This window comes from Mycolicibacterium insubricum (assembly GCF_010731615.1).
Taxonomy (GTDB): domain Bacteria; phylum Actinomycetota; class Actinomycetes; order Mycobacteriales; family Mycobacteriaceae; genus Mycobacterium; species Mycobacterium insubricum.
On sequence record NZ_AP022618.1, the window covers coordinates 627,369 to 685,039 of the forward strand.

At 68.9% G+C, this 57,671-nt stretch carries 50 protein-coding genes and 1 pseudogene (1 of these 51 only partly in view); 27 read left to right on the plus strand and 24 right to left on the minus strand.

Going from position 1 to position 57,671, the window contains the following annotated elements:
• Together G6N16_RS02960 and G6N16_RS02965 are read left to right on the plus strand one after the other, a co-directional pair.
• On the plus strand, positions 1 to 233 hold the end of the coding sequence (locus G6N16_RS02960; RefSeq protein ID WP_083030129.1) for a hypothetical protein. The gene continues 487 nt to the left of window position 1, outside the view; only the last 233 of its 720 coding nucleotides appear in the window; its start codon lies beyond the left edge, outside the window; it ends in the stop codon at positions 231 to 233.
• A gap of 100 nt (positions 234 to 333) precedes the next feature.
• On the plus strand, positions 334 to 996 hold the full coding sequence (locus G6N16_RS02965; protein WP_234805781.1) for a PadR family transcriptional regulator: 663 nt from the start codon (positions 334 to 336) through the stop codon (positions 994 to 996).
• Positions 997 to 1,001: 5 nt separating this feature from the next.
• Here the strand turns inward: G6N16_RS02965 and G6N16_RS02970 are convergent, their stop codons facing one another.
• Complete coding sequence (locus tag G6N16_RS02970) at positions 1,002 to 2,708, minus strand: 3-ketosteroid-delta-1-dehydrogenase (RefSeq protein WP_083030128.1); 1,707 nt, start codon at positions 2,706 to 2,708, stop codon at positions 1,002 to 1,004.
• Positions 2,709 to 2,836: 128 nt separating this feature from the next.
• On the opposite strand from G6N16_RS02970, the gene G6N16_RS02975 reads away from it, so the two are divergent.
• Positions 2,837 to 3,982 (plus strand): 3-ketosteroid-9-alpha-monooxygenase, oxygenase component, encoded by a 1,146-nt coding sequence (locus tag G6N16_RS02975; RefSeq protein WP_083030127.1) that lies wholly within the window; start codon positions 2,837 to 2,839, stop codon positions 3,980 to 3,982.
• 2 nt (positions 3,983 to 3,984) lie between these two features.
• Positions 3,985 to 4,263 carry a ferredoxin gene (locus G6N16_RS02980; protein WP_083030200.1) on the plus strand — a complete coding sequence of 93 codons (279 nt, stop codon included), beginning with the start codon at positions 3,985 to 3,987 and terminating at the stop codon, positions 4,261 to 4,263.
• A 17-nt stretch (positions 4,264 to 4,280) separates the two neighbouring features.
• Here the strand turns inward: G6N16_RS02980 and G6N16_RS02985 are convergent, their stop codons facing one another.
• The 3 genes from G6N16_RS02985 to G6N16_RS02995 form a co-directional block, all read right to left on the minus strand.
• Positions 4,281 to 5,282 (minus strand): LipP1 family hormone-sensitive lipase, encoded by a 1,002-nt coding sequence (locus tag G6N16_RS02985; protein ID WP_083030126.1) that lies wholly within the window; start codon positions 5,280 to 5,282, stop codon positions 4,281 to 4,283.
• The gene (locus G6N16_RS02990) at positions 5,279 to 6,103 is read right to left on the minus strand and encodes an IclR family transcriptional regulator (protein WP_083030125.1); all 825 of its coding nucleotides are present in this window, start codon (positions 6,101 to 6,103) and stop codon (positions 5,279 to 5,281) included. The genes G6N16_RS02985 and G6N16_RS02990 overlap by 4 nt, the downstream gene beginning before the upstream one ends.
• A 106-nt stretch (positions 6,104 to 6,209) precedes the next feature.
• Positions 6,210 to 7,391 carry an acyl-CoA dehydrogenase family protein gene (locus G6N16_RS02995; protein WP_083030124.1) on the minus strand — a complete coding sequence of 394 codons (1,182 nt, stop codon included), beginning with the start codon at positions 7,389 to 7,391 and terminating at the stop codon, positions 6,210 to 6,212.
• A 125-nt stretch (positions 7,392 to 7,516) separates the two neighbouring features.
• On the opposite strand from G6N16_RS02995, the gene G6N16_RS03000 reads away from it, so the two are divergent.
• The 3 genes from G6N16_RS03000 to G6N16_RS03010 all read left to right on the plus strand — a co-directional run bounded on the left by G6N16_RS03000 (position 7,517) and on the right by G6N16_RS03010 (position 12,597).
• On the plus strand, positions 7,517 to 9,133 hold the full coding sequence (locus G6N16_RS03000) for a flavin-containing monooxygenase (RefSeq protein ID WP_083030123.1): 1,617 nt from the start codon (positions 7,517 to 7,519) through the stop codon (positions 9,131 to 9,133).
• A 410-nt stretch (positions 9,134 to 9,543) separates the two neighbouring features.
• Positions 9,544 to 12,330, plus strand: a complete 2,787-nt coding sequence (locus tag G6N16_RS21920; RefSeq protein WP_163787751.1) for a PGRS repeat-containing protein — start codon at positions 9,544 to 9,546, stop codon at positions 12,328 to 12,330.
• A gap of 66 nt (positions 12,331 to 12,396) precedes the next feature.
• The gene (locus G6N16_RS03010; RefSeq protein WP_163787752.1) at positions 12,397 to 12,597 is read left to right on the plus strand and encodes a hypothetical protein; all 201 of its coding nucleotides are present in this window, start codon (positions 12,397 to 12,399) and stop codon (positions 12,595 to 12,597) included.
• Positions 12,598 to 12,676: 79 nt separating this feature from the next.
• On the opposite strand, the pseudogene G6N16_RS03015 reads toward G6N16_RS03010, so the two are convergent.
• Positions 12,677 to 13,831, minus strand: a pseudogene (locus tag G6N16_RS03015) (IS30 family transposase); the annotation flags it as partial.
• Between the two features lie 143 nt (positions 13,832 to 13,974).
• On the opposite strand from G6N16_RS03015, the gene G6N16_RS21925 reads away from it, so the two are divergent.
• Positions 13,975 to 16,758, plus strand: a complete 2,784-nt coding sequence (locus tag G6N16_RS21925) for a hypothetical protein (protein WP_133052990.1) — start codon at positions 13,975 to 13,977, stop codon at positions 16,756 to 16,758.
• A gap of 80 nt (positions 16,759 to 16,838) precedes the next feature.
• Here the strand turns inward: G6N16_RS21925 and G6N16_RS03025 are convergent, their stop codons facing one another.
• Together G6N16_RS03025 and G6N16_RS03030 are read right to left on the minus strand one after the other, a co-directional pair.
• Entirely contained in the window at positions 16,839 to 17,648 is an 810-nt protein-coding gene (locus tag G6N16_RS03025) for a sulfotransferase family protein (protein ID WP_083032972.1), read from the minus strand.
• Between the two features lie 29 nt (positions 17,649 to 17,677).
• Positions 17,678 to 18,037 (minus strand): hypothetical protein, encoded by a 360-nt coding sequence (locus tag G6N16_RS03030; protein ID WP_083032974.1) that lies wholly within the window; start codon positions 18,035 to 18,037, stop codon positions 17,678 to 17,680.
• Between the two features lie 119 nt (positions 18,038 to 18,156).
• On the opposite strand from G6N16_RS03030, the gene G6N16_RS03035 reads away from it, so the two are divergent.
• Positions 18,157 to 18,960: an SDR family NAD(P)-dependent oxidoreductase gene (locus G6N16_RS03035; RefSeq protein WP_083033001.1), complete on the plus strand. Its 804-nt coding sequence runs from the start codon at positions 18,157 to 18,159 to the stop codon at positions 18,958 to 18,960.
• A 15-nt stretch (positions 18,961 to 18,975) separates the two neighbouring features.
• On the opposite strand, the gene G6N16_RS03040 is transcribed toward G6N16_RS03035, so the two are convergent.
• Together G6N16_RS03040 and G6N16_RS03045 are read right to left on the minus strand one after the other, a co-directional pair.
• Entirely contained in the window at positions 18,976 to 19,725 is a 750-nt protein-coding gene (locus tag G6N16_RS03040) for an SCO6745 family protein (protein WP_083032975.1), read from the minus strand.
• A gap of 129 nt (positions 19,726 to 19,854) precedes the next feature.
• Positions 19,855 to 20,814, minus strand: a complete 960-nt coding sequence (locus tag G6N16_RS03045) for a TauD/TfdA dioxygenase family protein (protein WP_083033002.1) — start codon at positions 20,812 to 20,814, stop codon at positions 19,855 to 19,857.
• A 67-nt stretch (positions 20,815 to 20,881) separates the two neighbouring features.
• Here G6N16_RS03045 and G6N16_RS03050 point away from each other — a divergent pair, with 67 nt between their 5' ends.
• Positions 20,882 to 21,616: an IclR family transcriptional regulator gene (locus G6N16_RS03050; RefSeq protein ID WP_133052991.1), complete on the plus strand. Its 735-nt coding sequence runs from the start codon at positions 20,882 to 20,884 to the stop codon at positions 21,614 to 21,616.
• Here the strand turns inward: G6N16_RS03050 and G6N16_RS03055 are convergent.
• A complete protein-coding gene (locus tag G6N16_RS03055; RefSeq protein WP_110810938.1) occupies positions 21,613 to 23,178 on the minus strand; it encodes a serine hydrolase domain-containing protein in 1,566 nt (521 codons plus the stop codon). The two genes, G6N16_RS03050 and G6N16_RS03055, sit on opposite strands and share 4 nt — an antisense overlap.
• 150 nt (positions 23,179 to 23,328) lie before the next feature.
• Here G6N16_RS03055 and G6N16_RS03060 point away from each other — a divergent pair, with 150 nt between their 5' ends.
• From G6N16_RS03060 to G6N16_RS03070, 3 genes are read left to right on the plus strand one after another with little or no spacing between them, the layout of a single operon-like run.
• Entirely contained in the window at positions 23,329 to 23,970 is a 642-nt protein-coding gene (locus tag G6N16_RS03060) for a TetR/AcrR family transcriptional regulator (protein WP_083032978.1), read from the plus strand.
• Positions 23,971 to 23,990: 20 nt separating this feature from the next.
• The gene (locus G6N16_RS03065; RefSeq protein ID WP_083032980.1) at positions 23,991 to 24,527 is read left to right on the plus strand and encodes a glutathione peroxidase; all 537 of its coding nucleotides are present in this window, start codon (positions 23,991 to 23,993) and stop codon (positions 24,525 to 24,527) included.
• Between the two features lie 47 nt (positions 24,528 to 24,574).
• On the plus strand, positions 24,575 to 25,165 hold the full coding sequence (locus G6N16_RS03070; RefSeq protein WP_234805991.1) for a TetR/AcrR family transcriptional regulator: 591 nt from the start codon (positions 24,575 to 24,577) through the stop codon (positions 25,163 to 25,165).
• Between the two features lie 56 nt (positions 25,166 to 25,221).
• Here G6N16_RS03070 and G6N16_RS03075 read toward each other — a convergent pair whose 3' ends face one another.
• Positions 25,222 to 25,821, minus strand: coding sequence for a TetR/AcrR family transcriptional regulator (locus tag G6N16_RS03075; RefSeq protein WP_083032981.1), 600 nt, complete (start codon positions 25,819 to 25,821; stop codon positions 25,222 to 25,224).
• 55 nt (positions 25,822 to 25,876) lie between these two features.
• On the opposite strand from G6N16_RS03075, the gene G6N16_RS03080 reads away from it, so the two are divergent.
• The 4 genes from G6N16_RS03080 to G6N16_RS03095 all read left to right on the plus strand — a co-directional run bounded on the left by G6N16_RS03080 (position 25,877) and on the right by G6N16_RS03095 (position 30,560).
• Complete coding sequence (locus G6N16_RS03080; RefSeq protein WP_083032983.1) at positions 25,877 to 26,956, plus strand: class I SAM-dependent methyltransferase; 1,080 nt, start codon at positions 25,877 to 25,879, stop codon at positions 26,954 to 26,956.
• Between the two features lie 76 nt (positions 26,957 to 27,032).
• Entirely contained in the window at positions 27,033 to 28,505 is a 1,473-nt protein-coding gene (locus G6N16_RS03085; protein ID WP_083032984.1) for an acetyl-CoA acetyltransferase, read from the plus strand.
• An 89-nt stretch (positions 28,506 to 28,594) separates the two neighbouring features.
• Positions 28,595 to 29,605 carry a glycoside hydrolase family 6 protein gene (locus G6N16_RS03090; RefSeq protein ID WP_234805992.1) on the plus strand — a complete coding sequence of 337 codons (1,011 nt, stop codon included), beginning with the start codon at positions 28,595 to 28,597 and terminating at the stop codon, positions 29,603 to 29,605.
• 160 nt (positions 29,606 to 29,765) lie between these two features.
• Entirely contained in the window at positions 29,766 to 30,560 is a 795-nt protein-coding gene (locus G6N16_RS03095; protein ID WP_083032986.1) for a L,D-transpeptidase, read from the plus strand.
• A gap of 9 nt (positions 30,561 to 30,569) precedes the next feature.
• On the opposite strand, the gene G6N16_RS03100 is transcribed toward G6N16_RS03095, so the two are convergent.
• The 4 genes from G6N16_RS03100 to G6N16_RS03115 form a co-directional block, all read right to left on the minus strand.
• On the minus strand, positions 30,570 to 31,040 hold the full coding sequence (locus tag G6N16_RS03100; protein ID WP_083032987.1) for a hypothetical protein: 471 nt from the start codon (positions 31,038 to 31,040) through the stop codon (positions 30,570 to 30,572).
• A 184-nt stretch (positions 31,041 to 31,224) separates the two neighbouring features.
• On the minus strand, positions 31,225 to 33,492 hold the full coding sequence (locus G6N16_RS03105; RefSeq protein WP_083032989.1) for a heavy metal translocating P-type ATPase: 2,268 nt from the start codon (positions 33,490 to 33,492) through the stop codon (positions 31,225 to 31,227).
• Entirely contained in the window at positions 33,489 to 34,418 is a 930-nt protein-coding gene (locus tag G6N16_RS03110; RefSeq protein ID WP_083032990.1) for a DUF8832 domain-containing protein, read from the minus strand. Before G6N16_RS03110 ends, G6N16_RS03105 begins: the two co-directional genes overlap by 4 nt.
• Positions 34,419 to 34,655: 237 nt before the next feature.
• A complete protein-coding gene (locus tag G6N16_RS03115; RefSeq protein ID WP_083032992.1) occupies positions 34,656 to 36,038 on the minus strand; it encodes an aspartate aminotransferase family protein in 1,383 nt (460 codons plus the stop codon).
• Between the two features lie 140 nt (positions 36,039 to 36,178).
• On the opposite strand from G6N16_RS03115, the gene G6N16_RS03120 reads away from it, so the two are divergent.
• Positions 36,179 to 36,532, plus strand: a complete 354-nt coding sequence (locus G6N16_RS03120) for a VOC family protein (RefSeq protein ID WP_083032993.1) — start codon at positions 36,179 to 36,181, stop codon at positions 36,530 to 36,532.
• 21 nt (positions 36,533 to 36,553) lie between these two features.
• Here the strand turns inward: G6N16_RS03120 and G6N16_RS03125 are convergent, their stop codons facing one another.
• Entirely contained in the window at positions 36,554 to 37,306 is a 753-nt protein-coding gene (locus G6N16_RS03125) for an Rv3717 family N-acetylmuramoyl-L-alanine amidase (RefSeq protein ID WP_235674058.1), read from the minus strand.
• A 240-nt stretch (positions 37,307 to 37,546) separates the two neighbouring features.
• On the opposite strand from G6N16_RS03125, the gene G6N16_RS03130 reads away from it, so the two are divergent.
• Positions 37,547 to 38,968, plus strand: a complete 1,422-nt coding sequence (locus G6N16_RS03130) for a glycoside hydrolase family 183 protein (RefSeq protein ID WP_083032996.1) — start codon at positions 37,547 to 37,549, stop codon at positions 38,966 to 38,968.
• A gap of 37 nt (positions 38,969 to 39,005) precedes the next feature.
• Here G6N16_RS03130 and G6N16_RS03135 read toward each other — a convergent pair whose 3' ends face one another.
• The 3 genes from G6N16_RS03135 to fabG form a co-directional block, all read right to left on the minus strand.
• Positions 39,006 to 39,683 carry a Crp/Fnr family transcriptional regulator gene (locus G6N16_RS03135; protein WP_083032998.1) on the minus strand — a complete coding sequence of 226 codons (678 nt, stop codon included), beginning with the start codon at positions 39,681 to 39,683 and terminating at the stop codon, positions 39,006 to 39,008.
• Positions 39,684 to 39,822: 139 nt separating this feature from the next.
• Complete coding sequence (locus G6N16_RS03140) at positions 39,823 to 40,863, minus strand: CobW family GTP-binding protein (RefSeq protein WP_083032999.1); 1,041 nt, start codon at positions 40,861 to 40,863, stop codon at positions 39,823 to 39,825.
• Positions 40,863 to 41,609, minus strand: coding sequence for a 3-oxoacyl-ACP reductase FabG (fabG, locus tag G6N16_RS03145; RefSeq protein ID WP_163787753.1), 747 nt, complete (start codon positions 41,607 to 41,609; stop codon positions 40,863 to 40,865). Before fabG ends, G6N16_RS03140 begins: the two co-directional genes overlap by 1 nt.
• A 108-nt stretch (positions 41,610 to 41,717) precedes the next feature.
• Here fabG and G6N16_RS03150 point away from each other — a divergent pair, with 108 nt between their 5' ends.
• The 4 genes from G6N16_RS03150 (at position 41,718) to G6N16_RS03165 (ending at position 45,924) form a co-directional block, all read left to right on the plus strand.
• Positions 41,718 to 42,866 carry an acyl-CoA dehydrogenase family protein gene (locus tag G6N16_RS03150; RefSeq protein ID WP_083033937.1) on the plus strand — a complete coding sequence of 383 codons (1,149 nt, stop codon included), beginning with the start codon at positions 41,718 to 41,720 and terminating at the stop codon, positions 42,864 to 42,866.
• 73 nt (positions 42,867 to 42,939) lie between these two features.
• Complete coding sequence (locus G6N16_RS03155) at positions 42,940 to 44,145, plus strand: CoA transferase (protein WP_083033936.1); 1,206 nt, start codon at positions 42,940 to 42,942, stop codon at positions 44,143 to 44,145.
• Between the two features lie 22 nt (positions 44,146 to 44,167).
• Positions 44,168 to 45,469: a hydroxyacid-oxoacid transhydrogenase gene (locus tag G6N16_RS03160; RefSeq protein WP_083033935.1), complete on the plus strand. Its 1,302-nt coding sequence runs from the start codon at positions 44,168 to 44,170 to the stop codon at positions 45,467 to 45,469.
• Positions 45,470 to 45,474: 5 nt separating this feature from the next.
• A complete protein-coding gene (locus G6N16_RS03165) occupies positions 45,475 to 45,924 on the plus strand; it encodes an acyl-CoA thioesterase (protein WP_110810997.1) in 450 nt (149 codons plus the stop codon).
• A 5-nt stretch (positions 45,925 to 45,929) separates the two neighbouring features.
• On the opposite strand, the gene G6N16_RS03170 is transcribed toward G6N16_RS03165, so the two are convergent.
• Positions 45,930 to 46,859 carry a carbohydrate kinase family protein gene (locus tag G6N16_RS03170; RefSeq protein WP_083033934.1) on the minus strand — a complete coding sequence of 310 codons (930 nt, stop codon included), beginning with the start codon at positions 46,857 to 46,859 and terminating at the stop codon, positions 45,930 to 45,932.
• 247 nt (positions 46,860 to 47,106) lie between these two features.
• Between G6N16_RS03170 and G6N16_RS03175 the strand changes: the two genes are divergently transcribed.
• Positions 47,107 to 49,731 carry an ABC transporter ATP-binding protein/permease gene (locus G6N16_RS03175; protein ID WP_163787754.1) on the plus strand — a complete coding sequence of 875 codons (2,625 nt, stop codon included), beginning with the start codon at positions 47,107 to 47,109 and terminating at the stop codon, positions 49,729 to 49,731.
• A complete protein-coding gene (locus tag G6N16_RS03180; protein ID WP_083031824.1) occupies positions 49,728 to 51,470 on the plus strand; it encodes an ABC transporter ATP-binding protein in 1,743 nt (580 codons plus the stop codon). The genes G6N16_RS03175 and G6N16_RS03180 overlap by 4 nt, the downstream gene beginning before the upstream one ends.
• 69 nt (positions 51,471 to 51,539) lie before the next feature.
• Here the strand turns inward: G6N16_RS03180 and G6N16_RS03185 are convergent, their stop codons facing one another.
• Together G6N16_RS03185 and G6N16_RS03190 are read right to left on the minus strand one after the other, a co-directional pair.
• A complete protein-coding gene (locus G6N16_RS03185; protein ID WP_083031823.1) occupies positions 51,540 to 53,072 on the minus strand; it encodes a PPE domain-containing protein in 1,533 nt (510 codons plus the stop codon).
• Positions 53,069 to 53,746: a DUF998 domain-containing protein gene (locus G6N16_RS03190; RefSeq protein ID WP_163787755.1), complete on the minus strand. Its 678-nt coding sequence runs from the start codon at positions 53,744 to 53,746 to the stop codon at positions 53,069 to 53,071. The genes G6N16_RS03185 and G6N16_RS03190 overlap by 4 nt, the downstream gene beginning before the upstream one ends.
• Before the next feature lie 82 nt (positions 53,747 to 53,828).
• On the opposite strand from G6N16_RS03190, the gene G6N16_RS03195 reads away from it, so the two are divergent.
• Complete coding sequence (locus tag G6N16_RS03195) at positions 53,829 to 54,443, plus strand: TetR/AcrR family transcriptional regulator (protein WP_083031830.1); 615 nt, start codon at positions 53,829 to 53,831, stop codon at positions 54,441 to 54,443.
• Positions 54,444 to 54,509: 66 nt separating this feature from the next.
• The gene (locus tag G6N16_RS03200; RefSeq protein WP_083031819.1) at positions 54,510 to 55,664 is read left to right on the plus strand and encodes an acyl-CoA dehydrogenase family protein; all 1,155 of its coding nucleotides are present in this window, start codon (positions 54,510 to 54,512) and stop codon (positions 55,662 to 55,664) included.
• Here G6N16_RS03200 and G6N16_RS03205 read toward each other — a convergent pair.
• Together G6N16_RS03205 and G6N16_RS03210 are read right to left on the minus strand one after the other, a co-directional pair.
• Positions 55,661 to 56,371 carry a DUF427 domain-containing protein gene (locus tag G6N16_RS03205; RefSeq protein WP_083031818.1) on the minus strand — a complete coding sequence of 237 codons (711 nt, stop codon included), beginning with the start codon at positions 56,369 to 56,371 and terminating at the stop codon, positions 55,661 to 55,663. The genes G6N16_RS03200 and G6N16_RS03205 overlap by 4 nt on opposite strands.
• A 33-nt stretch (positions 56,372 to 56,404) precedes the next feature.
• Positions 56,405 to 57,664, minus strand: a complete 1,260-nt coding sequence (locus tag G6N16_RS03210) for a sulfotransferase family protein (RefSeq protein ID WP_083031816.1) — start codon at positions 57,662 to 57,664, stop codon at positions 56,405 to 56,407.
• Positions 57,665 to 57,671 lie beyond the last annotated feature (7 nt).

Consider the following 57,671-nt stretch of genomic DNA (forward strand, 5'->3'; position numbering starts at 1 on the left):
CCAAGAACGGGCCACTGGACCAGCTCACCGATGCCGCAGAGATTCTCAGCAAACTGCAGCCCGCGTTCGAGACCTTGATGCCCACCGCGGAGACCCTGGAGTCCGCTGTCGACAGCCTCAACAGGATGGTGGCGACGCTCGGTGGCTTCGCCGAGCGCATTCCTCGGCGCCGGTCGTCGCGGTCGGCCGTGCGCGCAAAACGCAGCGCGGACTTGCCCGCCATTGAGGAGTGATCCGGGCCCGCTACCGATAGCCGCGACGGGCGAGGATGAAATGTCCCGCCCAGTGGTCGATGGCAAGGCCGGCGCGGATCATGATTGCTAGCCTTGCCGCGTGGAGGAGCCCGGTGAGTCGGCACTGCCGTCGCTGTCGGCGACGGGGTGGGCGCTGCTGGGCATGCTGTCCTACGAGAAAGAGCTCTCGGGCTACGACATCCGCAAGTGGATCCACTGGAGCATGCGGTTCTTCTACGGCAGTCCGGCGTTCAGTCAGATCTACGCGGAGCTGAAGAAGCTGGAGGCGCTGGGGTTGCTGACCTCTCGCGTCGACGGCGGCGGCGCACGGAATCGCCGGCTGTACAAGATCACCGAGAGCGGCCTGACCGCCGTCGCGCGCTGGGCGCGGGAGACGCCGGTCGAGCCGCCGTCCCTCAAGCATCCGGCCATCCTGCGGATCACCCTGGGGCACCTCAGCGACCCCGCCGCGCTCAAGGCCATGCTGCGGGAGCACCTCGCTTATGTCGACGAGATGCAGCGCGACGCCGAGAAGGAAGTGCGCTCGGCCGACGCGGACCCGGCCTGGGCGTACGCCAAGATCGCCCTGAACTGGTCGGAGCGGTACTACCGGGCCGAGCGGCAGCTGACGCTGCAGCTGATCGAGGACCTCGAGGACGCCGAGGCCAGGTTCCCGGCGGTGGGCGACGGCGGGAAGGTTCCGTGGCCGGATCCGGCCTACTGGTATGAGATCGAGCGCAAGGCCGACGCCGAAGAAGACTGACGCGGCTACGTCTTCCCGGCCGCATCGCGGGCCGCGATGTATCCGTAAACCAGTCCCTGGGCGACCGTCGCTCCCGCGCCGGGGTACTTGTCGCCGAACGCATTTGCCGCGGTGTTGCCGATCGCATACAGCCCGGCGATGGCGCTGCCGTCGGAGCGCAGCACCCGAGCCCGGTCGTCGGCGCGCAGACCGCCGCAGGTGCCGAGGTCGCTGAGCACCATCTTGACCGCATAGAACGGGCCCCTGACCAGTGGGCGCAGATTCGGGTTGGGGGTGACGGTCGGATCGCCGTAGTACCGGTCGTAGGCGCTGCGTCCCCGTCCGAAGTCGGGGTCTTCGCCGGCGAAAGCGCTTTCGTTGAATCGGGTTGCGGTGATGGAGAATTCGTCATTCGGAACACGCATCCTGTCGGCCAACTCGGTGAAGCTTTCTGCGCGAACGGCGATCCCGGCGGCGTACCAGTCCTTGGGGATCGGCATTCGCGGAAACAGCTCGGCGGCAAAGACATAACTGTTCCGGTACTGCTGGTCGAAGACGATCCACATGGTCTGTACCGGGGTTCCGGCTGCTTCCAGCGCCAGGAGGCGCTGTCCGAAGCTCATGTAGTCGGTGGACTCGTTGGCAAACCGGCGGCCGTGCTGGTCGACGATGAAGGAACCCGGCAGGGATCGTTCGGCCAGCATGACGGCCGGTGCGCTTCCGGGCATCGGCGCCACGGCGGGGAACCACCAGGACTGGTCCATCAACGCGGTATCGGCTCCGGCGGCCTGCCCGGCGCGAATGGCGTCACCGGTGTTGGAAGTGGCACCGAGGCTGAAGTTGGCTGCTAGCGAGGGGGATTGGAACTGCCACCGCATGTCCATGTTGTGGTCGAAGCCGCCGGCGGCGAGCACCACACCGCGGCGGGCAGTGACGGTGAGTCGGGTCCCGTCGTGCTCCACTACCGCACCGGTGACACCACGGTCATCGCTGATCAGCTCGATCAGCGAGGTGTTCAGCCAGATCGGGATTCCGGCGCGCAGCGCTCCGGCGAACAGCCCCGCTGCCAGCGCTTGACCGCCGGCGGCGTAGCGACGCCCCAGCGCCAGGCCACCGACGCCCTGAGCGAGTCTCTTGATGAACGTGGGTAAGCCCTTACGCGGCACCCGGCTGACCAGGTTCATCCACCGGTAGTCCGCACCCGTCGTCGGCATCGGCAGTGCGGCTTCCATCAGGCCCGGTCGCAGATCCTTCCGGTACGGACCCAACACGGAGGTGTCCAGCGGCCGACACTCACAGGTTCGCCCGGCCGCCGATCCGCCGGGCCGCTCCGGGTGGTAGTCGGCGTAGTCCCGGGCCCAGAACAGTTTCATCGGCGTCGTCCGGCGCAGCATCTCCACGGTCGCGGCCACGTGGTCCAGATATGCCGTCGACCGCGAGGCCGGAGCAGATTCGCCGACGACGTCCTCGAGGTAGCTGCGGGCCCGATCGGCCGGATCGAGTCCGCCGCACTCGGCGATCACCGGGCTGGCGGGCAACCACAGTGCGCCGCCGGAGCGGGCCGTCGACCCGCCCACGTACTCCGACTTCTCCACCACCAGCACCGAAAGACCGAGTTCGCGGGCCGTCAGCGCGGCCGCGAGGCCGGTGCCCGATCCGACGACCACCAGGTCGACTTCGGTGTCGACGATCGCCTGGCCCGACGGGATGGTGCGGTGGCTGGTAGCGGTCACGCCGCTGACGATAAGGCCGAGGTCGACACCGCAAGACGAAATGTCCTATTGAGCGGACATTCGGCTCCCCGCGCGCTGACCGGCGACGTTCAATGGGAAGGACGGCCCCGAAATTCGAAGGATGAGCTATGACGACGCAACCGGAAGCCGGCGAGGTGCGGGCGATCGAGCGAGGCTCGGTTCCGACGAGGTTCGCCCGGGGCTGGCACTGCCTCGGCCTGACCCGCGACTTCGCCGACGGGAACCCACACCAGATCAATGCCTTCGGCCAGAAGCTCGTGGTGTTCCGCGGCGAGGACGGCACGATCAACGTGCTCGACGGGTACTGCCGGCACATGGGCGGCGACCTGTCGCAGGGCACGGTGAAGGGCAACGAGATCGCCTGCCCGTTCCACGATTGGCGATGGGGTGGTGACGGACGCTGCAAGCTGGTGCCCTACGCCAAGCGCACCCCACGGCTCGCCCGGACCAACGCCTGGACGACGCTGCAGCAGGACGGCATGTTGTTCGTGTGGAACGACCCGGAGCGCAATCCGCCGCCCGACGACGTCGCCATCCCTCGTATCGAGGCGGCCGGCAGCGACGGCTGGACCGACTGGCACTGGTACACCACGGTGGTCCACACCAACTGCCGCGAGCTCATCGACAACGTGGTCGACATGGCGCACTTCTATTACATTCACGGGTCGCTGCCCAACCACTTCAAGAACATCTTCGAAGGCCATGTCGCGACCCAGTACATGAACGCCGGCCACCGGCCGGATGTCGAAGACGCCGAGGGCGCCAAGCTGTTGGGTACCACCTCCGTGGCCTCCTATTACGGGCCGTCGTTCATGATCGACGACCTGACCTACGCCTACGCGGAGTTCGACCAACGCACCATCCTGATCAACTGCCACTATCCGATCGACGCGAATTCTTTTGTGCTGCAATACGGCATTATGGTCGAGAAGAATGCGGCACTGCCCGAGGAGCTGGCCATGCAGATCGCGGTGGCGTTGGGCGACTGGGTGAAGATGGGGTTCGAGCAGGATGTCGAGATCTGGCGTAACAAGACCCGGATCGACAATCCGCTTCTGGTGGAGGAGGACGGCCCGGTCTACCAGCTCCGCCGCTGGTATGAGCAGTTCTACGTCGACGTCGCCGAGGTGACGGCGGACATGGTCGACCGGTTCGAGTTCGAACTCGACACCACCCGGCCGATGGAGGTCTGGAGCAAGGAAATCGACGCGAACATGGCGGCGCGAGCGGGCGTGGCCGCGCCGCAGGGGTGACGGTGACGGTGCGCCGCGACAATCGACTCGACGACGCCCCGATGACGCCGGTAATGTGCCGACGCTGCGGGGCCGGGGTCCAGGTGCGCAAGAGCAGCTGGCAGCAGACTAGTGTGCAATGGACCGACATGGCGATGCGCCGATGCGAAGAACGCTGTGAGGCAGCATCATTGACCACGGGGGCCAGGCCGATGCTGTTCCTGGCCTGCTCGGCCCTGAATGATTCCATCGCCAATGCCGTGCGGACCGGGACACTCGCGCTCGTCGACGAATCCCGGTAGCCGCGCCGGCCGAGCGCTCAATCCGGCAACCGGGGCGGCTCCTGTCGGGTCAGCACCCGGGCGCGGTCGGCCATCGCCGACCCGACCTGCGCGGGCTGCCGATGCAGCGACTCGCGCAGCGCAGTGGCCACGTCGCGGTGCGCGCGCTGTGCGAGGTCGAGTGCCGGCATGGTCAGGAAGCCGTGAATCGCGCCGTCGTAGTGCAGCCGCACGGTCGGCACCCCGGCGCGCGACAGCGCGTCGAGATAGGCCAGGCCCTCGTCGCGCAGCGGGTCGTGGCCGGCGATCACCACGACGGCCGGTGGCAGCCCGGTCAGATCCGCGTGCAGCGGTGCGGCATAGGGATGTTCGCGATCGCCGATGTTCGGCACGTACTGATCCCAGTACCACTGCATGGCCGTGCGCGAGTTGTAGAACCCCTGCCCGAAGAGCCGGTAGGAGTCGGTGGTGAAATCGGCGTCGAGGACCGGATACAGCAGCAGTTGCGCGGCGATCGGCGGCCCACCCCGATCGCGGGCCATCAGCGCCGTGACGGCGGCCAGGTTGGCACCGGCGCTGTCGCCGCCCACCACCACCCGCGACGGGTCGGCGCCGAGTTCGGCGGCGGCCGCCGCGGCCCAGCAGGTGGTGGCGTAGACGTCCTCGGCGGCGGTCGGCCAGCGGTGTTCCGGTGCACGGCGGTAGCCCACCGAAACCACCACGCACGACGCAAGGTTCGCCAGGCGACGGCACAGCCCGTCGTGGCTGTCGAGGTCGCAGAAGACGAACCCGCCGCCGTGCGCGTACACCAGCAGGGGCAGCGGACCGGGCGCGGAAGGCCGGTACACCCGCACGTCGATGTGCCCGTCGGACATGGGAATCCGATGGTCGGCGACGGAGGAGACGGCTTCCGGGTCCGGATTGAGGGCTAGGCGGCCACGGATCGCGGCGCGGGCCGCGGCGCCGGTCATGGTGTGCACCGGCGGGAACCCGGCATCGAGATCGCCGAGCAGCGCGGCGATCTGGGGATCGAGGGTCATGCGAGCTGCAGGGCCGCCGTCGGCCGGGGTGCCGGAACGCCGCGCAGCGGCCGCAGCGACTGCAGGGTGGGCGGGACACCGTCTTGCGCTGTGCGCCAGATGCCCATGGCCGTCATCCGCACGGGTGCGCTCAGCCGCTGGTCGAAGGACAGGCGATGGACCGGGCCGCACACCGAGACCGCGGCGACGGCGTGACCGGCCGGGCCGATCGGTGCGGCCACACAACCGAATCCGAGCACCGCCTCCTCGCGCTCGAAGGCCACCCCGTGTGCGCGGACCCGGGCCAGTTGCGCGGACAGTTGCGCCGCCGATCCGATCGAGAACCGGGTCCTGCGGGTCACCAAACCCGCGGCTGCGCCCGGATCGTCGGCCAGCAGAGCCTTGCCCACCGCCGTGCAGTGCGCCGGGTGCCGCTCGCCGACTCGGGTGGGGACCGCCGCCGCCAACTCGTCGCCGATCTTGTCCACGATGACCACGTCTGCGCCGTCGAGCACGGCGAGATGAACGACGAGGCCGGTCGCGCCGTGCAGGTCGCGCAGCAGCGGAGTCGCGGCGCGGTGCAGCCGATCCTGATGCAGCGCCAGCGAGCCCAGCTCGACCAGCCGCATTCCCAGCTGGTAGTCGCGTCCGTCCCGGCGCATCCAGCGCAGCTGGACGAGTCGTTCGAGCATGCGGTGCGCCGACGAGCGGGGCAGGCCGGTGCGGCGAACGATCTGGGCCAGGGTGAGCCGCCCGGGGCCGTCGAAGGCCTCCAGCAGCAACGCGACGCGGTCGATGATCGCGCTGGGTGTCTCGCCGACTGTCGTGGCAACCGGTGGCATTGGGCTCCTCCGCCTGATACGCGATATATGACTAATAGTCATATTGGTACTCAAACCATAGCGGCTGTGGGCGGCATCACACAAGAGCCGTGGCGGTGACCCCCGGTCAGATCATCGCCCGCAGCGGACCCTCGGGATCCACGCCCAGCGAGCTCAGTGCCGAGGCGTGGTAGACGGTGCTGGGAACGTGGATCGCGTGCAGATGCCCGACGTGCACATCGCGCCAGTACCGCTGCAGTGGCTTGTCCATCCGGGCCGCGTTTCCGCCGCAGCGCGCAAAGATCTCGTCGACCGCGGAGACCGCGCGCCAGACCGAGCGGATCTGGGTGCGACGCCCCGCCGCGCGATCCTCGAACGACACCTCCCGCCCGGAGTCCACGATGTCGAAGATCCGGTCGGCGTTGGCCAGCAGTTCTTGGCGGGCGGCGTTGATGTCGGCGGCCGCCTCGGCGATCGCGAACATGACGTACGGGTCGTCCTTGATGGCCACCCCGCTGGAGTTCACCCGCTCCCGCTGGTAGTCGAGGGCGGCACCGAGTGCACCCTCGGCGATGCCGATGGTCGCTGCGCTGATCCCCAGGGGGAACATCGTGGACCACGGCATCAGGTACAGCGTCTCGGTCATCCCGGCCTCACGCTGGGCGGTGCCATCCATCACCTTCGTCGCGTCCATCGTCCGGTACGACGGGACGAACGCGTCCGTGACGATGACGTCCTTGGAACCGGTGCCGCGCAGCCCCACGACGTTCCACGAGTCCTCGACGATCTGGTAGTCGGCACGGGGCAGGATCATGTGCAACATTTGCGGCGGCATGACCGGCCGGCCCTCGTCGTCGCCGAGCAGCGCGCCCAGGAAGATCCACTCACAGTGGTCCGTGCCGGAACTGAACTGCCAGCGGCCGTTGAAGATATAGCCGCCGTCAACTGGGCGCGCCACACCCTGGGGCGCATACGGGGACGCCACCCAGGTGTCGACGTCTTCCGCCCAGATCTCCGCGGCGACAGCGGGATCTGCATAGGCGAGTTGATAGGGGTGCACCCCGACGACACCGTTGATCCACCCGGCGGCCGGATCCAGTGCGGCGGTGGCCATGACGGTCTCGGCGAACTCGCGCGGGTGGACCTCGAGGCCGCCGTGCTTCTTGGGCTGCAGCAGGCGGATGTTGCCCGCGGTCTTCATCAGCGCGACGGTCTCATCGGTGAGCTTGCCGATCTCCTCGGCCTCGGCGGCCTGATCGCGCAGCCGGTCGGCGATGTCACGTACGCGGTCGATTACCAGGTCGGTCATCCTGTGGTCCTATCGTCGATGCCTGTAGTGGATGGTCTACCGCGCGGCGCGGCGCGGCGGGGCGGATTCCCGGTCAGCGGGAAATCTCGGCCGGCGACGGTTGCGAGCGCCTACCGTGAGGCGCCGTGAGCAGTGCAGCGCGGACCCAGGTTGACGTCGTCGTGGTGGGCGCCGGTTTCGCCGGCGTGTATGCGCTGCACAAGTTGCGGTCCCAAGGGCTGGCGGTCCGGGTGTTCGAGAGCGCACCCAGCGTCGGCGGTACCTGGTACTACAACCGTTATCCCGGTGCCCGCTGCGATGTGGAGAGTGTCGACTACTGCTACTCGTTTTCCGACGAACTGCAACAGGAATGGACGTGGACCGAGAAGTACGCCACCCAGGGTGAGATCCTGCGCTACATCAATTGGGTTGTCGACAAGCTGGATCTGCGGACGGCGATCACGTTCGGCACCCGGGTCACCGGTGTGGTGCTCGACGAGGCGAACCTGCGCTGGACCGTGACGACCGACACCGGGGCGCGGGTGGAGGCACGGTTCGTCGTCATGGCCACCGGGCCGCTGTCGGCGGCGTTGACCCCGCAGTTTCCCGGGCTGGATAGCTTCGCCGGGGCGGTCTTTCACACCGCGTACTGGCCGGAGGAGCCCGTCGACTTCACCGGCAAGCGGGTGGCCGTCATCGGAACCGGGTCCTCGGGCATCCAGTGCATCCCGATCATCGCCGAACAGGCCGAGCAGCTCTACGTGTTCCAGCGAACCCCGAATTACAGTGTGCCGGCGGGGAATCGACCGCTATCCGCTGGGGAGATCAGCGAGATCAAGGCGAATTACCCAGAGCGGCGACGCAAATCGTGGCGCAGCGGCGGCGGGTCGCCACACGTCGCGCACCCGAAGCCGACCATGGAGGCCACACCTCAGGAGCGGCGCGCGGCATTCGAGGAGCGCTGGGAACTCGGGGGAGTGCTGTTCTCGAAGACCTTCGGTGACCAGATGATCTCGCTGGAGGCCAACGATCAGGCGCGGCTGTTCTACGAGGAGAAGATACTCGCCCTGATCGACGATCCCGATGTCGCCGAACTGCTGATCCCCCGCGGCTATCCGATCGGAACCAAGCGAATCTGTACCGACACCAACTACTTTGCGACGTTCAACAAGCCGAATGTGACGCTGATCAGTGTCCGGAACACACCCATCGAGTCCTTCGACAGCACCGGAATCAACACCACCGACGCCCACTACGACATCGACGCGTTGGTGCTGGCCACCGGATTCGACGCGTTGACGGGTGCGCTGGCCAAGATCGACATCGTCGGGCGTGGTGGCCGGACGCTCGCCGAGGACTGGGCGCAGGGCCCGCGCACCTATCTGGGACTGGCCACCGACGGCTTCCCCAACCTGTTCCTGATTTCCGGACCGGGTGCGCCGGCGGTGCTGGCGAATATGGTGCTGCACGCCGAGGCGCACGTGAACTGGATCTCCGAGGCCATCGCCTACCTCGACGACCGCGGCATCACCGCGCTGGAACCGACCGCCCGCGCCGTCGAAGACTGGCTCGCCGAATGCGCCGAGCGTGCCGAGGCCACCCTGTTCACCCGCGCGGACTCCTGGTACCTGGGCGCCAACGTGCCCGGCAAGCCGCGCACGTTCATGCTCTTCATCGGCGGCTTCGGGGTCTACCTGGATATCTGCGACGAGGTTGCCGCCGCCGGGTACCGGGGATTTGAGCTGGTGCGGGCGCCGAGCTGACCACCGGGCGGCGCGGCGGGTAGGCGCTCTTTCGCTGCCGAGGTTGCGCCGGCGAGGGCCGTGCTTTCTGAGGCGCGCCTGAGCTTTTGCGTTACAAAACGCAACGAAACGTAACGGATTTACTTGACACATGTCGGGTTGAATTGGGCTATGGACACGGTCCCTACCTGCGGAGATAGGTCGAATTATGGCGGCTCGGCGTGAGTAGCCGACCGAAGGCGGAAAAGATATATGAGATGTTCATCACTTTCACAGGAAACTGTGAGGTAGCTTCCTGAGAACTAACTAAGGGTCGGAGTGGGTCCGGCCATGACTTCGGGGAGTCGTCTATGTCCGGTCGTCACCGTCCCGCGCACGCAGCTCGACATCATGCAGATGCGAAGGGAGGGTGTGCGCGCTACATCGGTCGCGTGGGTGCGCTTGCCCTCGCATTGGGCATCGGCAGCGCGGTTACCGGATCCGGCTTTGCGCTTGCCGACCCGGGCGACGGCCATAAGGACCGCACTCGGCCGAGCAACTCTTCGGAGCGGTCCGACAAGGGACAGCGCCAGATAGGTCGTAAGCAACAGGCCCGCACCCCCAATGCCAGTGCCGCCGGGGACAACGCCGGCGGAGGCACGCAAGGCGCCGGCGGCGCACCGACGACGGGCGGTGGTCAGGACGATCAGGGCGTGACCGGAAGCGGCGCGGGCGGTACAGACGACACGGCCCCCCGCACCCGACGCGGCGGGCTCAAACGCAATGGCGTGGTCAAGCCCGGCCAGGGCGCGGACAAGACCCACCAGCGACTCACCGACAAGGCCGCCGCGGCAGGCGATGTCACGGAGGCCGCGCCGACGAACACGGGGACCACGCCGACAGACACGGGGACGACGCCCGCCGATCCGCCGGCGCAGCCGGAATCACCGACGCCATTCGATTCCGACGACCACGGGCAGATCAACCCGCAAGAGCAGACGCCGACGAAGCCCGAGCGCGGGACCAGGAGCTTCGGCCGCGGGCCCGCCGCCCTGACCCAAACCATGCTGGACCGACTGGCAGCCCGTGATGGTGGCCGGGTGGACGCTTCCGAAGAGTTGACCCCGGAGACTCGTGGTGCGGCGCGTGTGGTCAATCCGCTGCTGCGTCAGTTTGATTCGACCGCGGATGGTTCGACAAGCTACGCCGGAAGGCTCCTCGACGCGGTCAATCGGAACCTGACTGATCCGGCTGGTGGACTTGACCTTACCGGTGCACGCCTGGTCGAACAGCGGCCCGCAGCATTCACCATGAACCTGGGCGAAGCTCAGATCCCCGATGAAATCATCGACGAACAGACCGACACGGACCTCAGGGGCACGACCCCGCCGGCGGCCGCGGTACGCCCGACCCCGATCACCGGTCTGCTGAGTGCCCTGACCCTTGGGACCTTCCTGAACACCGGAAGCCCGGAGGCGCCCGCCGACTTGCCCGGCACCTGGGTGGTGCTCGCCTGGGTACGCCGTCAGTATGCGGTGGCGCTGAACAACGACAACCGACTGCTGCCCAACATTCAGCCGTCCATCGCGAGCAGCGAGCCGGCGACGTTGGGCGCCGAACCGGCGAGTGCGGGTATTGCACCGGCGAACCTGGTGACGACCATGTCGCAGAGTCTGCTGCCCACGGCGGCGACGAACCTGCTGACGACACCGTCGACGTTGTCCGGCTTGGGCCCGTCGTCGTTCGACATCGCTTCGATCGTCAACTGGTTGGTGTACAACCCGCTGCATGCGATCGGCCAGCAGTTCTGGGTGGTCAGCCCGATCGGCTCCACCCTGGCCGCCGTGATCAACACCGTGACGGGGACGTACCTCATCGGAAATGGTGCCGACGGAACTCCTGACAATCCCGACGGCGGCAACGGCGGCTTGCTGTTCGGTGACGGTGGCAAGGGCCTGGACGGCACTGCATATGGCGTGGCCGGTGGCAACGGTGGCCGGGCCGGCTATTTCGGCAACGGCGGTGACGGCGGCGTCGGCTTCGCCGGCCTCGACGGTGGCACCGGTGGCAAGGGCGGCAGGTTCATGGGCATCGGCGGCGACGGCGGTGACGGTGGCGCGGCACTCGACGGTGGAACCGCCGGCAACGGTGGCGACGGCGGCAAGGCCGTGGGTTGGGCCTTCGGCATCGGAGGTGACGGCGGCCGCGGCGGTCAGGGCTTGACCGGAAGCAAGGGCGCAGACGGCGACTGGGCAATCGACTATCACGAAGGGTATGGACCGGGCGCCGGCCAGAAGGGGGGCGCTGGCGGCACCGGCGGTCAAGGCGGCAAGGGCGGCGATGCGACCGGCTTCCTGGTCAACCGCGGCGGCAACGGCGGCGATGGTGGTGCGCAAGGCACGGGCGGCACCGGCGGTAAGGGTGCCGATGGCAGTGCCTTGCTGGTATCCGACTACAACGGTGGTCACGGCGGCGACGGCGGCGACGCCGGCGGGAGTGCTGGCGCCGCGGGCGCTGCCGGAATTGCCAGTGGCTTCTGGATACTCGGCACGAACGGCCGCGCCGGTACCGGCGGAGCGCAGGGCGCCGGCCGAGCGGGCGATGGCGGCGCAGGCGGAAACGGCCTTGGCGACGTAACCACGGGGAGAGCAGGCAGCGGTGGCACCGGTGGCACCGGTGGCACCGGTCCGATTGGTGGGAAGGGCGGTGCCGGCGGAACCGGTGGTAGTGCAGGCGACGGAGCTGTCGGAGGGGCCGGTGGTGCGGGGGGCGCTGGTGCGACGGGCACTTCCGCCAATCTCGGCCAGGGTGGCGGTGGTGGTGGTGGCGGCGGCGGCGCGCTCGTTATTAGCGCCAACGGTGGATCCGCCAGCGGCAAGGCAACAGGTGGTGAAGGTGGCCACGGCGGTGAAGGATCCCTCACCGCAGCCGGCGGCGAGGGTGGCGCCGGCGGCCTAGCCGAGATTTCAGCGAATGGGACCGGCAGCTCTGCGACAGGCAACGCCACTGGCGGCGCTGGGGGTAATTCCACGGGCACCGGTACGGGTGGTGCTGGTGGTTACGGCAAGCTGATCGCCGATGGTGACAACGCGGTTGTGACGGGTGTGGGTGTCGGCGCCAAGGGTGGTGCTGGTGGTGCGGGCATCAATGGTGGTGTTGGTGGTGCCGGCGGTAACTCCGATGTCAATGCTGGGCGGCATTGTCAAGCGGTTAGTGCAACATCGCTGCTCTCGTGGTGATCAAGGGCCGGTGATTGGGCATACGCTGGGCGCGTGCAAGGGCGGCGGCAAGGGAGTCATCACTTGATGGCCGAGCACCCGTACGCGTGTCTTGGGGTGCCCGATGCTGAGGAACGTGCACGGCGCAACGCCGAGATGCTCCGCGGTGGCGAGGAGTCTGGCTTCTACGACGAGTCCAGCCGCACCAGCCTCTGGCCCGATGACTTCAAGGACTGGGAGACCGTCGGTTCCGCGCCTCCCCTGGCACCCGGCAAGCGGCCTTTCTGAGCCACTCGCGGCGAGCCGTGGGTGGGCCTTGGTTGCCCGGGGTCAGGCGGCGTCGTTGAGCAGGGCGGCGAGCCGTTGGGCGGGGTGTCGAGGTCGAGGTGGGCCGGGGTCGTTTGTTGAGGGTGTCCTGGACCCGCTTGAGGTCGGCCTTGGTGAATTTCGACAGGTCAGCGCCCTTTTCGAACCAGTGCCGCAGCAGTCGGTTGGTGTTCTCGTTGCTGCCGCGCTGCCACGGTGAATGCGGATCGCAGAAGTAGACCGGGGCCTGCAGCTGCATGTCGATGTCGCGCCAGCGAGCCATCTCCGCGCCTCGGTCCCAGGTGATGGTGCGACGCAGATGCTGGGGCAGGTCGCTCATGGCCTCGATCATCGTCGTGGCCACTGACTCTGCGGTGTGGTCGACCGGCAGGTGCAGCAGGATCGTGAACCGGGTGCTGCGCTCCACCAGCGTGCCGATCGCGCTGGCGCACTCCTTCCCCAGGATCAGATCACCTTCCCAATGCCCGGGTACCGCCCGGTCTTCGGCTTCGGCCGGGCGGTCGCGGATGGTGTACACATCGTGGAACTTGCCGCGGCGCTCCTGATGTCCCCGGGACTTGCGCGCGGCACGTTTAGTCGACAGGCACTTGTTCAGATCAGCGCGCAGCTGGCCCCGTCCCTGCACGTAGAGGCACTGGTAGATCGTTTCGTGGCTCACCTGCGCCAGCTTGTCATCCGGGTGGTCGCGGGCCAACACATCGGCGATCAGCTTCGGACTCCACCCGTCGTCCATCCAGTTTTCGATCTGGGCGCACAATGCGCGGTCTTGAAGCTTGAATTCCTTGGGCCGCTTGGCTTTCAGGGCAGCACGAGAATGTGCCATCCCAGCGTGGTAATCGCCGTCGGCGTTGCGGTTGCGCTGTACCTCGCGCCACACGACGCTACGGTCACGGCCGATCTTCTCAGCAATCTCCTGATACGTCTGCCCAGCGTCGCGGCCGCGCATGATCGCGATGCGCTCATCGAGGCTGAGTCGATGCCCATACCCACCTGGCCTGTCAGGATCACCAGGCTCAGCCAGACCCGTGGCCGAACCCGTTCCGCATCGCAAGGGCATCGACCCAGCTTCATCCCACCACCTCCAACCGGTCTGGATTGACACGCCAACCTGGTACCCGGCCTCACGAAGCGTCGCGCCCAGGCACACCCGATCGAAAAACTCTCGCCGCATCGCACGCGGATAAGCCGGAGTCATACGCAACCTTCCTGAACAGGGACGTTGCAATGACCATATGAATCTAAGGGCTCAATGGCTCGGCCAGTGGTACCTCCACCGGTGGTGCGGGTGGCTCGGCGACGGGTGCGGGTAGCACTGGCGGTAAGGGTGGCTGGTCCACAGTGCAAGCCGGTTTCCTTTATCGCGGCGAGACGGGCGGCGATACCAGTGGTACGGCGATCGGCGGCCTGGGTGGTAATGCCACGGTCGCTGGCAGCACCGGTGGTGCCGGTGGTGGCGCGTTGCTGATGTCTTCGGAGACCGGTGAGGTGTCCCGTACCAGTGCCGAGGGTGGCGCGGGTGGTAATGCCACGGCGGCCGGTGCTACTGGTGGTGTGGGTGGCTGGACCAATGTGTTTGCAGCCGATGGCAGTTCGATCACCGACAGTTCCGCAGTCTCCGGTGCCGGTGGTGAGGGCCGTGGTGGTGATGGCGGGGCCGGCAACCAGGGTTGGATCCAGGCCGAGGGTGCTGTTATCTCCGATGCAACTGTTACCGGTGGTGCCGGTGGTCACGGTGGCCTCAACGGCGGTGGTAAACAGGGCGGCAAGGGCGGAACTGGTGGCCAGGCGCTTGTTGGCGGCGGGGTCGTCGCTGTGTCCGGCGGGGCCGCCGGTGTGGTCGATGGTGCGACCGCGACCGGTGGTGCCGGCGGTAACGGTGGCAATGGTTCTGCGGCCGGTGTCGGTGGCATCGGCGGTGACGGTGGTAAGGCTGATCTTTGGGCCGATCCGGGCAGCGCGGCTGATGGCACGGTGACCGGTGGTGCCGGTGGTCATTCGATCGGTACCGGTACTGGTGGTGCCGGCGGGATGGGTCATGTGCTTGCCCAAAACGGTGGGCACGCTTCGGCGACCGGTGACGGTGCTGTTGGTGGTGCCGGTGGAGAGGGCAAGGACGGCGGCACCGGTGGAAACGGTGCTGAGGGCGTCGTCCGTGCGATAGCCCATGGCAGCTCGGCCCAGGGCAGCGCGACGGGCGGCGCCGGCGGGGCCGCCAAGACTGGAGGCATCGGTGGAGACGGTGGTCGGGGCCGGATTTCCGCGCTCAAGACCGGGACGCAAGCCCGGGGCACCGCTATCGGTGGCGTCGGTGGTAAGGCAGAGGATGCCAACAGCACGGGCGGCAACGGCAATTCGGGTTTGATCGAGGCTGGTTACGGCACAAACCCACTCCTCGGTGACAACAGCAAGGCAAGTGGCTACGCCTTGGGCGGTGCTGGCGGTGACGCGACCACAGGGGGGCATGGCGGCGCTGGACGTTTCGGGACCATCTACGCGTCGGGAACAGGTTCCAACGCCAGCGGCGCCGCTTACGGTGGCTCCGGTGGATCCGCCTCGAACGGAGGTTACGGGGCGGCCGGCGGACGAGGTCAGATAACAGCGTGGGGCAACAAATCCACCGCCGGCGGAACTGTTCGAGCCGGCACCGGCGGCAGCGGTACCGGGAGCAACGTGACCGGTGGCGACGGTGGGGATGCCCTTATCGGCTCGGGCCAATCCTCGGGCACTGCTGGTGCTGAATCTGTCTCGACAGGTATTGCCACGGGTGGTACCGGTGGGGCAGGCCAGGATGGCGTCAACGGCGGTGCCGGTGGCACAGCAAAGCTCTACGCCCGGGGCAACAAGGACAAGGCCACCGGCAACACGGCGATTGGTGGTAACGGAGGCCTCCATGGCGCCACGGGCGGCGCGGCTACCATCGACTTCAATGGGGGCGGCGGCGCCGGTGGCTCAATCACCAATTCCACTGCGGTCGGCGGCAACGCCGGTGCGGGTGATGCCGACGGCAGCACCGGCGGCAACGGCGGTGCCGCCTCAATCGGGGCGACAAACGGGACCACCGTCACCGGCGGCCATGCCAACGCCGGCAACGGCGGCGCAGGGGTCGAGGGCGGTAAGGGCGGCGCAGGTGGCGACGCCACGATCGCGGCCAAGCCGGCAACGGGGAACTTGACCGGTACGACTACCGGTGGTGAAGGCGGTACGGGCACGGGGGTTGGTGCCACCGGTGGTGCCGGCGGCGCGGCGACCAATGGTGGTACCGGCGGTGCCGGAGGCATTGCCAAGATCGGCTCTGACGCGACCGGAACCGCAACCGGCACCGCGACCGGTGGTGCCGGCGGCACGGCCACCGGAGCCGGCAGTGCCGGTGGTGAGGGCGGCTGGGCGCAGATCAAGGCTGGCAACTACCAGGGGCTGAGCGGTGGAATGGCCAGCGGCACCACCACGGGCGGCAAGGGTGGTGACGCCACTGTTGCTGGTAGCACCGGCGGTGACGGTGGCGGTTCGCTCATCATGGCCGCAGGAACCGGCAGTGTCGCGACCGGGAACACCGCCAAAGGTGGCAACGGTGGGAACGCCACCGCGGCTGGTGCCAAAGGCGGCGAGGGCGGTTTCACCAATATTGCGGCGCTCAACAACAGCATCACCGCCAGTACCGCGACCTCCGGCAATGGCGGTATCGGTAAGGGCGGTGACGGTGGTAAGGGCGGTGACGGGTGGATTCAGGCTTACCCCTGGGATGACCCCACAGCCGATCCTCAGGGGACCACTATCGTCAACGGCCAGTCGACCGCTGGCAACGGCGGCGACGGCGGTACAAACGGAAGCGGCGGTGCTATCGGTGGCAAGGGCGGTGACGGCGGCAACAGTACCTTCTGGCAGTCTGGCAATGTGACGTCCACCAACGGAGTCAACGCCGGCGGCCACGGAGGCAGTGGCGGAAACGCCACCGCGCCCGGAGTTAGCGGCGACGGTAGTGGAGGTGCCGGCGGTAATGGTGGCGTTGGCGGCAACCTTGCCGGCGTGCTCGGCACTGGCGGCAACGGCACGAACGGCGGCAACGCGCAGCCCAACGGTACAGCCGGCACCACCGGCTCCAATGGTGCAAATATTCCGGGCTAACGACCCAAACCCATGATTGACAGCACGTGAAAGAGAGGCCCGCTCCTGCGGGCCTCTCTTTCGTCCGTCGTACCAGGTTCTCAGACCACCCGCAGACCCTCCGGCACATTGTTCGAATCGGTCCAAAATGCGTCGTTCACAAAGCGATTGAACAGATCCGGCGGCAACACTGTTTCCCGGGGTTCCGCCTTCACCTCGCCGCGCACGGTGTGCAACCCGGGGGTCCCGGCCCGCTCATCGAACTCGGTGACGTCGTAGCCCACGTGGCCGAAGTCGTGTTCGAAAGTCGGTTCTCCGATGAACTCGTAGAGGGTGTTCATCACCCGGGCCGGCTCGGTGGTTAGGGTTTCGTACTGCACCAGCAGCAGCCGGTCACGCTGGGCGCCGTAGCAGGCCTGCTTGAGAGCATCGTAGGGGGCGCCCACCATTCCCTCCTGGCCGGCGACCGCGCTGGCCCTGGTGTAGACGGTGCCGCCCGGGCTGTAGTCGAACATCGATGAGGGGCTGAATACGTTGCGCTGCACCAGCCGCTCAATGCTGTCGATCACCCACGGCAGTTCCCGAACGCAGGCAATGACTTTCGCCTCTGGGAATAACTGGGCGAGAGCGGGCATCCGAGCGCACCAGGCGCGACTGGTGTCGAAGACGACGTCGGCCGGACAGTCGGCGTAGTAGCTCTCGAACAGTCCGCGAAGGATGCGTTCGCGCTTGGCGTCGTCGAGGAACACCGAAAACTCATTGCGGGCACTCATCTGCGCGATCAAGGCGTCGAACAGTCCGGCGACCGGGCCCGACATTCCGGCCTGGAAGCGGGGGTTCTGACGCAGCAGTGCAGCCAACAGCGTCGAGCCGGAGCGCGGAAGACCAGAGATGAAATGAAGTGCGGTCACCGCGTTTGTCCCCGTTCTCCTACGAGCCCCTACTCAACAACGTTGAGCGGCAGCTCAATCACCCCAGTGCCGGTGCTCACCGCAACCACATACCGACCGTTCACCGGAACGCTGAACGGCAGCGGGGTGTACATGAAGCCGATCTCGCCGCCGAGGCTGGATTCGGGCACCGGAACCTGGACCGGGACGGACTCACCCGTCGGGGCGCTCACGGTCACGTCGATCACGGCGGAAGTCTCTCCGGGCTCGGGCTTGAGCAGTAGCACCAGCGTGACCGGGGCGACCCGATCGGGGCCGGGCCGGAAAGCCGAGGCCACGCCGCCCTGAATGTTGAGCTTGTTATCGACGGCCGAAGCGGATTCGGCCAGCAGCGCACCAGTGACAATCACTCGCTTAACCTACAGGCCCAGAGGCCTCGTTCGAGGCGGTACGGCGCGCTTCACCCTCCTCAAACGGACATCAATACCGTATGTTCTACGGTAAGAGTCCGACCACCAGCGGAGGAAACATGGATCTTGGTCTGTCCGGCGCAAAAGCCATCGTCACCGGCGGCAGCAAGGGCATGGGCCTGGCCATCGCCGAATCCCTGGCCGCCGAGGGCGCCTCGGTGGCCATCATGGCTCGCGGCCTGGAAGCACTCGAATCCGCCGCCGAGCGGGTCAAGGCCGCCGGCGCCCCCGAGGTGATCCCCGTCGGCGTCGACATGTCCGACCCCGACTCGATCATCGACGCCTTCGCCGAGATCTCCCGGCGCTGGAACGAGGTCAACGTCCTGGTGCACACCGTCGGCCCCGGCGACGGCAAGTTCGAAGACCTCACCGACGCGGACTGGCAGGCCGCCTTCGACATGGGCACCATGTCCGCGGTCCGCAGCATCCGAGAAGCGCTGCCACTGTTGCGCGCCGCCGAGTGGGCCCGCATCGTCACCCTGTCGGCGCACTCCATCCAGCGCCAATCCCCACGGCTGATCGCCTACACCGCCGCCAAGGCCGCACTGTCCAGCCTGACCAAGAACCTCTCGAAAAGCCTGGGCCCCGAAGGCATCCTGGTCAACTGCGTCTGCCCCGGCACCATCGTCACCGCCAGCTTCACCGAAAACCTCAAGGACATCCTCGCGGCCCAGGGCTTCGACTCCGCTGATACCCACGACGTCATGCGCTGGGTGGAAACGAACTTCGGGCACCCCTGCGACCTCGGCCGAGCCGGCCTACCCGAGGAGATCGCCTCGGCGACCACCTACCTGGCGTCGCGGCGCAACGGTTATGTCACCGGCGCGACGGTGAACGTCGACGGCGGCACCGACTTCATCTGAGCACCGAAGGACGGCCTACTGCGCGGATAGCGCGGCGTTGACCTCCGCGGCGGCCCGGGCGAATTCGGCTGCCTCGGCCGCCGTCAGTGCAGCGGAAAGAATCTCGGAGATCCGGCGATTCGTCGTCTGCTCGACGTCGGCCAGCAGCTGCTTCTTGTCCGCACCATCGGGGAACGGTTCGGACCAGCCGAACGTCTTCGCGTACTGGGCACCCTTGTTGAGCACGTGCGCCTCCACCGGCGTCACACCCGAGATGGTGAGTGCGTTGAAATGCACACTGCCCCGCAGTTCGCGCAGCACGAAGATCACCTGCATCGCACGCGCCGGAGTGTCCTCGGCCAGCGGCATGGTTGCCCAGCCGGCGAACAGCGGAAGCCCGGCACCGGAGGTCGCGGCGATGATCTTCGCCCCGAGCTCGGCGACCACGTCGATCCCCGACACATCCGCGAGGTGCCGTCGGCCGAAGCCGGCGGCCTGATCCCAGTAGGTGCCGGCAGCGGCCAGGGCGCCGCGGACCTTCAGCCCCTCGTCCCACATGGCCTTGATGAAGCTGGGCTCGAACACCGCGAAGACCGAAGCCACCGTTCCGCCGGTGGCATCGCCGAGGACCCCGCCGCGGCCCACCACGTACCCGGCGAACGGGTTGGTGTAGCCGGCCGCAGCGCTTTCGGCGAAGGTCTCCGGGTGCAACATGAACGCCGCACCGGCCTGCTCGACGGAGGATCCGGAGGTACGAGCCGCATCGAGAAAAGCGTTGTCGATCAAGGATTCCCCTTCGTTCGGAGCCGGCCGCGTTGAACGTGCCAACGCCGGCAATCAGGACAGGTGCGCATAACCGCGCTTATCCGAGGCTACTGGCGTCGCCGCGGGCCCGAGGTGAAAAGGGGCCGAACGTCAGACCACCATCTCCAGGATCTTGTCGCCGACGGCGTTGTTCTCGAAGTACCCCAGGCCGTAGTCGCCGTCGATGGTGGTGCGGTGCATGACCCGTGGCTCGTCCGGGTCGTGGCCGGTCACCGCGTGCAGCATCCGCAGGTTGTCCCAGATCACCATGTCGGTGGGTCGCCAGGTGTGGAAGTACGGCGTGATGGTCGCCAGCAGTTCCCGGCACACCGCTTCCAGCAGCTCGTCACCCTCAGGGGTCTCGGCGCCCTCGATGCCCTCGGCCATCCACGGGGACACGTGCAGCACCTTCTCGCCGGTGTCGCGGGTCCACACCGCCGGATGCACGGCGCGCGGCAGGTTGTCCCGGCCGTAGTCGATGGTCTCCTGCAGGCGCTTGTGCGGCTGGACCTCCCGGAAGCCGTCGGCGAGACCGAAGCGCATGTCCCGGAACCGCAGGTTCAGGCTGTAGAGGATATTGCGGTCCTCGATCTTGGCACGTAGCTCCGGGGACAGCGCGCGGTAGAGGTCGATGCCGTCGGCGAAGCCGGTCTGGCCGCCCTCGGTGACGCCGACGAGGCAGCGCAGCACGCCGGCCCGGTTCAGCTTGTCGTTGTAGCAGTGGTCGAAATGCCAGGGCAGCCAGGAGGTCACCTCTTTGCCGTCGACGATGACGATGTTGCCCTCGCGCGGAGCCTGGCCGATCTCGATGACACCGGGGTGCAGCGCACCGCCGGCCCGCGGCACGGTGGGCACGGGGTGGTCCTTTAACGGACCGAACACCGTGCTGATCTCGACCTGCAGCGCGCCGTCGGGCTCGACGTCCTCGAACAGGATCATGCCGCGGTCGTCGAAGACCTGGCGCAGCTGTTCGCGCACCGACGGGTCCTCGAGGACCCCCAGCGTGACGCCGGTGACCCGGGCGCCGAACGACAGGTCCTCGCGCAGAGGTGCGACGTGAATCGATGACATGGCGTGTTCCTCCGAGCGGTTGTACATAGATCACTATCTGATACAGTAATGTCATTAATCAACACTAGTGAGGTTGTGGATGGCCGTCAAGGGCAGTTCCACCGCCGCGCGCGTGCTCACCGTCTTCGAGGCGGTCGCCGCCCACCAGCCGGTCGGTGTCGCCACGCTGTCGCGGATGCTGGAGATGGACAAGAGCGCGGTGCAGCGCGCATTGGTGACGCTGGCCGAGCAGGGCTGGATCCGGGCGCGCGAGGAATCGTCGACGCGGTGGGAGACCACTCCTCGGATCTTGAACATCGCGCACAGTTCGCGGTCGAAATCCGATCGGCGCCAACGTATTCAGCAGGTGCTGGAACAGCTCGCCGAACAGACCGGTGAGACCGCGATGTTCAACGAGCCGGACGGTTCGGGGCTGACGGTGTCCCAGGTGGCCGAAAGCCGCCAGGCGTTGCGGATGGTGCCGCGCATCGGCGCTGCGGTTCCGGTGCGTGAAAGTGCGACCGGGCGTGTGCTGTTTCCGCATTTGAGCGCCGAGCGACAACGCGAATTGCTCAGCGGGCCGGCCGATGCCGAGTTCCGGAAACTCGTTGACGATGCGGGTGAGCGCGGATACTCCGCCAGTAGTGAGGTGAACGAGGCCAGCATGACGATCGCCGCCCCGGTCTTCGAGGCCGACGGTCGGGCGCTCGGCGCGATCGCGATCAGCGGGCCCGCCGAGCGCATGGTGCCCGAACAACACCCCGAACTCGCCACCGCCGTACGACGGGCGGCCGCCGAGTTGTCCCGGGACCTCGCCGACTAGCTCCCGTAGAGATGTAGCGCTCGGCCGGCCAGTGTGGCGATGTCTCCGCTGAGCCCGGTGATCGGCGGGCCGCCCCGCTGGTGGATCACGTTGGCCAGCACCACCACATAGGTATCGGTGCCCGGGTCGACCCACATCGTGACGCCAGTGAACCCGGTGTGCCCGAAGCTGCCGATCGGAAAGACCATGCCCCGCGGGCGCGAATGCGGTGTGTCGATGTCCCACCCGAAGCCGCGCAGGTTCACCCCGGCGACGGCCGGATAGCTCGGCGCAAGAAGCGGATCGGATCCACGGCCCCCGGCGGCGATCGCCGCGCGCGTCGCCGCGTTGGCCAGGGCCACCTGCCCGGGAAAGTGGCCGGGCTGCTGGGGCGTCGTCATCAACTCCAGCGTGGCCTGTTGCAGCGGAAACGGGCTCGGGCGCCCGGCCAGCCGATCCAGCAGAGCCTGCAGGTACTTCCCGACGTCGGCGGCCGTCGAGAACACCCCGGCGCTGCCGGCCACTCCGCCCATCCGCCGCGCGGTCGGATCGTGCACGGTGCCGCGCAGCAGGTCGTCGAAGTCGGGGTTGATGCCCGGGGTGTCCTCATCGCGGGCGGTGGGGGCGATCCGGGCCAGCAGGTCGGTGCTCCACGAATCCTCCGGACAGTCGGCGACGGCCGCCTCATCCTTGTCGAACCCGACGGCCGTGCCGCGGATCCGATGCGGCCCACACACCTTGGCCGCGGGCAGGTAACGGGTATCGGTCATCTGCAGCGGGGCGAACACGTGCTGCTGCACGTATTCGTCCAACGGCTGACCGGTGAGCTGCTCGACCAGGGTGCCGAGAATGATGAAGCCGATGTCGGAGTAGTGGAACAGCTCGCCGGGCGCGAACTCCAGTGGCGCGGTGAGCGCGCGATGGATGCCGTCGGCCTTGTCCGGCGCGGTCAGGCCCCACGGTCCCTGGTGGCTCAGGTCGCCGCCGATGCCGGAGGTATGGGTGAGCAGCATGCGCAGCGTCACTCGCGCCCGCACCGGATCGCCGGTGGCATTGAAGCCGGGCAGATAGGTCTGCACCGGATCGTCGATGTGCACCCGCCCCTGTTCGTAGAGCTGCAGCACCGCGGTGGCGGTGCCGAGGATCTTGGTCAGCGAGGCCAAATCGAAGATGGTGTCGACGGTCATCGGCTCGGCGGCCGCCGGCTCACCGTCGAGTCCGGGTTCGCCCGCCAGCTTGCGTTCACCGAATGCCCGGCGCAGAACGACTTTCCCGTCGTGCCCGATCTGCACGACGGCGCCCGGCAGCCGGGGCGCGGCGATTGCGTCGTTGACCACTTGGGAGATGGACGGGATATCGCCGACGGTCGCCACGTTGGGTGCGGGTGCCGTCGGCAGCGGATGCGGAAGTTGCGGGGCGGGGGAGCCGGTGGTCACCGGCGCGGGGCCGGAGTCGTCGCGACGGGCACAGGACGGTACGGCGAAAAGGGTGAACAGGACGACGCCGAGAACGGCAGCCCGGGTGACGCGTGAACCCGCTGCACTCACCGGATCGACGGTAGTCGGGCGCCGGACCGGTGTCATGCGCGCCGATCCGGGCGATCCGCGGCGCGCAGCATGCTGGGAAAACTACGGTACGCGCTGTACGGCGGCGGTCGGGAAAGACCGATTCACTGCCGGAGCAGGGCGATTCCGGGTGCGCAACAGATTGATCTACCAGAGTATTCTGAACGCGTGTCCGCAACCACGACCGGCAACGGAAAGCCGGTGTCTACCAGGGTCCGACTGCTGGAATCCGCCACGGATCTGTTCAGTCGGCAGGGCTTCGGGGCGACGGGGATCAAGGCGGTCCTCGCGGCCGCCGAGGCGCCGTACGGCTCGCTGTACCACTTCTTCCCCGGCGGGAAGCAGGAGCTCGGCGCGGCCGCCCTCGCCTACGGCGGCGAGCGGTACCGGGTGATCCTGGCTTCGGTGTACCCCGAGAACTCCGACGTCGTGCAGGACACAGCTGATTCGTTTGCCCGGGCAACTGAGATGTTGGAGGAAACCGACTTCGGCTACGCCTGCCCGATCGCGACCATCGCCCTGGAAACTGCCGACAACGACGAGGTGATGCGCGAGGCTGCCGCCGCGGCGTTCGAGTCTTGGCTGGAGCTTCTCCAGGAGCGCTTCGTCGGTGCCGGGATGACCGATGGTCGTGCGCGTGACGTCGCGATCGAGGTTTTCTGCCTGATCGAGGGCGCGGTGCTGCTTGCCAGAACCACCCGCTCTGTGGCCCCGATGCACACCGCCGGGAAAGCGGCCACCACGCTGGTCACCGCGGCGCTCGAACAGTCGCGCAAAAGCCGGTCCGCCGGTAAGAAGCAGGCGAACTGAATTAGCGAGAGGATGACCGTATGACCGTCCATGATTTCTCGGTGAAGGCCGCCGATGGCTCGGCGAAATCACTCCGCGACCTTGCCGGCAAGGTGGCGCTGATCGTCAACGTCGCCAGCAAGTGCGGATTCACCCCGCAGTACCAGGGGCTGGAGGCGCTGTACCAGCAGAGCCGGGATCGGGGGCTGGAGGTTCTGGGCTTCCCGTGCAACCAGTTCGGCGCACAGGAGCCCGGCACCGATGCCGAGATCCAGGAGTTCTGTTCGCTGAACTACGGCGTCAGTTTCCCCGTCTACGGCAAGATCGACGTCAACGGTCCCGACGCGGATCCGCTGTATGTCTATCTGCGTAAAGAGGCCCCCGGCGAATTCGGTCCCGAGCAGGGCCCGATGTATGAGCACATCAAGGCCATGCGCCCGGAGGCCATCGGCAGCGACGAGGTCAAGTGGAACTTCACCAAGTTCCTGGTCGGCCGCGACGGCTCGGTGATCCGCCGGTACGAGTCGACGGCCACTCCCGAGCAGATCGGCACAGACCTCGCAGAACTGTTGGACTGAGGGTGGTGCGGGATGAGGCGTCCAGTGCGACCCGCGTATACGGGGGAGTGACCGGCGAGGAGCGAGTGGCGGAGCGGCGCCGGAAGCTCATCGAGGCCGGTATGGTCCTGTTCGGGTCCGGGGGCTCCGTGCAGGTCCGGGTCAAGGACATCGTCGTTGAGGCCGGCCTGACCGAACGCTACTTCTACGAGAGTTTCAGTGACCTGGGGGACTTGTTTGATGCGGTCTTCGAAGACGCCGCTGAAGTACTGGAGAGCAAGGTGAAAGCGGCGGTCCCGAAGACATCGGAGGACGCCCTTGCCCAGGTATCTGTCGTGCTGCGAACCACTGTCGACACGCTGACCGCAGATCCGCGGATGATCCGGATCTTCTTCGTCGAGGCACTGGGCAAGGGCGGACGACCCGCCAGCCGGCACGGCCACATTCTGAACCGGGCCACCGGACACGTCCTGCAGTGGCCGTCGCCGGAAGACCGGCTGTTGTTGGAGGCACCGGCGGAGGACCAGATGAAAGCCTTCGCATTGTCCGGTGCGGCTTCGGAGTTGCTCGTCGCTTGGGCCGAAGGCGTCTTGGAGGTGACCCCTTCGGAGTTGTCGGACTTTCTGGTGGGCCTGTACTGCCGCACCAATCTGCCCTGACTCGATCACCTTGTACCGTCGCAGATATCGTGGCGAGCAAAGACTGGGCTGGTCGGTTACTCGGTGACCGCCGGCGCGGGCGGTCGCAGCAGGCCCAGCTGCTGCTCGACCAGCGCGCGCAACTCGGCGTGGCCCGCGGTGACGCCGACCGCGGCCTCATTGCTCAGGCTCCGCGCGGTCTGCGCGATCAACATCGAGACGGCCACCGGCGGATAGCGGTCGAGATCGACCCCGTTGGCCCGCAACACCAGCGTGACCGCTGCCGTCTCGATCTCCCGCACCCGCTCGGCGTAGGCCCGCAACTCCGCGCGAATCACCTTGCGGTGGTTGGCCAGCGCCATGAACTCGGTGTTCAGGATCGTCAGCCGCGGATCGCTGTTGATCGACCAGAGCGCGTGCAACGGATCGTCGGCGGTCAGCAGCGTCCGGATCCGGGCCAGCGCGGCGTCGGCGCCGCTGCGCAGCACCTCGACGAACAGATCGTCCATGGTGGGGAAGTAGTAGTAGACCAGCGCCTGTTTCACCCCGGCCTCCGCGGCCACCCGCCGCGACGTGGCCGCCGCGTAGCCCTCGTCGCGCATCACCCGCGCCGTGGCCTCCAGCAGCCGGTCACGCGCGTTGCTCTCCGCGGTGTTGGGCGACGAACGGCGAGCCATTCCCGGCACTTTACGCTCACCGGTTCGCCCGCCGGAGCGCTTGTAGGGTGGGTTCATGACCGGCAGCCGAACCTCCGACACCCCTGGTGAGACCGCCGAGGAGTTCGCCGACCGGATCGCCGCAACCATGGACGCCGCCGCGTTGGCCATGCTGCTCAGCATCGGCCACCAGGTCGGGCTGCTGGAGACGCTGGGCGACCTGCCGCCGGCCACCAGCACCGAGATCGCCGACGCGGCAGGCCTCAACGAACGCTACGTGCGGGAGTGGCTGGGCGGCATGGCCGCGGCCGACGTCGTCGAATACCACCCCGACACCGGGCGCTACCGGCTGCCCGCGCATCGCGCCGAGGTGCTGACCAATGCCGGCGGTGCCCGCAACCTCGCGCCGGCCACCCAGTACATCCCGCTGCTGGCCGAGGTCGAGCAGAAGGTCATCGGTTGCGTGCGCGACGGCGGCGGGCTGAGCTACGCGGACTACCCGCGCTTCCACACCGTGATGGCCCAGCGCAGCGGCGAGATGTACGACCGGGCACTCGTGGACGAGGTGATCCCGCTGGTCGACGGGCTGCCCGAACGTCTGCGCGCCCGTGCCGTCGTCGCCGACTTCGGCTGCGGCAGTGGGCATGCCATCAACCTGATGGCGAGGGCGTTCCCGGCCAGCACCTTCACCGGCGTCGACTTCTCCGCCGCCGCGACGGCCACCGGTGCGGCCGAGGCGGCCCGACTCGGGCTGACCAACGTCGGCTTCGTCGAACACGACCTCGCCGAGTTCGACGCCCGCGACGTCTACGACCTCATCACCGCCTTCGACACCATCCACGACCAGGCCCGGCCCGAGAAGGTGCTGGCCAACATCCACCGCGCGCTACGCCCCGGCGGGGTGCTGCTGATGATGGACGTCAAGGCGTCCAGCCGCCTGGAGGACAACATCGGCCGGCCCCTGTCGACCTACCGGTACACGGTGTCGCTGATGCACTGCATGTCGGTGTCGCTGGGGCTCGACGGTGCGGGGCTGGGCACCATGTGGGGGCACCAGCGCGCCACCGCGATGCTGGCCGACGCCGGGTTCACCGACGTCACGATCGCCGAGACCGCCGCCGACCCGCTCAGCAACTTCTACATCGCCCGTCGGTAGGGTCGAACCCCGCGGGCGAAGCGGTTCATCACCGTCCCCCCGCGTCCGACATCCCCGCAGGACGGAGCATCCGGCAGTGGCCCTTGATCCCCGCACCCCGGTGCTCGTCGGCTACGGGCAGGTCAATCAGCGCGACGAGAACCCCGGCGGGGAACCGGTCGAGCTGATGGAGGCCGCCGTCCGGGCCGCCGCCTCGCCCGAGGCTCTGGCGGCCGTCGACGCCGTGCGCATCGTGAACCTGCTGTCGGTGAACTACCGCGATCCCGGCCTGCTGCTGGCCCAGCGAATCGGCGCGCCCGATGCGTCGACCCGGTACACGCCGATCGGCGGCAACGTCCCGCAATCCCTGGTCAACCAGGCCTGCCTGGACATCCAGAGCGGCCGCAACGACGCGGTGCTGATCGCCGGTGCGGAGACCTGGCGCACCCGGAACCGGCTGAAGGCCCGCGGCGAGCGACTGACCGCGACGGAGCAGGATCCCTCGGTGCCGAAGGCGCCCAGCGATCCGGAAATCCCGCTGGCCGGCCCGGCCGACATCCGCATCGGACTGGTCGCCCCGTCGCACATCTACCCGATGTTCGAGCAGGCGCTGCGCATCGAAGCCGGCGAGGCGACCGAGGAGCATCGCCGTCGCATCGGCGAGCTGTGGTCGCGCTTCAGCGCGGTCGCGGTGGAAAACCCGCACGCCTGGAGCCGGGAGGCGGTGCCGGCCGAGCAGATCTGGCAGCCCGGCCCGGACAACCGGATGGTCAGCTGGCCGTACACCAAGCTGATGAACTCCAACAACATGGTCGACCAGGGCGCGGCGCTGCTGCTGACCTCCGTGGAGAAGGCGACCGCCCTGGGCATCCCGCGGGAACGCTGGGTCTTCCCGCACGCCGGCACCGACGCGCACGACACCTACCCGATCGGCGAGCGGGCGAGCTTCGCGGGATCACCGGCGATCCGGATTGCCGGGCGCCGGGTGCTGGAACTGGCCGGGTGCGGCATGGACGACATCGGCCTGGTCGACGTCTACTCCTGCTTCCCGTCCGCGGTGCAGGTCGCTGCCGGCGAACTCGGGCTTGCCCTCTACGACCCGCAGCGGCCACTGACGGTGACCGGTGGCCTGACCTTCGCCGGTGGGCCGTGGAACAACTACGTGACGCACTCCATCGCCACCATGGCCGAGCGGCTGACCGCCACCCCCGGTCAGATCGGACTGATCACCGCCAACGGCGGCTACCTGACCAAGCACAGCTTCGGCGTGTACAGCACCGAACCGCCCAGCGGGGCCTTCCGCTGGGCGGACGTGCAGCCGGCGGTGGACGCCGAACCGACCGTCGTCGCCGAGGACGGCTGGTCCGGGACGGCAACCGTGGAGACCTGGACCGTGCCGTTCGATCGCGACGGCAACCCCGAGAAGGTGTTCGTCGCCGCCCGCACCCCGGCCGGCACCCGCGTACTGGCCGTCGTCAACGACGTCTCGCAGGCGCTGGCCGCCACCGGCGAGGACATCGCCGGGGCGCCGGTGACCGTCGCGCCCGACGGCACCGCCGCTCTGGGCTGACCCGCCCGGTTTGATGGGGCGGTCCGGCGAGGGGAAGCCGGGGTCGCCCGGTTTGCCGATGGGCGGGCGGTGGCGATAGTTTCGGGCACGTGATCTCCTCCGTTTCCGGCCTGCTCACCCGCTGCATCGCCCCCGTGCTGACCGTCGTCGCGCTCGCCCTGGCCGTGAGTCCGATGTCGCCGGAACCCTCGGCCATCCGCCTGGTCAGCGACGGCAACCCGCTGGCCGGGATGCCGTTCTACGTCGACCCGGCCTCCAAGGCGATGGCGGCCGCTCGGGCCAACCCGGACAGCGCCGAACTGAACCGGGTCGCCAACACCCCGCAGGCCTTCTGGCTGGACCAGGCGTGGGGACCGGGAGCGGTCACCGGCGTGGTGTCGCGATACACCGGTGCCGCCCAGGCCGCCGGCGCCATGCCGGTCTTCGCCGTCTACGGCATCCCGCACCGCGACTGCGGCAGCTACGCCGCGGGCGGGTTCGCCTCCGGAGCCGACTACCGCGCCTGGATCGACGGCATCTCCGCCGGACTGGGCGGCGCGCCCGCGACGTTCATCGTGGAGCCCGACGCGATCGCCATGGCCGGCTGCCTCTCCGCCGACCAGCGGCAGGAACGCTTCGACCTGATCCGCTACGCCGCCCAGACTCTGAGCCAGAACCCGGGTGCGGTGGTCTACATCGACGCCGGACACCCGCGCTGGCTGAGCGCCGGAGATGTCGCGGCCGGACTGAACGCCTCGGGCATCGAGCACGCCCGGGGATTCAGCCTCAACACCACGAACTACTACACCACCGACGAGTCGATCGGCTATGGCGAGGCGGTGTCCGGGTTGACCGGCGGTTCGCACTACGTGATCGACACCTCCCGCAACGGCTCCGGGCCGGTCGATGATTCGCCGATGAACTGGTGCAATCCGCCCGGTCGCGCGCTCGGCGTCGCCCCGACCACCGATACCGCCGGTGAGCACGCCGACGCCTACCTGTGGATCAAGCGCGTCGGTGAATCCGACGGGTCTTGCGGCCGTGGGGAACCCGGCGCCGGCGTCTTCGTCAACCAGTACGCCATCGACCTGGCCCGCAACGCGGGGCAGCAGAGCTCCTGATCGCACGCGCCCTCGCCCGGCGCCCCCATGGTGTCTGTGTGGTGTCCGAACCGTGATGGATCCTTAACCGAAACACCAATGCGCGCAAGGCCTATTTGCCTCCGCGATTTCCTACGATGGCACCGTTGCGGGTGGGGTCGGTAGTTGAGAGAGCGGGTCGATGCGGACGAATTTTCGGTCTGTGCTGGCAGTCGGCGTCGTCGTCGCCACGTTCACCGGCGGCGCGACGAGCGTCGACATCGCAGCCGTACGCCTGCCACTGGACTCCGGGATCACCTCGATCGAGCCCAGCGGGCTCACACCGGTCGGCATCGCCCATCCCGTCGTTGTCGGTTTCGGCGCGCCGGTCCGGGACCGGGCCGCCGCCGAGGCGGCGCTGCACATCGAATCCTCGCCGGCCACCACCGGCCGCACCGAATGGCTCGACGACCGCACCCTGTCCTGGCAACCCGACCACTTCTGGCCGGCGCACGCCACCGTGAAACTCTTTGTGGCGGGCCGGAAGACGGAATTCCAGACCGGCCCGGCCGTGGTGGGCGTCGCCAGCATCTCCCAGCACACGTTCACCGTGACCGTCGACGGGTCCTCGGCCGGTCTGCCCGCGCCGCACCATCAGGTGCACGCCGGCGAGGAGGGCACCCTGCTGGCGAGCCTCGGCCGGCCGGAATACGCGACACCCGTCGGCACCTACCCGGTACTGGCTAAAGACCGTTCGGTCACCATGGATTCCAGCAGCGTCGGCATCCCGGTCACCGAGGACGACGGGTACCGGATGAAGGTCGACTACGCCGTCCGGATCAGCCGGCGGGGACTGTACGTGCATTCCGCGCCGTGGGCCGTGGCGTCGATGGGCCTGGACAACGTCAGCCACGGCTGCATCAGCCTCGCGCCGACCGAGGCTGAGTGGTACTACAACACCGTCAGCGTCGGTGACCCGGTCATCGTGCAGGAGTAGCGAATCCGGTCAGCGCAGCGCTTCGCCGGGGCCGGCCGGGGTGGGCACGCCCGACGCCGGGCCGTCGTTGGCGGGAGCCACGGTCGGAGCACCCTTGCCGGTCGCGACGCCCCCGACGGGGGCGCCCGGAGCGGCCGCCGGCACCGCGGCGGGCGCGGCGACCGGCACCACCGGGGCGGCGGCGGGAACGACCGGAGCCGCGGCGGGAACCACGGGCGGGACGACCGGCGCCGCGGCGGGAACCACCGGGACGACCGGTGCCGCGACGGGCGCGGGGGCCACCGGCGCGGCGACCGGGGCGGGGGCGATGGCCGCGGCGGCCACCGCGCACGGGGCTCCGTCGGCCCCGACGGCCTCGACGCAGTGGTACCCGCCGGTGCTCAGCGGATCCGCCGAGGCCTGCGCACCGAGGGTGAGCGCCGCGGCGCACAGGCCGATGCCCAGTGCGGCATGGACGCTGATGTGGGCGGGCTTGAACACGGCAACCTCTTCTCGTCGGACGCGCTCGGCCGCCGCGATGGGGGCGTCGGATCTGCGCAACCGGGCAACGCGCGGGCGCGCGATGACTCTGCAATCAGGATCGACTGTGATGGCCGTCTAGGCGAGAGGCCGAATCGCTTTGTGACTGTGTCGTTTTCAAGTTGTGACGACAAGGCCGTACCAGTCAGCTGAACGGCTGGGTCCGCGTGGCCGTGAAGCTCCGCAGCCGCAGGCTGTTCCCGACGACGAAGGCGCTGGAGAGTGCCATCGCGGCACCGGCGAGCATCGGGTTGAGCATGCCGAGGGCGGCAACCGGGATGGCGGCGATGTTGTAGGCGAACGCCCAGAACAGGTTTCCCCTGATGGTGCTCAGCGTCCGTCGAGACAGTCGAATCGCGTCGAGGACACCGGTCAGGTCGTCGCGGACCAGGGTGATGTCGGCGGCCTCGATGGCGACGTCGGTGCCGGTCCCCATGGCCAGGCCCAGATCCGCGGCGGCGAGCGCGGGGGCGTCGTTGACGCCGTCGCCGACCATCGCCACCACCTTGCCCGCGGCCTGCAGCTGGGACACCGCATCGACCTTGCCTGCGGGCAGCACCTCGGCGACCACTTCGTCGATACCGACTTCCCCGGCGACCCGCCGGGCCGCGGCGGAGTTGTCGCCGGTCAGCAGGATCGGGGTGAGACCGAGGCGGCGCAGCCCGGCGATCGCCTCGGCGCTGGAGGGTTTGACCGCATCGGCGATCAGCAGGATGCCGCGGGCTGCACCATCCCAACCGACGGCGACGACGGTCCGGCCGTCGTCCTCGGCGGCAGACTTCGCAGCGGCCAGCCCCGGGCTCAGCCGCTGCGACCTGTCGACCAGTAGCGATTCCCGCCCGACGACGACGGCATGGCCGTCCACGGTTCCCTCGACGCCCCGGCCCGCCGCGCTGGCAAAATCCTCCGGCTGCGGGAGCGCTCCGGTCTCCGCGGTGGCGGCTGCCGCGATGGCCGCGGCGATCGGGTGCTCGGAGGCGCTCTCCAGTGCCCCGGCCAGCCGCAGCACCTCGCCCCGGTCGGTCCCGGGTTCGGTGACCACATCGACCAGCGTCATCTTGCCGGTGGTCACGGTGCCGGTCTTGTCCAGCACGATGGTGTCGACCTTGCGCGTCGACTCCAGGACTTCGGGCCCCTTGATCAGGATGCCCAGCTGGGCGCCGCGGCCGGTGCCGACCAGCAGCGCCGTCGGGGTGGCCAGACCCAGCGCGCACGGGCAGGCGATCACCAGCACCGCGACGGCGGCGGTGCAGGCGGCGGTGACCGGGAATCCCGCACCCAGCCAGGCGCCGAGAGTCATCACGGCCACCGCGATGACGATCGGGACGAACACCCCGGAGATCCGGTCGGCCAGCCGTTGCACCGGCGCTTTGCCGGTCTGCGCGTCGGCGACCATCCGGGCCATCTGGGCCAGTTGGGTATTCGATCCGACGCGGGTGGCGCGCACCACCAGCCGCCCGCCGGCGTTCACGGTGGCCCCGGCCACCGGGTCCCCGGGGCCGACCTCGACCGGTAGGGATTCCCCGGTCAGCATGGACGCGTCGACGGCCGAGGTGCCCGACACCACCCGGCCGTCGGTGGCGATCTTCTCCCCGGGCCGGACGACGAACTCGTCGCCGACGGCCAGGTCTCCGATAGCGATGCGGTGCTCGGTGCCGTCCCGCAATACCGCCACGTCCTTGGCGCCTAGTTCCAGCAGAGCGCGCAGCGCCGCTCCCGCCCGGCGCTTGGACCGCTTCTCGAAGTAGCGGCCGGCCAGGACGAACACGGTGACCCCGGCGCCGACCTCCAAATAGATGTTCGCCGCTCCGTCCGAGGGCGCCAGTGTCAGGGTGAACGGGTGGGTCATCCCCGGGACGCCGGCGGTGCCGAAGAACAACGCGTACAGCGACCACAGGAACGCGCTGAGGGTGCCCAGCGAGATGAGGGTGTCCATGGTGGCCGCGCCGTGGCGCAGGTTGATCCAGGCTGCGCGATGGAACGGCCAAGCGCCCCAGATGATCACCGGCGCGGCCAGTGTCAGCGAGGCCCACTGCCAGTAGGTGAACTGCCACGCCGGGATCATCGCGGTCGCGATCACCGGAATTGCCAGTGCCGCCGACACGATGAGCCGGGTGCGCAGGGACGCCAGTTCCGGGTCGGCGTCGTCCGGGTCGGCGTCGTCGGTGCCGGCGGTCTCGGGCGGCAGCGCGGCGGTGTAGCCGGTCTTCTCCACCTCGGCGATCAGCCGGGCGGGGCCGTAGCCGGTGGGAACCCGGGCGGAGGCCTTCTCGGTGGCGTAGTTGACCGTGGCCACCACGCCGTCGAGCTTGTTGAGCCGGCGCTCGATCCGGTTGGCGCACGACACGCAGGTCATACCGCCGATGTCGAGCTCGACGACATCGGAGTCGTGGGCCGAAGCGGTGGTGCTCATGGGTTCTCGGCGCTCACATTCCTTGGCGCGGCGGCGGCGTCGACGACGAATGTCGCGGTGTGCACCCGGCCGTCGACCTGGAAGTCCAGGTACAGCAGGTACCGGCCGGACGTCGGGGCCTGCGCGGCAAAGGAAATCGCGGGCCCGCCACGACTACCGGGGGCCGGCTCGGCGCCGGTGGGGTGCACGTGCAGGAAGGCCAGATCGCCCTCCCTCAGGGCGACGAGGTGCCCGAATGCGCCCAGGTAGGGCGACAACTCGGTGACCGGTTCACCACCGCGGGAGAACTCGGCGGTCAACGGCGCGGTGGCGCCGGCGGTGAGGTCGCCGGTCAGGGTGACCGTGTAGCCGTCGACCTCAGAGGCGTTGCGAACCGGGCCGGGCTCGGTCGGCGACATCGCGCCGGCGACTTCGACGGTTCTCGATAAGGTCAGCGCGGGAGCGTCTTTCGTGTCCTCCGGCTGGAAATCGGTGAAGACTCGATAGGTTCCGGCCCGTTCCCACCGCCACGGCAACGACCACACGCCGGTGTCCCGATCCAGCTGCGGGTGAACGTGGCGGAACCCCGAGCCGTCGGTACGGACCACCATGAGATGCATATCGCGGTCGTGGGTGCTTGCGTAGTCCCGCAGCGGCGCGCCGCTCGGTCCGAGGACGGTGAAACTCAATCGCCCGTCGACGCCGGGAGTCCCGGGCGCCTGCACGGGGGCCAACAGGTATCCGTCCCGGCTCAGTGACAGGCCCGCCGGGGTCCCGTCCGTGTGGGTCCCGTCCGTGTGGGGCCCGTGTGCGTCGGAGTGCTCGCTGCGGGCCTGCCACGAGGCGGCCGTGCCGTCCGGGACGAATGCAGCGCCCGCGGCGTATGCGCCGGCGAACGCGACCGTCAGCGCTGCGCCGAAGGCCGCGATGCGTCCCGCCGCGCTCATCCGTTGCACTCCGTCATCATCAGACCTCTTTCATACCCCCCTAGGGTATATATCCGACCATATACCCCACCGGGGTAGCAGGCAAGGGCGGAGAAGGGTGCGGTGAAACGGCTAGGGCGAGAAATCCGGGATGGACGCGGCGCGAAGGACCGTCGGCGGGCCGCCCATCCACTTACGTACCGCGATCGCGCTCGATCGGCAGCGGCGCGCCGCGTCCCGGCGAAACCGCCCGGGTCGTCAGACCGTGTAGCCGTCGGCGACGGTCAGTGCGTCGTCGAGGATGCGCAGGCCCTCGGCGACCTCGTCGTCGGAGACGTTGCACGGCGGCACGGCGTGAATGCGGTTGTAGTTGGCGAACGGCAGCATGCCGCCGGCCTTGCAGGCGGCGACCACGGCGTTCATCGCCGGACTGGTACCGCCGTAGGGCGCCAACGGTTCCCGGGTCTCCCCGTTGGTGACCAGCTCGATCGCCCAGAACACACCAAGGCCGCGGACCTCGCCGACCGACGGGTGGCGGGTGGCCAGCTCGGCCAGGCCGGGACCGAGCACCTGCTCGCCGATTCGGGCGGCGTTGGTGACCATGCCCTCGTCCTCCATCGCGTTGATGGTGGCCACCGCGGCCGCCGTGGCCAGCGGATGACCAGAGTAGGTCAGCCCGCCCGGGTAGGGGCGATCGGCGAAGGTCTTGTAGATGGCGTCGCTGAGGGCCACCCCACCCAGAGGCACATAGCCGGAGTTGATGCCCTTGGCGAAGGTGATCAGGTCCGGGACGACGTTGAAGTTGTCGATCGCGAACCATTTGCCGGTGCGGCCGAAACCGGCCATCACCTCGTCAGCGATGAACATGATGCCGTGGCGGTCGCAGATCTCCCGGACCCCGGCCATATAGCCGGGCGGAGGAACCATGATGCCGGCGGTACCCGGCACCGATTCCAGGATGATGGCGGCGATGGTGTCCGGGCCCTCCATCTGCACCAGCCGGTCGAGGTACTCCAGGGCCCGCTGCGATTCCTGCTCGGGGGTCTCGGCGTAGAACGACGACCGGTAGAGGAACGGGCCGTTGAAATGCACGACGCCCGCGGCACCGCGGTCGCTGGCGAACCGGCGCGGGTCACCGGTCAGGTTGACCGCCGTATCGGTACCGCCGTGATAGCCGCGGTAGCGGGCCAGCACCTTGTAGCGGCCGGTGTGCAGCCGGGCCATCCGCACGGCGTGCTCGACGGCGTCGGCGCCGGCGTTGGTGAAGAACACGTGGTTCAGGTCGCCCGGGGTGCGCTCGGCGACCAGCCGGGCGCACTCGGAGCGGGCGGCGTTGACGTACTGCGGTGCCACCGTGCACAGCTTGGCCGCCTGCTCGGCGATGGCGGCGACCACTTTCGGGTGCTGATGACCGATGTTGGTGTTGACCAGCTGGCTGGAGAAGTCGAGCAGCTTGTTGCCGTCGCCGTCCCAGACATAGGAGCCCTCGGCGGCCAGAATGGTCATCGGGTTGATCTGCGCCTGCGCCGACCAGGAGTGGAAGACGTGCGCGCGGTCCAGCTGGTAGGCGCGCCGTCCCTCGGCGATGGCGTTGTCGAGATCTTGACCGGAGGGCAGCGCGGCGCCGGAGGTAGAGGTCATGATGGCAAGTCTATGGTCCTTAGCCCTGCTACCGAGGGCCGAGGTCCCCTCGCCGCGAGGGATCGGCCGATCCCGGCTCGACGCCGGTGATCGCGTCATAGGGTGAAACATGAAGGCACGGCAAAGGAATAGGAGATCCGGTGAGTGACCACGAAGTGAAGATGATCATTCTGTCCACCGACGACCTGGACGAGTCGATCAAGTTCTACAGCGAGACCCTCGGCATGGGATTGAAGTTCCGCGACGGCGCGCACTTCGCGGCGCTCGACGGCGGGCCGGTGACCCTGGCACTGGCCACCGACATCGACCACCCGATTCCCGGGCGGGTCGTCGTGGGCATCAAGACCGCCGACGTCGACGGTGCGGCCAAGGCCATCGAGGCCAGCGGCGGCGCGATTGTGAAGGGCCCGTACGACGATGCGCACGAGCGCCGCGCCGTGGTGTACGACAACAAGGGCAATGGGCTGGTGTTCTACAGTCCGCTCAAGCGCTGAGCGGATGCGGCGCCGCCGGTCTCAGCCGGTGGCGCCGCGCTGCAGATAGGCCACGATCCCGGAAGTGACGGCTTCGGCGTAGCGGGCCCGGCCGTCGGCGGAGGTCATCGCGGCGGCATCGCCGGGATTGCGCATATTGCCGAGCTCGACCAGCACCGCCGGGTAGTCCGCGAGATTGAGCCCGGCCAGATCCGAGCGGCCGTAGAGACCGTTGCTGCCCAGATAGGTGGATTCGGCCAGGCCGGCGCCGGCCAGCGCGTCGCGCATGGTGGTGGCCAGCTGCACGGCGGGCCCGGACTGGGCGTCGTTGAGCGGCGGCGCGGAATAGTTGACGTGGAAGCCGTGGCCACCGGCGGGCGCGCCGTCGGCGTGGATGCTGACGATGGCGTCGGGGTGCGCGGCATTGGCGGTGGCGGCGCGGGAGTCGACGCACGGCCCGGGGCTGGTGTCGTCGGAACGGGTCAGCACGGTGTGCACGCCGAGGGCACGCAGTTCGGCGTCGATGCGTTGCACGACATCCCAGTTGAACGAATGCTCCGGGTACCCGCCGTCGGTGCTGGTGCCGGTGGTCTGGCAGTCCTTGGTGCCGCCGCGGCCGTTGGGAACCTGCCGGCTCAGGTTGCCGTCGTTGCCGCCGGCGTGGCCGGGATCGAGGACGACGGTCTTTCCGGCGACCCCGGTGTCGGCGCGCGCACCCGGGGCTGCGGGGGAGCCCGGCCAACAACTCAGCACCAGGCCGGCGATGACGGCGACGGTACGCATTCGCAGAGACATGGACGTGAGGCTACGCATGCGCGGTGGGCGCATGCACGAAGGGGCGAATGCACAAGGGGTCTTACATTGTTGTGATTCCTGGTTGCGACATGGTCACGGGTCCATCGCCTTTACGCATCGCGTGCCCCATGGGACTCATTCGTCACTAGTGTCACAGGAAGTGTTGCCCGTCCGGCAACACTGCCGACGTCGATACCCCGCAGTGCTGCGCGACGTCCGAACTCCCCGGAAAGGTGAGAGATGCCGCCGCGCACCCGGATTGCCCTGGCCGCGACCACGGTCGCCGTGCTGGGAATCAACTCGCTGGTCGGAGTCCTGCCTCAGGCTGCCGCCGATCCCTGCTCGGGCGCAGCCGCCGGTGCGATGCCGCCGCAAGCCTCGCCGTCGGTGCTGGGTGGAAACGGCGGCGAGGCGCCGTCGGGGCACCGGCCGGCCAACGCGAACAACAATGCGCCGCTGCCCAAGCTGGGCAAGCTGTCCCGGGATCTCATCGACGCGTTCAACCCGACCAAGGCGCGCCAGCGCGCGGCCGTCACCCCCGCACCCCAACCCGCTCCGCAGACCGTGCCGCAGCAGCGCGCCGTCGAACCGACCGTGCCCACCCAGGAGGTTCCGCACCCAGAGATGGGAGCCGGGCCGGGCACCTCGATCATCGGCTGGGTCACCGGCGTCGACAGCGCCGCCAACACCTTGAACAAGTTCGGGGTTTCAGGCACCGACCTCGGAATCATGTGGGACAACGGCGATCCCGGCAACAACCAGGTACTGATGGCGTTCGGTGACACCTACGGCTACTGCGGCGTGCGCGGCCAGCAGTGGCGCTACAACGTGCTGCTGCGGACCCAGGACCGCAGCCTGTCCCGCGGCATCAACGTCGCGCCGGGGTCGATGACCAACCGGTACGCCGGAACGCCGGAGGTCGCCACCGGGTACTCCAAGCAGGTGGTCAACAGCATCAAGTGGGCGCCGACGGAGAAGGGCATCATCCCGACGGCCGGTATCTCGGTCGGCAACGTGCAGTACATGAACTTCATGTCGATCCGCAGCTGGGACAGCCCGGGCCACTGGACCACCAACTTCTCGGCCATCGCGGTGTCCCCGGACAACGGGCAGAACTGGGGTGTTTACCCCGGTACGGTCCGCACACCCGAGCCCAATAACGTTGCCAATACCCAATACACGCCCGGCAACGAAAGATTCCAGCAGGGCGCCTTCGTCAAGGGCGGCGACGGTTTCGTCTACTCGTTCGGCACCCCGGCCGGCCGCAGCGGCCCGGCATATGTGTCCCGGGTGCCCCAGGGCCAGGTGCCCGATCTGCGCCACTACCAGTACTGGGACGGCGGCAACTGGGTGCCGGGCAATCCCGGTGCCGCGGCACCCATCGTCGACGGTTCGGTGGGCGAGATGTCAGCCCAGTACAACACCTACCTCAAGCAATTCCTGATGATGTACGGCAATGAGGCCGGCGACGTCGAACTGCGCACCGCGCCGGCGCCCCAGGGTCCGTGGAGCCCGCCGACGCGCGTGGTGTCCGCGGGGGACACCCCGGGTGGCGCGTACGCGCCGTACCTGCACCCGTGGTCGACGGGCAAGGAGCTGTACTACAACCTGTCGCTGTGGTCGGCCTACAACGTCATGCTGATGAAGACGACGCTGCCGTAGACCTGCCGGAGCAGGGCCCGGGCAGTCGCGGGTAGCGCTACATCCGGGCGCGGCGCGCCAGCTTCGCCGGATCGGTGATCCAGGTGGTCCGGCCCTGCTGACGAATCCAGCCGCGCTGGGCGAAATCCGACAGCGCCTTGTTGATGGTCTCCCGCGACGAACCGACCAGCTGCGCGATCTCATGCTGGGTCAGCACCAGGTCGATGCGCACGGCCCCGTCGTCGGGGCTGCCGAAGCGATTGGCCAGATCCAGCAGTTGCTTGGCGACCCGGCCGGGCACATCGGTGAAAATCAGGTCGCACAGTGCGTTGTTGGTGCGGCGCAGCCGTCGGGCCAGTACCCGCAGCAGCTGTTCGGCGATCTGCGGGCGGCCGGTGATCCAACTGTGCAGGGCCTCGCGGTCCATGCTGACCGCCTCCACCTCGGTCAGCGCGGTCACCGTCGAGGTGCGCGGGCCCGGATCGAAGATCGCCAGCTCGCCGAAGATGTCCGACGGCCCGAGCAGCGCCAGTAGGCTCTCCCGGCCGTCGGGGGAGGTGCGGCCGATCTTCACCGTTCCGGAGGTGATGATGAACAGCCGGTCGCCCGGCTCTCCTTCGCGGAACACCCGATGGCCGCGCGGGAACGACACCGGCTGCAGTTGTTCGTACAGGGCGGCGACGGCATCGGGATCGACACCCTGGAAAATGCTGGCGCGAAGCAGAACGTCGCTCATGGCTGCAGCCGGCGCGGCGGCCTCACCCGTGGCCTTCGCCGGCGATACATCCATGGGTCCACCCTACGAGAACCCGGTCACCTTGGCCCGCCTGGGGTGGTTCTGATCACTGCCGCGCGATGGGCGGATGGTTGATCAGTCAGATGCTCAGCCGCTTATAGCGTTGCAGCCGTTTGACCGCGGTGGATGACGCGGGTCCGGCAACGGCGGCCAGTGCGGTGCGCAGAGCCGCGGCCACCGCGTCGGTATCGAGCTCCGCGCCGATGGCCACCAGCTGAGTCTGCGTCGAACCGGCCGGTGCGGGTGCGATGTGCACGGCCGAACCGACCAGGTTCACCAGATAGCGGCGCACCGTATTCGGGTACTGCACGGCGATGGTGCCCTTCATCCGGTAGACGCTGGGCGGCGGATTCTCCAGGAGGTCGAACACCGCATTCGCGTCGACGCAACCGGTGCCGGCGACGGTGACCGCGTCGGCGTGCACGTGGTGGTCGTGCCCGCAGTGATCGTGCCCGTGGTCGTCGGATTCGACCAGCAGATCCCGCAGGGAGAGTTGACCGTCGGGGGCGTCGTCGGCGATGTCGTAAAGCAACGCGGGGTCGATCCGGCCGCCGGATGTGCCTATCACCGTCACGCCGGGATTGCGCTCGTGCACCCGTTCGGTGATCCGGTCCAGCAGTTCGGATCGCTCGCCGTCGGGCACCGCATCGAGCTTGTTGACGATGACCAGCGACGCCGCCGCATAGCGGGCCGGCGGCATCCCGTCGCGGTCCACGGTGTCGAAGTGGTTGACCGCGTCGATGACGTCGACGACTCCGCCGGGGCGCACATTGTCGACGCCGGAGAACCGGATGATCCGGGCCAGTGCGGCCGGCTCGGCGACACCGCTGGCCTCCACGATGATGACGTCGAGGCGCAGCTTGGGATCGGCCAGCCGGGCCAGCGCCTCGTCCAGGCCGCCGTCGTCGGGCAGGCAGCAGATGCAGCCGCCAGTGATCGACGCGGGCTCGTCGATCTGCCCGGTGACCAGCCCGGCGTCGACGTTGATGGCGCCGAAGTCGTTGATCACCAACCCGATTCGGGCGTCCGGGCGGCGCAGCACATGGTTGAGCAGAGTGGTCTTGCCCGCGCCCAGGAACCCCGTCAGCGCGATCACCGGTACCGTCGTCGTGGAGGCCATCACATGAACCGGCCGCCGGTCACCTCCAGCACCGTGCCGGTCATGTACGACGACAGGTCCGAAGCCAGGAACAGTGCCACCTTGGCGACCTCGTCGATCTCACCGGCGCGGCCCATCGGGATCTCGGCCATCTTCTGCTCCCACACCTTGGCCGGCATGGCCTCGGTCATCGCGGTGCGGATCAGACCCGGCTGGATGGCGTTGACCCGCACGCCCAGATGGGCGAGTTCTTTGGCGGCGGCCTTGGTCAACCCGACGATGCCGGCCTTGGCCGCCGAATAGTTCGTCTGCCCGGCCAGGCCGATCTTGCCCGACAGCGACGACATGTTGACGATGGTGCCGCCGCCGTTGGCGCGCATGATCGCCCCGGCCAACCGGGTGCCGTTCCAGGTGCCCTTCAGATGCACCGCGATGACCTGGTCGAACATCTCCTCGGTCATGGTGCGCATGGTGGCGTCCCGGGTGATGCCGGCGTTGTTGACCATCACGTCCACCGGGGTGAAGCGCTCGGCCGCCACCGCCAGCAGCGCCTCGACATCGGCGGCCGAGGTGACATCGCAACCCGCCCCGACGGCCACCGCGTCACCGCCGAGCTCACGGGCTGCCGCCACGGCGGCCTCGGCGTTGATGTCGCCGATCACCACCCGGGCGCCCTCGTCGATGAACCGTGCGGCGATGGCGAACCCGATACCCTGCGCCGCGCCGGTGATGACCGCCGTCCTATCCGCCAACAGCCCTGAACTCATCGTGTGTCTCCCTCGCTAGCCTGCCCCTGCATGTAACCACGGACGGCAGGCAGGACGAAGATGGGCGGGTATGAGTCCCCGCGGGAGTCGAGGTCAGGAGAAAAGAGCATGAACCTCACCGGCGACGAACAGCAGATGGTGGAACTGGTCGCCGACTTCGTCGACCGGCGGGTCCGGCCCGGGGTCCGCGACTTCGAGGCCGACGACATCTACCCCGAGGAGTTCATCGAGGAGATGAAGGCCCTCGGCTTCTTCGGGCTGTTGGTACCGGCCGAGTTCGGTGGTGTCGACGTCTCCACCGCATGCTTCGCCCTGGTCACCGAGCAACTGGCCCGCGGGTGGATGAGCCTGGCCGGGGCGATCGGTGGGCATTCGGTGATCAGCTACCTGATCCGCACCTTCGGCACCGCCGAACAGCAGCGCCGCTACCTGCCGGGTATGGCCGACGGTTCCATCCGGGCGACCATGGCGCTCACCGAACCCGGCGGTGGGTCGGACCTACAGGCCATGCGCACCGGCGCGGTGCGCGACGGCGACCACTGGGTCATCGATGGGTCGAAGACCTGGATCTCCAATGCCGCGCACGCGCAGCTGTTCGGCTTGCTGTGCATCACCGACCGCGGGGCCTGCCCGGCGCACCGGGGGATGAGCGTGATCCTGGCGGAGCCCGGCGACGGTCTGATCGTGTCGAAGAAGCTGCCCAAGTTGGGCTACCGCGGGGTCGAGGCGTGCGAGGTCGTCTTCGACGGCTACCGAGTCGCCGGTGCCGACATCCTCGGTGGGGTGCCCAACGCCGGGTGGGGGCAGATGATGCGGGGGCTGGAGGTCGGCCGCATCCAGGTCGCCGCCCGCGCGCTGGGCGTCGGCCAGGCCGCCCTCGACGACGCCGTCCGCTACGCCCAGCAGCGCGAGTCGTTCGGCAAACCCATCTGGCGGCATCAGTCGGTGGGAAACCTGCTGGCCGACATGGCCACCAAACAACAGGCGGCGCGGCTGCTGACGCTGAACGCCGCCGAGAAGCTCGATGCCGGCGAGCGGGCGGACATGGAGGCCGGGATGGCCAAGCTGTTCGCCTCGGAGGCCGCCATGCAGATCGCGCTGGACGCCATCCGGGTGCACGGGGGCTACGGCTACTCCAAGGAGTACGACGTCGAACGCTACTTCCGCGACGCCCCGTTGATGATCGTCGGCGAGGGCACCAACGAGATCCAGCGCAATGTCATTGCCGCGCAGCTGATCGCCCGCAACAAGATCTGAAACGTTACGGTGATCCGATGAGTTGTAACTTCCGGCTTCGCGGCGCCCGACCCGACCGCGGCGGTGCGCCGCGATGACCACGCAACCACTGCGCGGCCTGCGCATCGTCGAATTCGCCAGCTTCGTCGCCGGCCCCTCGGCCGGCATGACCCTGGCGCAACTCGGTGCCGAGGTCATCCGCATCGATCCGACCGGCGGCGCGCCGGACTACCACCGGTGGCCGGTGTCGGCGCGCACCGGCGCCAGCCTGTACTGGTCCGCGCTCAACCGCGGCAAACGGTCGGTGCAGATCGACGTGCGCAGCCCGCAGGGCCGGGAACTGGTGCTGGCGCTGGCGACCGCCCCGGGACCCGACGCCGGGATCGTCGTCGACAACCAGGTGGGCCGGCCGTGGCTGGCGTACGACGAATTGGCCAAGCGGCGGGGCGATGTCATCCGGATGCACATCGGCGGACGAGCCGACGGCGGCCCGGCCGTCGACTACACGGTCAACACCGAGGTCGGCATCACCGCGCTGACCGGACCGGCCGACACCGACACCCCGGTCAACCACGTGTTGCCGGCCTGGGACCTGATCGCCGGGATGACGGCGACCACCGGGTTGCTGGCCGCGCTGCGCCACCGCGACCGCACCGGCGAGGGATCCGATCTCGCACTGGCGCTGGCCGACGTCGCGCTGGCCGGGGTCGCCAACATGGGCTGGCTGACCGAGGCCCGGGAGCAGGGTGACCGGCCCCGCCACGGCAACTACATGTACGGCACCTTCGGCGTCGACTTCGTCGCCGGTGATGGCGCCCGGGTGATGGTGGTCGCGCTGACCGGCCGCCAATGGCAGGCACTGTGCGCCGCCACCGGGATCACCGACGCGGCCGCGTCGGTGGCGACCGTGCTGGGCACCGACTTCACCGACGAGGCGCAGCGCTACGAGCACCGCGAGGTGCTCGCGGCGCTGATGCGGCCCTGGTTCGCCGCACGCACCGGCGCCGAGGTCGCCGACGGCCTGGACGCCGCCGGCGTGCTGTGGAGCCGCTACCGCCGGGTGAGCGACGTCGTCGCCGACCTGGCGGCCGGACGCTCCTCGGCGGTGGTCGCCGACGTCGACCAGCCGGGCATCGGGCAGGTGATCTCGGCGCGAAACCCATTGCGGGAACACGGGGATTACGGCCCGACGGCGGTCGCCGAAGGGCTGGGTGACAGCACCGACCGGGTGCTCGGCGAGGTGCTGGGCCTGGACGCGGCCGAGCTCGCCCGACTGCACGACGCGGGTGTGATCGGCTGACTGGCAGCGGGATGGAGACACGGTGAGTTGTTGCGAGCACGGGGATCTGGCCGGCGACGGCGCATTCACCGTCGATGCCTCCCGGATCACCTTCGGGCGCGGCTGCATCGCCGAACTCGGCGAGCGCGCCCGCTCGCTGGGCATGTCGCGGGTGGCGGTGTTCACCGATCCGGTTATCGCCGGGCTGCCGTTCTTCGCTGCGGCCACCGACTCACTGCGCGCCGCCGGGCTCGATGTCCTCGTCTACGCCGAGGTACGCGTAGAACCCACCGATGAATCCTTTTCCGCTGCCGTGGCATTCGCCGTCGATGCGCGCGCCGACGGGTACGTCTCGGTGGGCGGTGGGTCGGTGATCGACACCGCCAAGGCCGCCAATCTCTACGCCAGCCACCCGGCGGACCTGCTGCACTACGTGAACGCACCGGTCGGCGCGGGCGCGCCGGTGCCCGGCCCGCTGGCCCCGCACATCGCCTGCCCCACCACCTCGGGCACCGGCAGCGAGGTCACCGGCATCGCGATCTTCGACCTGCTGTCCATGGGTGCCAAGACCGGAATCGCCGCACCGGCGCTGCGGCCGTCCGAGGCACTGATCGACCCGGACGCCACTGACACGCTGCCCGGTGCCGTCGTCGCCTGCAGCGGTCTGGACGTACTGTCGCACGCCCTGGAATCCTTCACCGCGCGACCGTATTTCCGACGACCGGTCACCGGTGCACCGCAGCTGAGGCCGATGAGCCAGGGGGCCAACCCATGGAGCGACTTCGGTGCCCGGGAGGCGCTGCGACTGCTCGGGATTTACCTGCAGCGTGCCGTCGACGACGACTCCGACCGCGAGGCACGGGAACAGACCATGTGGGCCGCCACCCTGGCCGGCATCGCCTTCGGCAACGCCGGGGTGCACGTTCCGCACGCCATGTCCTATGCGGTGGCCGGGCTGGTCAGAGACTTCACGCCCGCGGGCTACCTCAGCACCGAGCCGTTGGTGCCGCACGGCATGGCCGTCGTGCTCAACGCGCCGGCGGTGTTCCGGACGCTGGCGCCCACCGCACCGCAGCGTCACCTGGAGGCCGCCGCGTTGCTGGGCGCGGACACCCGGTCGGCCACCCCCGATGATGCCGGAGAGGTACTGGCCGGCGAGCTGATCCGGATCATCCGCGATGTCGGACTGCCCAACGGTCTGGCCGGCGTCGGCTACGGCGAAACCGATTGCGCCGCATTGGTAGCGGGCACCTGGCCGCAGCAGCGACTGCTGAGCAACGCTCCGGTGGACATCACCCGCGAACAACTCGCCGACCTGTTCGGCGCCGCCCTGCGATACTGGTGAGCGCCATGACCGACGACAACGCAAAGACCGACAACGCGGTGACCATCGACGACTACCGGTACGTACTGCCCATCACCACCCGCTGGATGGACAACGACGTCTACGGGCACGTCAACAACGTCACCTACTACAGTTACTTCGACACCGTCGCCAACCACTACCTGATCACCGAGGGCGGACTGGACATCGCCACGTCACCGGTGATCGGCCTGGTGGTCGAATCCAAATGCAACTACCGGGCGCCGCTGGCCTACCCGGACCAGGTCCGCGCGGCACTACGGGTGGACCGGCTTTCGGCCCGCTCGGTCACCTACGGCATTGCCATCTTCGGCCGGGACGTCGAATCACCCTCGGCAGAAGGATATTTCGTGCACGTCTTCGTCGACCGGGACAGCCGTCGGGCCGTGCCCATCCCGGATCGGATCCGCGAGGCGCTAACCTGGATCCAGGCCTGAGCGCGTCATCGCGCGGTGGCCGCGACCTCGTCCAACGAGGGGGCGTAAGACCCGGAATGGCCGACGGTCAGAGCGCTGGTCAGCAGTCCCCGCTGCAGCGCGGGGCGCACCTGTGACCAATCGGCTCCGCACAACCGGCTGCGCGCGGACACCGAACCGAGCAGTTCGCTGTCCAACAACCCCGATAGCAGCCCGGCCATGAAAGAGTCCCCGGCGCCCACGGTGTCGACGACGGCGACCGGGCGCTGGGGGAGGTGAACGATCTCCGGGTGGCCGGCCAACAGGGCGCTGACACCCTGGGGTCCCCGGGTGATCACCACCAGCGCCGGACCGGTCTTGGCCCAGGTGTGCATGACCTCGGAGATCGTGGAGCCGGGGTACAGCCAGTCCAGATCCTCCTCGCTGGCCTTGGCCAGATCGGCTGCCCGCACCATGGCTTCGACCCGATCACGCACCACCGCGGGCGTTTTCATCAGCGCCGGCCGGATGTTGGCGTCATAGGACACGGTGCCGTGATGGCGCATCCGTCGGGCCAGCTCCAGTACGGTCGAACCTCCTGGCTCCAGTGTCACGGCGAAGCTGCCGGTGTGCAGGTGCCCGAACCGGGACGGCTCCGGCGGCAGGGGGACCGCCCAGGTGAGGTCGAATTCGTAGCTGGCCACACCGTCGGCGTCCAGCCGCGCGTGCGCCACCGGGGTGCTGGTGGCGGTCTCGGTGCCGGGGGTGATCTCGACACCGGCCTGGCGCGCGTACTGGGCGAGTACCTCGCCGTGCGGGTCGTGGGCCCACCACGAGCAGAGGCTCACGGGCTGGCCCAGCGTCGCCAGCCCGACCGCCACGTTGAGCATGCTGCCGCCGATGTGTTCAGAGGTGGAGTCCGGACCGATCACGATGTCGAACACCGCCTCGCCGACGCTGAGCACCCGGGCGGTCACCGGTGCGCTCCGAAGGTGGCGACGAGGGCGCTGCGGATCACGAGCGCATTCATGGCCTCGACCGTAGAGGGTGCAGCCCGGGCAGGGGGGCGATTCGGACCCACGCCCAAGACGACGAAACCTGAGCACGCCAAGGATGAGGAGTCCGGTAGCAGGGCCTGAACCCCACCCCGAATGAAAGTAAGGCTAACCTTAGGGTAGGTGGGGGTCGTGGCGTTGCGACGGCACTACGACGGGAAGGACCGACATGGCCCGCGGTTTACAGGGTGCGCTTCTGCGCGGATTCGGGGCGCGTGACCATCAGGTCACCGTCACCGACACGGTGATGGTGGCTCCGCACGTGGTGCGGGTCAGGTTCACCGCCCCGACGGTCTTCGAGGACCTCGCCGTCGAACCCACCGCCTGGTTGCGGTTCTGGTTCCCCGACCCCGACGGCGGCTCCACCGAGTTTCAGCGCGCCTACACCCTCTCCGAGGCCGACGAGCCAGCGGGCACCTTCGCCGTCGACGTCGTGCTGCACGAACCGTCCGGCCCAGCTACCGCCTGGGCGCGCACGGCCACCTCCGGCGACACCCTGGCCGTGATGGTGATGGGTTCGGTCGGGTTCCACGTCGCCGACGAACCACCCGCCGGGTACCTGCTGATCGGCGACTCCGCCTCACTGCCCGCGATCAACAGCATCCTGGAGGTCATCCCGCCGTCGATCCCCGTCGAGTGCTACCTGGAAACCCACGACGCCGACGACGAACTGATCCCCATCCGAGAGCACCCGCGGCTGCGGCTGCACCGGGTGCAGCGCCACGACACCGGCTCGCTGGCCGCCGCCGTCGAGGCCCGCGACTGGTCGAACTGGTACGCCTGGGTCGGCTGCGAAGCCGGATCCCTCAAGGCCCTGCGCCCCCGGTTGCGCAACGACTTCGGTTTCCCGAAGACCGAGATCCACGCGCAGGCCTATTGGACGGTGGGCCGGGAGATGGGTAAACGCCGCGGGGACGAGCCGGCGGCGGTTGAACCGGCCGCCGATTCAGTGCGGCCGGAATCAGCGGTCGAGCCGGCACCGGATGTCGCCCAAGCCGAGGCCGTGCCCCGCGGCAACTGGAAGGAGCAGGGTGCCGGCCGGCTGCTGTCGCCGCTGCGCACCCAATTGATCCTGTCCGGCGTGCTGCAGGCCGTCATCACCCTCGTCCAGCTGGCACCCTTCGTCCTGTTGGTCGAACTGTCCCGGCTGCTGCTGTCCGGCGCCGAACCGGATCGGCTGCGCACCCTGGGCCTGGTCGCCGTCGGGCTGTTGGGTACCGGCACCCTGTTGGGTGCGGCGCTGACCCTGTGGCTGCACGTCGTCGACGCCCGATTCGCGCGCAGTCTGCGGGTCCGGTTGCTGGACAAGCTGTCCCGGATGCCGCTGGGCTGGTTCACCGAACGCGGGTCGGCCGGCGTCAAGCAGCTGGTATCCGACGATCCGCTGGCGCTGCACTACCTGATCACCCACGCCATCCCGGACGCCGTCAACGCCGTAGTGGCCCCGGTCGCCGTGTTGGTCTACCTGTTCGTGGTCGACTGGCGAATCGCCCTGCTGCTGCTGGCACCGGTGCTGGTGTACATCGTGCTGATGGTCACCATGTCGATCCAGTCCGGCCCGAAGATCCCGCAGTCCCAGCGCTGGGCCGAGAAGATGGGCACCGAGGCCGGGGGTTACCTGGCCGGGCAACCGGTGGTGCGGATCTTCGGCGGTGCCGCCGCCTCGGGCTTCCGCCGCCGTCTCGACGAGTACCTCGCGTTCCTGGTGGACTGGCAGCGCCCGTTCGTCGGGAAGAAGACGTGGATGGACCTGGTCACCAGGCCGTCGACGTTCCTCTGGCTGATCGCGGCGCTGGGCACCGCGCTGATCGTCACGCACCGGATGAACCCGGTGGATCTGCTGCCGTTCCTGTTGCTGGGCACCACCTTCGGTGCCCGGCTGCTGGGCATCGGCTACGGGCTGTCCGGTATCAGCACCGGAATGCAGGCCGCCCGCCGAATCCAGGGCACCCTCGATGCGCCGGAGCTTGGCACCCCGACCCACGCCCCGGCGGCGCCGGCACGGGACGCGATGGGAACCCGGGCGGGAACCGTCGAATACCGCGACGTCACCTTCGGCTACCGACCCGACGTTCCGGTGGTCTGCGATGTCAACCTGACCCTGCGGCCCGGTACCGTCACCGCGCTGGTCGGCCCGTCCGGCTCGGGCAAGTCGACGCTCGCCGCACTGCTGGCCCGCTTCCACGATGTCCAGCGCGGCGCAATCACCGTCGGCGGCACCGATATTCGCGAGTTCCCCGCCGACGACCTGTACGCCCGGGTCGGATTCGTGCTGCAGGACACCCAGCTGATCCATGGCACCGTCGCCGAGAACATCGCGCTCGCCGATCCGGACGCCGGGCTCGAGAAGATCCGCGAAGCCGCCCGCGACGCCCAGATCCACGACCGCATCATGGCCCTGCCGGACGGCTACGACACCGTCCTGGGCCCGGACGCCGCGCTGTCCGGCGGCGAGCGGCAGCGGCTGACCATCGCCCGGGCGATCCTGGCCGACACCGCGATCCTCATCCTCGACGAAGCCACCTCGTTCGCCGACCCGGAATCGGAGTACCAGGTGCAACAGGCACTGGACCGGCTGACCCGCGACCGCACCGTCCTGGTGATCGCCCACCGCCTGCACACCATCACCGGAGCCGACCAGATCGTCGTGCTCGACTCCGGATCGATCGTCGAAACCGGGACGCACGACGAACTTTTCGCCGCGAGGGGCCGCTACCGGGCACTGTGGGACTCCGGCCGCTCGATGGCCGGCGCGGGCACCGAAGCCGCCGTCACCGAGGGGAGTCACCGATGATCCGCACCCTGCTGGCCCTGATGCCGCCCGGCAGCCGCGGCCGGGTGTACGGCTATCTGACACTGACGATGCTGTCGGTGCTGCTGCGCGCCGCATCGGCGGTGCTGCTGGTGCCGTTCGTCGCGGCGCTGTTCGGCGACGATTCCCACCGGGCGGTGCCCTGGCTGGGGTGGCTGACCGTCGCTACCGTCGGCGGCTGGATCATCGACGCCGCGGCGTCGCGCCTGGGCTTCACGCTCGGCTTCGGCGTCCTGGACTCCAGCCAGCGCGACCTCGCCGAGCGGCTGCCACAGGTGCAGCTGCGCTGGTTCACCGCCGAGAACACCGCCACCACCCGGTCGGCGATCGCGGCGACCGGACCGGAGCTGGTCGGCATGATCGTTTACCTGCTGACCCCGCTGCTCGGGGCGATGGCCCTGCCGGCGGTGATCGCGCTGGCGCTGGCGGCCACCGTCTCGGTTCCGCTGGGGCTGGCGGCGCTGGCCGGTGTGGTGGTGCTGTTCGCCGCCATGTGGGCCTCGATCCGGCTCAGCCGCAACGCCGATGCCCTGGCCGATGAGAGCAACACCGAATTGACCGAGCGGATCATCGAATTCGCCCGCACCCAGGCCGCGTTGCGCGCCGCCCGACGGGTGGCGCCCGCCCGCAGCATGGCCGGCGCCGCGCTGGACGCCCAGCACGGCGCGACCATGCGGCTGCTGGCCATGCAGATCCCGGGGCAGATCCTGTTCAGCATCGCCAGCCAGCTCGCGCTGATCCTGTTCGCCGGGGCCGCCGCGGTGCTGACCGTGCGCGGCCAGCTCGGCGCACCGGAAGCCGTCGCCCTGATCGTCGTGCTGGTGCGCTACCTCGAACCGTTCACCGCGCTGAGCGAGCTGGCCCCCGGCATTGACACCACCCGCGCGACGCTGCGCCGCATCCAGGCGGTGCTGGACGCGCCGACGTTGGCCGCCGGAGACCGCGGACCGGCCGGGACCGGTGCGCCCCGAATCGAATTCGACTCCGTCGGCTTCGGCTACTCCGACGACGACCGGGTGCTCGACGACATCAGCTTCGCACTGGAGCCGGGCACCACGACCGCCATCGTCGGCCCGTCCGGATCGGGCAAGAGCACCGTGTTGTCGCTCATCGCCGGGCTCTACCAACCCGACCGCGGCGCGGTCCGGTTCGACGGCGTCGACCTGGCCCAGATGGATCCGGAGGCGCGGCGCGAGGCGGTGTCCATGGTGTTCCAGCACTCGTATCTGTTCGACGGCACCATTGCCGACAACGTCCTCGTCGGCCATCCGGGCGCCGACGACGCCGCACTGCGGGAGGCGTTCGGCCTGGCCCGAGTCGACGAGCTGCTGGCCCGGCTGCCCGACGGCGACCGGTCGCCGGTCGGGGAGGGCGGATCGGCGCTGTCCGGTGGCGAGCGACAGCGGGTGGGCATCGCCCGGGCACTGCTCAAACCGGCACCGGTGCTGCTGGTGGACGAGGCGACCAGCGCCCTGGACACCGAGAACGAGGCGGCGATCGTCGCGGCCCTGACCGACGACGCACGCCCGCGCACCCGGGTGATCGTTGCCCACCGGCTGGCCAGCATCGCCGGCGCCGACCGGGTGCTATTCATCGAGGGCGGCCGGATCGTCGAGGACGGCGGCATCGACGAGCTGCTCGCCGGGGGCGGCCGATTCGCCGAGTTCTGGGACCAGCGCCGGGCCGCCGCGGACTGGCAGATCGCCGGCGCCCCGCACTAGAACCTGCGCCCGACGTCGGTGCGGGTGTTCACCGGCGAGGGTTGTCCGAACGTACGCCGGCGCCGGAGCTCAGGCGGAGTCGGCCGCGTTCCAGCCGCCCGGCAACAGCGGCATCCGGACGTCCGAACCGTACTCGTCGCCGGGCAGTTCGGTGAGTCCGGCCGCGGTCGACGCGCCCAGTGTCCCGGCGCCGTGTCGCCCGGCCCGGGCGGTGGCCGCCGGATCGGCGGCGAAGCTACCCGTGGCCGTCGTGCCGACCGCCGGCGTCGCCGTCGGTGGCGGGCCGTCGTCCATCGTGAGGTATTCGTCGCGGTGGCCGCGTTCGGCCATCGCCGCGCCGCGACGGCGCCGTGCCCGGCGCCGCGCGACCTGGAGCGCAGCGGCGGCGGCCGGTGCGGCTACCGGCTCACCGGCCGCCGGTGCGGAAGCGTCGTCGCGGTCGGTGAGCGTCGGGCCGTTGCGATCGTCGGGGGCTGCGGTGGCGACCGCGTAGGCGAGCACGGCGCTCACCGCCGGCGTGGCGGGTGTGGCGCTCACCGGGGCGGCGGCCGAACCGGTGGCCGCGGTACCGGCCGCGGGAGCCGTGGGTGCGGTCAGCCCGGCGACGGGTGTGAGCCGGTCGGGGGCGGGCCGGACCGGTTGCCCGGGTGCCGGTGTGTCACCGGGAGTATCGGCCGGAACGTCGGCGTTCACTGGGGCCAGGCCCGCCAGGCCGATCATGCCCAGCGCGGTGGCCAGCAGCAGCGGCGCGGCCATCAGCATCCCGTAGAGGGTCCACCACAGCGGCCAGCCCCAGAAGTTGTAGCTGATCAGAAAGATCGTCGGACCCCAGGTGACCAGTGCCAGCAGGGGATTGGCGGCGAAGTCGGTCAGGAACGCCTGGACGAACGCGGTGGGGTTGCGGAGGAATTCCAGCGTGTCGGCGCCGCCGGGGGCGGTGGACAGGTACGACTCGAGGAAGTCGGTGATGATCTTGGCCAGGTCCAGGCTCGACCCGGAGTCCGCGGCCTGCGCCGCCGCGCCGGCGTCGGACGCGGCGGTGAGTGCGACGGCCGACTCGCCGGCGACCGGCGCCAGAACCGGGGGTGCCGCCGGCGTCTGCGGGGTGGCGGCCAGCGCACCGTCGGTGACGCCCTGGTAGACCGCCATGGTGGTGGCCGCCTGAATCCACATCCGCACGTAGTCGGCCTCGTTGAGCGCGATCGGAATGGTGTTGATGCCGAGGAAGTTCGTTCCGATCAGCACCGCGTGGACGACGTGGTTGACGGCCAGCTCGGCCAGGCTCGGCATCGTCGCCAAGGCTCCCGCATAGGCGCCCGCGGCCGAATCCTGCGCGACGGCGGTGGCCACGGCGTCGACGGCGGCCTGCTGCAACCAGGCCAGGTAGGGGCCGTGAGCGGCGACGTACTGTTCGGCCGACGGGCCCTGCCAGGCGCCGGCGGTGACCGTGGTGAGGATCGCCGCCAGTTCGGCGGCGGCATCGGCGTACTGGCTGCCCAGCGTCGCCCAGGCGCCGGCCGCGGCGAGCAGGGCGCCGGCTCCGGGGCCCGCCGACAGTAGCGCCGAATGCACTTCCGGCGGCGCGGCCAACCAGATGGTCATCGGGAACCGTCGCGCACGAGGTGCGCGCAGACCGCGCTCACGTACAACCACAGGGCGGTGCCGACGGCCCAGGTCGGGATGTAGTTGTAGTGGGTGGTCGGGATGGCGCTGTTGGCGGCCAGGTGGACGACGACGGCGATCACGGCGGTGCCGGTCCCGGCCGACGCCGCGGCCCAGCCCCGGCGCCCGCCGCGGGCGAAGTAGCGGGCGAACAGGAAGCAGGCCACCGTCATTGCGGTGAAACCGATGGCTCCGGAGACGCCGTGCACCCGGGCGGCGACGCTGACCTCGGCGTAGCCGGGGAAGTCGGGGCGCGATCCGGGCGGGAAGCCCAGTTGGGGATCGGCCGGATTGACGCCGACGACGACCGAGGACGCGCCGTAGAGCCACATCCCGACGGCGGCGCCCCGCCCGGCCTTGGACGGGGCGGTCGCCCGCGCGACCCCGACCGCCGCCCCGGTCACCAACACCCCGAAGGTGATGAAGTTCAGTGTCTGAACCCAGCCCCAGTCGCCGAGGGCCAGCATGCTGTTGGCATGCCGGCGCACGTCGAAGCCCGGGCGCAGCAGCGCCAGAGTCCAGGACACCGCGGCGACCAGGAGCCCGGCCAGCGTCCCCGCGCTCAGCAGGGCACGGGTTCGGGCATCGAGCCTCGGCGGCGCAGCGGTGTCCATGCGGGTCTCCTCGTCAAACTTAGGAGAGGCTAACAGCAAAACATGAGCATTGTTCATGTTCGTCGTGTGTCACGATGGTCACATGGCCGTCTCCGCAGAACTCCGGCGCCGCCAGCCGGTCCAGGAGCGCAGCCGCAAACGTGTCGAGCGCATCCTGGCGTCGGCCCTGAATCTGCTGAACGCCGGCGGCGCCGACGCCGTGACCACCCGCGCGATCGCCTCGGCGGCGGGAATTCCGGTGGCGACCGTCTACCAGTTCTTTCCGAATCGGGAGGCCATCCTGGTGGAGCTGCTGGAGGCGTTCCTGGCCCGCCGCGACGTCGCGGGTCTGGCGCTTCTCGCCGAGCTGACACCGGCGACCCTCGACGAGGTGTTCGGCGAAATCTGCCGGTTCCACCGCGACGGACTGGCGGAGCACCCGCACATGGCCGACCTGTACTACACGTATCGGGCGAACGGGATGGTGCCCGATGCGCGGGATCTGCGGGCGGCATTCGCGAAGTATCTGCATTCCCGGCTGACGGAGTGGGGTCTCATCGACGCGGCGGTGCCGCGCACGGCCCTGCAGTTCGCCGTCGAGCTGGGCGATCACATCATCGAGCTCGCGCACCATTCCGGCCCCGACGCCGCTCGCATCCTGGACGAGGGAGTGCGCGCCATAACCAGCTACCTGCGCAGCTACGACGCTCCCGACTAACGACGTGCGTTACGTTTATGTGCGAAGATGTCACGGTGTGGCAGGGTGTCGCGAACGGAGTGCGTCATGGATTTTTCCCGGGTGGAACTCTCGGACGACGACGCCGCCTTCCAGCGTGACCTGAGGGCCTTCCTCGCCAAGATCGTCACCGACGAGGTGATCGAACGCGACCGCGTCACCGGGGAGAACTTCGACGAGGCGGTGCACCTGGCGCTGGGCGCCGCGGGCTACCTCGCCGCCGACTACCGCAGCGAGGACGACGGGGGCTTCACCCCGGTGCGCCGCCGGATCTGGCAACTGGAGCTGGGCCGCTCGCGGGCCCCGTGGTTCCACTCGGGCACCACGTTCATGGCCGCCCGCACGGTGGAGGCCTTCGCCGATTCCGACCTGCGCGAGCAGGTGCTGCCCGGGGTGCTCACCGGCGAGATCCGGATCTGTCTGGGCTATACCGAGCCCGAGGGCGGCTCCGACGTGGCGACCTGCAAGACCCGGGCGGTGCGCGACGGCGACGAGTGGATCATCAACGGCGCCAAGATGTTCACCTCCAACGCGCAGAACGCGCGGTACGTCTTCCTGCTGACCAACACCGACCCGTCGGCACCGAAACACCGCAGCCTCACCATGTTCCTGGTGCCGCTGGACACCGACGGCGTGGAGATCCAGCCGATCCGCACCGTCGACGGAGACCGCACCAACATCGTCTACTACAGCGACGTCCGCGTTCCCGACTCCTACCGGATCGGCGGCGTCAACGACGGCTGGACCGTCATGCGGCACGCGCTGGACGCCGAACACGGTGTGGTAGAAGCTGATTCGGCCGGACTGCAGAAGATCGCGGTGATGTCCGAACACGCCACCCTGCTGGCCGAGGCGCTCGACGCCACCGCCGCGGTCGTCGACGTCGACGACGACTCGATCGCCTACCGGCTCGGCCGGGACACGGCGCGCACCGAGGCCGCACTGAGCACCCCGGACATGTACGGCCGGGTGGCCAACGCGACCGCACTGCGCGAGGTCGCGCCGGACCTGATGGAACTGTTGGGCGCCACCGCGGTACTGCCGACCGGGACGCCCGGCGCCGCCGACGACGGTCGCAGCGAATACGTCTTCCGGCTGGCGGGGCCGATGGGTATATACGGTGGAACCCTGGAGGTATTCCGCAATATGATCGCCCAGCACGCGCTGGGGCTGCCGCGCCCGACCTACACCGGACGGTCCTAGACCGCGCAGCCGCAGTCGCCGGAAGGCCCTGCACTGCCCGGTAGTTCGGCCAGCACCTCGGCGCGGTCGGCGTCGAAACTGAAGAACCCGGCGATCGCCTGACTTTCCGGCAGTACGTCGTGGTAGCTCCACGCCACGTCGGGAACCAGCACGTCGCCGATCATCGCCGACCAGTAGGTCGCGTATCCCTTGTAATTGCAGTAAGAGGTGGTGTCCGAGCGGCGCAGCAGATCGGTGCGCACATGCTCGGGCGCCACGTACAGCCGCGGATCCAGTGCGGTCTCGAACAGGATCACGGTGTCGGTGGTGTCGACCAGTGTCTGGCCCCCGACGCTGACCCGCAGGCCGCGGTTGGTGGGCCGGCAGTCCACCCGGTGATAGGGGTTGGGCGGGTAATGCACCAGCACCCGGCCTTCCTCCAGCCAGGTGTCGACACCGTCCCACGGCACCCGGACGTAGCCGGGCGCCAACGGTTCCGGCTCACCCGGCAGATCGCCGACGATGTCGGCGGGAAACAGGTAGCTCAGCGGCCGGCCGGCCTGATGTGCCATCAGCGCGGCCTCGGTGTCGATCACCGTCGCACCGGCCTTGATTGCCTGAACCCGCCGGGGATGCGGTTCGATGTAAACCAGCCCGTCGGGCACGGGCTTCGAAAACCAGCCGGCCCGATCCGGGCCCAGCGGCCCGCGTCCGAACACCAGGGTCATCGTCGTAACTCCTTGTCAGGCAAACATATTGGATCAGACATTCACGAAACGCTCGACATACGGCGAGAACCGGGCGCGCAGCTCCTCGCGGTCCAGACCAAGATCGGCCGGCCGGTAGTCCACGCTGCCGAGCCGCCCACGGGTATGACCGGCCAGATAGTCGGCCACGGCCCGCCTCGACCGGGCATCGGGGGAGTAGCCGGCGACATCCCAAACCCGCTGCACCATCGCCAGATCGTCGGCCATGAACTCGTCGAACCGGACATCGATGGTGCGTTCTGCGGGCAGCTTGTCGTGATCGCGCAGGCAGGCCGACAGCATTTCGTCGATGCGGCCGATCCAGTACGAGGCGACGGTCTGGACGTCGACCACGTCGACACTCATCCGCATCGTGTAGGTCATCATCGTCGCCATCGACACCGACACGTCGACGGGATCGCGGTGGGTGATGATCATCGTCGCGTCCGGGAAGACGTTCATGATCGGCACGAACTGTTCCAGGTGCTGCGGGCTTTTCAGCACCCAGCGCCGCGGCACCCCGCCGTCCTGGTGGGCCAGCACCTGCAGCATCATCCGCAGGAACTGGTAGCCCGGCGTCTGGTCGTGGTCGCGCAGATAGTCCGACCAGCGCGGCAGGTGCGTCAGCGTGGTAAAGAAGCCGCTGGCGAAGTCCTGCACCATCAGACCGATGTCCTCGTGGATGTGGTCGGTGGTCATCTCGTGCATGAGCTGGAAGTACGGCATCAGCGTGTTGGAGATGTTCAGCGCCTCGCCGGTGCGCCGGCGCCGCGGTTCGATGGTGCCCTCCTCGCCCGGCGGCGGCAGCGGCTCCTGGGCTTCCCAGTACGGCAGTGCCCGCAGAGCGGGATCGGCGGCCAGCATGCTGTGCAGGTGCGTGGTTCCGGTGCGCGGCAGCCCGGCGATGATCATCGGTGCGGCGATGTCGATGTCGAAGATCTCCGGGTGCCGTTTGAGGTGGTCGATGACCCGCAGCCGGCCCTTGAGGAAGGTCAGCATCAACGAGAACGCATAGGTCCGGCCGAATGCGGTGAAGTGCGGGATCTCCTCGAATGCCTGCAGCAGCAACGACATTCGCTCGCGGTAGTCCTGTTCACCGAAGTCGGTCAGGCCGGTCTGCGCGGTCGCGGCCTCGTGCAGGCCGTCGGCGGTGAGCGGACAGTAGTCGGCCATGGCGGCCATCCCGTCGATGATCGCCTGGGCCTCGGGGGAAAACCGTGGGCGGGCCAGATCGTCGATGTGTACGCGGGCGGCCGGAGCTGCGGATGAACTCACCGGTCGG

Bases quoted from the DNA above. Each gene is read 5' to 3' on its own strand.
- G6N16_RS03155 (WP_083033936.1), top strand. From the start codon at position 42,940: ATGACCACGCAACCACTGCGCGGCCTGCGCATCGTCGAATTCGCCAGC.
- G6N16_RS03055 (WP_110810938.1), bottom strand. From the start codon at position 23,178: ATGACACCGGTCCGGCGCCCGACTACCGTCGATCCGGTGAGTGCAGCG.
- G6N16_RS02975 (WP_083030127.1), top strand. From the start codon at position 2,837: ATGACGACGCAACCGGAAGCCGGCGAGGTGCGGGCGATCGAGCGAGGC.
- G6N16_RS03075 (WP_083032981.1), bottom strand. From the start codon at position 25,821: ATGGCTCGCCGTTCGTCGCCCAACACCGCGGAGAGCAACGCGCGTGAC.
- G6N16_RS03065 (WP_083032980.1), top strand. From the start codon at position 23,991: ATGACCGTCCATGATTTCTCGGTGAAGGCCGCCGATGGCTCGGCGAAA.
- G6N16_RS03115 (WP_083032992.1), bottom strand. From the start codon at position 36,038: ATGACCTCTACCTCCGGCGCCGCGCTGCCCTCCGGTCAAGATCTCGAC.
- G6N16_RS03105 (WP_083032989.1), bottom strand. From the start codon at position 33,492: ATGAGCACCACCGCTTCGGCCCACGACTCCGATGTCGTCGAGCTCGAC.
- G6N16_RS03150 (WP_083033937.1), top strand. From the start codon at position 41,718: ATGAACCTCACCGGCGACGAACAGCAGATGGTGGAACTGGTCGCCGAC.
- G6N16_RS03045 (WP_083033002.1), bottom strand. From the start codon at position 20,814: ATGTCATCGATTCACGTCGCACCTCTGCGCGAGGACCTGTCGTTCGGC.
- G6N16_RS03110 (WP_083032990.1), bottom strand. From the start codon at position 34,418: ATGAGCGCGGCGGGACGCATCGCGGCCTTCGGCGCAGCGCTGACGGTC.
- fabG (WP_163787753.1), bottom strand. From the start codon at position 41,609: ATGAGTTCAGGGCTGTTGGCGGATAGGACGGCGGTCATCACCGGCGCG.
- G6N16_RS03140 (WP_083032999.1), bottom strand. From the start codon at position 40,863: ATGGCCTCCACGACGACGGTACCGGTGATCGCGCTGACGGGGTTCCTG.
- G6N16_RS03035 (WP_083033001.1), top strand. From the start codon at position 18,157: ATGGATCTTGGTCTGTCCGGCGCAAAAGCCATCGTCACCGGCGGCAGC.
- G6N16_RS03095 (WP_083032986.1), top strand. From the start codon at position 29,766: ATGCGGACGAATTTTCGGTCTGTGCTGGCAGTCGGCGTCGTCGTCGCC.
- G6N16_RS02995 (WP_083030124.1), bottom strand. From the start codon at position 7,391: ATGACCGACCTGGTAATCGACCGCGTACGTGACATCGCCGACCGGCTG.
- G6N16_RS03010 (WP_163787752.1), top strand. From the start codon at position 12,397: ATGGCCGAGCACCCGTACGCGTGTCTTGGGGTGCCCGATGCTGAGGAA.
- G6N16_RS03080 (WP_083032983.1), top strand. From the start codon at position 25,877: ATGACCGGCAGCCGAACCTCCGACACCCCTGGTGAGACCGCCGAGGAG.
- G6N16_RS03185 (WP_083031823.1), bottom strand. From the start codon at position 53,072: ATGACCATCTGGTTGGCCGCGCCGCCGGAAGTGCATTCGGCGCTACTG.
- G6N16_RS02990 (WP_083030125.1), bottom strand. From the start codon at position 6,103: ATGCCACCGGTTGCCACGACAGTCGGCGAGACACCCAGCGCGATCATC.
- G6N16_RS03190 (WP_163787755.1), bottom strand. From the start codon at position 53,746: ATGGACACCGCTGCGCCGCCGAGGCTCGATGCCCGAACCCGTGCCCTG.
- G6N16_RS03125 (WP_235674058.1), bottom strand. From the start codon at position 37,306: ATGTCTCTGCGAATGCGTACCGTCGCCGTCATCGCCGGCCTGGTGCTG.
- G6N16_RS03130 (WP_083032996.1), top strand. From the start codon at position 37,547: ATGCCGCCGCGCACCCGGATTGCCCTGGCCGCGACCACGGTCGCCGTG.
- G6N16_RS03180 (WP_083031824.1), top strand. From the start codon at position 49,728: ATGATCCGCACCCTGCTGGCCCTGATGCCGCCCGGCAGCCGCGGCCGG.
- G6N16_RS02985 (WP_083030126.1), bottom strand. From the start codon at position 5,282: ATGACCCTCGATCCCCAGATCGCCGCGCTGCTCGGCGATCTCGATGCC.
- G6N16_RS03165 (WP_110810997.1), top strand. From the start codon at position 45,475: ATGACCGACGACAACGCAAAGACCGACAACGCGGTGACCATCGACGAC.
- G6N16_RS03205 (WP_083031818.1), bottom strand. From the start codon at position 56,371: ATGACCCTGGTGTTCGGACGCGGGCCGCTGGGCCCGGATCGGGCCGGC.
- G6N16_RS03135 (WP_083032998.1), bottom strand. From the start codon at position 39,683: ATGAGCGACGTTCTGCTTCGCGCCAGCATTTTCCAGGGTGTCGATCCC.
- G6N16_RS03200 (WP_083031819.1), top strand. From the start codon at position 54,510: ATGGATTTTTCCCGGGTGGAACTCTCGGACGACGACGCCGCCTTCCAG.
- G6N16_RS03195 (WP_083031830.1), top strand. From the start codon at position 53,829: ATGGCCGTCTCCGCAGAACTCCGGCGCCGCCAGCCGGTCCAGGAGCGC.
- G6N16_RS03175 (WP_163787754.1), top strand. From the start codon at position 47,107: ATGGCCCGCGGTTTACAGGGTGCGCTTCTGCGCGGATTCGGGGCGCGT.